The sequence below is a fragment of the Campylobacter rectus genome, assembly GCF_004803795.1.
GTDB classification, from domain to species: Bacteria; Campylobacterota; Campylobacteria; order Campylobacterales; family Campylobacteraceae; genus Campylobacter_A; species Campylobacter_A rectus.
This window is the reverse complement of the sequence record NZ_CP012543.1, coordinates 2,528,971-2,571,679: the sequence shown is the minus strand read 5'-3', so window position 1 is coordinate 2,571,679 and position 42,709 is coordinate 2,528,971. Positions and strand designations below refer to the sequence as shown.

42 protein-coding genes and 2 pseudogenes (1 of these 44 cut by a window edge) are annotated in these 42,709 nt (G+C 43.0%); 18 read left to right on the top strand and 26 right to left on the bottom strand.

Translation table 11 applies throughout. The features are described from left to right. Positions 1-127: 127 nt before the first annotated feature. Positions 128-601, top strand: a complete 474-nt coding sequence (gene ruvC / locus CRECT_RS12285) for a crossover junction endodeoxyribonuclease RuvC (RefSeq protein WP_002943251.1) — start codon at positions 128-130, stop codon at positions 599-601. A gap of 116 nt (positions 602-717) precedes the next feature. On the opposite strand, the gene CRECT_RS12280 is transcribed toward ruvC, so the two are convergent. From CRECT_RS12280 to thyX, 3 genes are all read right to left on the bottom strand, one after another. Beyond that, positions 718-1,734, bottom strand: a complete 1,017-nt coding sequence (locus CRECT_RS12280; RefSeq protein WP_039887682.1) for a DUF6892 domain-containing protein — start codon at positions 1,732-1,734, stop codon at positions 718-720. Continuing rightward, positions 1,656-2,345 (bottom strand): hypothetical protein, encoded by a 690-nt coding sequence (locus CRECT_RS12275; RefSeq protein ID WP_002943468.1) that lies wholly within the window; start codon positions 2,343-2,345, stop codon positions 1,656-1,658. The genes CRECT_RS12280 and CRECT_RS12275 overlap by 79 nt, the downstream gene beginning before the upstream one ends. A 109-nt stretch (positions 2,346-2,454) precedes the next feature. Then, the gene (gene thyX, locus CRECT_RS12270; RefSeq protein ID WP_002943145.1) at positions 2,455-3,087 is read right to left on the bottom strand and encodes an FAD-dependent thymidylate synthase; all 633 of its coding nucleotides are present in this window, start codon (positions 3,085-3,087) and stop codon (positions 2,455-2,457) included. Positions 3,088-3,198: 111 nt separating this feature from the next. Here thyX and CRECT_RS12265 point away from each other — a divergent pair, with 111 nt between their 5' ends. Continuing rightward, a complete protein-coding gene (locus tag CRECT_RS12265) occupies positions 3,199-3,417 on the top strand; it encodes a hypothetical protein (RefSeq protein WP_039887684.1) in 219 nt (72 codons plus the stop codon). Positions 3,418-3,419: 2 nt separating this feature from the next. After that, on the top strand, positions 3,420-3,833 hold the full coding sequence (locus CRECT_RS12260) for a type II toxin-antitoxin system VapC family toxin (RefSeq protein ID WP_002943435.1): 414 nt from the start codon (positions 3,420-3,422) through the stop codon (positions 3,831-3,833). A 55-nt stretch (positions 3,834-3,888) separates the two neighbouring features. Here CRECT_RS12260 and CRECT_RS12255 read toward each other — a convergent pair. The 7 genes and pseudogenes from CRECT_RS12255 to CRECT_RS12230 form a co-directional block, all read right to left on the bottom strand. Next, positions 3,889-4,149: pseudogene (locus CRECT_RS12255) on the bottom strand (flagellar hook-basal body complex protein); the annotation flags it as partial. Next, positions 4,145-4,357: a CopG family antitoxin gene (locus tag CRECT_RS12250; RefSeq protein ID WP_002943187.1), complete on the bottom strand. Its 213-nt coding sequence runs from the start codon at positions 4,355-4,357 to the stop codon at positions 4,145-4,147. The gene CRECT_RS12250 and the pseudogene CRECT_RS12255, both read right to left, overlap by 5 nt. Then, positions 4,354-4,476 carry a BrnT family toxin gene (locus CRECT_RS12890; RefSeq protein WP_250645225.1) on the bottom strand — a complete coding sequence of 41 codons (123 nt, stop codon included), beginning with the start codon at positions 4,474-4,476 and terminating at the stop codon, positions 4,354-4,356. Before CRECT_RS12890 ends, CRECT_RS12250 begins: the two co-directional genes overlap by 4 nt. A gap of 2 nt (positions 4,477-4,478) precedes the next feature. Then, positions 4,479-4,631 carry a BrnT family toxin gene (locus CRECT_RS12885; RefSeq protein ID WP_250645224.1) on the bottom strand — a complete coding sequence of 51 codons (153 nt, stop codon included), beginning with the start codon at positions 4,629-4,631 and terminating at the stop codon, positions 4,479-4,481. A gap of 74 nt (positions 4,632-4,705) precedes the next feature. Beyond that, positions 4,706-7,060: a flagellar hook protein FlgE gene (gene flgE / locus CRECT_RS12240; RefSeq protein ID WP_002943081.1), complete on the bottom strand. Its 2,355-nt coding sequence runs from the start codon at positions 7,058-7,060 to the stop codon at positions 4,706-4,708. Between the two features lie 839 nt (positions 7,061-7,899). Further along, positions 7,900-9,240: a Na+/H+ antiporter family protein gene (locus CRECT_RS12235; protein WP_002943189.1), complete on the bottom strand. Its 1,341-nt coding sequence runs from the start codon at positions 9,238-9,240 to the stop codon at positions 7,900-7,902. A gap of 84 nt (positions 9,241-9,324) precedes the next feature. Next, positions 9,325-9,717: a hypothetical protein gene (locus tag CRECT_RS12230; RefSeq protein ID WP_002943172.1), complete on the bottom strand. Its 393-nt coding sequence runs from the start codon at positions 9,715-9,717 to the stop codon at positions 9,325-9,327. Positions 9,718-9,829: 112 nt separating this feature from the next. Here CRECT_RS12230 and CRECT_RS12225 point away from each other — a divergent pair, with 112 nt between their 5' ends. The 5 genes and pseudogenes from CRECT_RS12225 to CRECT_RS12205 all read left to right on the top strand — a co-directional run bounded on the left by CRECT_RS12225 (position 9,830) and on the right by CRECT_RS12205 (position 16,558). After that, positions 9,830-10,648, top strand: coding sequence for a CsgG/HfaB family protein (locus tag CRECT_RS12225; RefSeq protein ID WP_002943176.1), 819 nt, complete (start codon positions 9,830-9,832; stop codon positions 10,646-10,648). 261 nt (positions 10,649-10,909) lie between these two features. Further along, positions 10,910-11,943: pseudogene (locus CRECT_RS12220) on the top strand (type II asparaginase). A 114-nt stretch (positions 11,944-12,057) separates the two neighbouring features. Continuing rightward, complete coding sequence (gene ilvD, locus CRECT_RS12215) at positions 12,058-13,731, top strand: dihydroxy-acid dehydratase (RefSeq protein WP_002943335.1); 1,674 nt, start codon at positions 12,058-12,060, stop codon at positions 13,729-13,731. Beyond that, positions 13,732-15,720, top strand: a complete 1,989-nt coding sequence (locus CRECT_RS12210) for an AAA family ATPase (RefSeq protein ID WP_002943469.1) — start codon at positions 13,732-13,734, stop codon at positions 15,718-15,720. After that, positions 15,713-16,558 carry a hypothetical protein gene (locus CRECT_RS12205; RefSeq protein ID WP_002943128.1) on the top strand — a complete coding sequence of 282 codons (846 nt, stop codon included), beginning with the start codon at positions 15,713-15,715 and terminating at the stop codon, positions 16,556-16,558. Before CRECT_RS12210 ends, CRECT_RS12205 begins: the two co-directional genes overlap by 8 nt. A gap of 874 nt (positions 16,559-17,432) precedes the next feature. Here CRECT_RS12205 and CRECT_RS12200 read toward each other — a convergent pair. The 5 genes from CRECT_RS12200 to CRECT_RS12185 all read right to left on the bottom strand — a co-directional run bounded on the left by CRECT_RS12200 (position 17,433) and on the right by CRECT_RS12185 (position 21,652). Beyond that, positions 17,433-18,578 (bottom strand): iron-containing alcohol dehydrogenase, encoded by a 1,146-nt coding sequence (locus CRECT_RS12200; RefSeq protein WP_002943439.1) that lies wholly within the window; start codon positions 18,576-18,578, stop codon positions 17,433-17,435. Positions 18,579-18,657: 79 nt separating this feature from the next. Then, positions 18,658-18,786, bottom strand: a complete 129-nt coding sequence (locus CRECT_RS13045) for a hypothetical protein (RefSeq protein ID WP_002943393.1) — start codon at positions 18,784-18,786, stop codon at positions 18,658-18,660. Between the two features lie 8 nt (positions 18,787-18,794). Beyond that, entirely contained in the window at positions 18,795-19,913 is a 1,119-nt protein-coding gene (locus tag CRECT_RS12195) for a cytochrome d ubiquinol oxidase subunit II (RefSeq protein WP_002943356.1), read from the bottom strand. Next, on the bottom strand, positions 19,906-21,435 hold the full coding sequence (locus CRECT_RS12190) for a cytochrome ubiquinol oxidase subunit I (RefSeq protein ID WP_002943066.1): 1,530 nt from the start codon (positions 21,433-21,435) through the stop codon (positions 19,906-19,908). Before CRECT_RS12190 ends, CRECT_RS12195 begins: the two co-directional genes overlap by 8 nt. 1 nt (position 21,436) lies before the next feature. Continuing rightward, positions 21,437-21,652: a DUF4492 domain-containing protein gene (locus CRECT_RS12185; protein ID WP_002943185.1), complete on the bottom strand. Its 216-nt coding sequence runs from the start codon at positions 21,650-21,652 to the stop codon at positions 21,437-21,439. A gap of 135 nt (positions 21,653-21,787) precedes the next feature. Between CRECT_RS12185 and CRECT_RS12180 the strand changes: the two genes are divergently transcribed. The 5 genes from CRECT_RS12180 (at position 21,788) to CRECT_RS12160 (ending at position 28,156) form a co-directional block, all read left to right on the top strand. Next, positions 21,788-23,479, top strand: coding sequence for a CTP synthase (locus CRECT_RS12180; RefSeq protein ID WP_002943524.1), 1,692 nt, complete (start codon positions 21,788-21,790; stop codon positions 23,477-23,479). A gap of 217 nt (positions 23,480-23,696) precedes the next feature. After that, complete coding sequence (locus CRECT_RS12175; protein ID WP_157752351.1) at positions 23,697-24,080, top strand: hypothetical protein; 384 nt, start codon at positions 23,697-23,699, stop codon at positions 24,078-24,080. A gap of 139 nt (positions 24,081-24,219) precedes the next feature. Beyond that, on the top strand, positions 24,220-24,366 hold the full coding sequence (locus CRECT_RS12170) for a hypothetical protein (protein ID WP_002943525.1): 147 nt from the start codon (positions 24,220-24,222) through the stop codon (positions 24,364-24,366). Further along, positions 24,356-25,927, top strand: a complete 1,572-nt coding sequence (gene recJ / locus CRECT_RS12165) for a single-stranded-DNA-specific exonuclease RecJ (RefSeq protein WP_002943294.1) — start codon at positions 24,356-24,358, stop codon at positions 25,925-25,927. Before CRECT_RS12170 ends, recJ begins: the two co-directional genes overlap by 11 nt. Positions 25,928-26,158: 231 nt before the next feature. Beyond that, on the top strand, positions 26,159-28,156 hold the full coding sequence (locus CRECT_RS12160; RefSeq protein ID WP_002943139.1) for a TonB-dependent receptor domain-containing protein: 1,998 nt from the start codon (positions 26,159-26,161) through the stop codon (positions 28,154-28,156). Positions 28,157-29,032: 876 nt separating this feature from the next. Here CRECT_RS12160 and CRECT_RS12155 read toward each other — a convergent pair. Further along, positions 29,033-29,251: a hypothetical protein gene (locus CRECT_RS12155; RefSeq protein WP_002943447.1), complete on the bottom strand. Its 219-nt coding sequence runs from the start codon at positions 29,249-29,251 to the stop codon at positions 29,033-29,035. A gap of 630 nt (positions 29,252-29,881) precedes the next feature. Here CRECT_RS12155 and CRECT_RS13040 point away from each other — a divergent pair. The 4 genes from CRECT_RS13040 to CRECT_RS12145 all read left to right on the top strand — a co-directional run bounded on the left by CRECT_RS13040 (position 29,882) and on the right by CRECT_RS12145 (position 31,888). Continuing rightward, the gene (locus tag CRECT_RS13040) at positions 29,882-30,004 is read left to right on the top strand and encodes a hypothetical protein (RefSeq protein WP_257792182.1); all 123 of its coding nucleotides are present in this window, start codon (positions 29,882-29,884) and stop codon (positions 30,002-30,004) included. 14 nt (positions 30,005-30,018) lie between these two features. Next, positions 30,019-30,219, top strand: coding sequence for a hypothetical protein (locus tag CRECT_RS12150; protein WP_039888858.1), 201 nt, complete (start codon positions 30,019-30,021; stop codon positions 30,217-30,219). A 1,171-nt stretch (positions 30,220-31,390) separates the two neighbouring features. Further along, positions 31,391-31,513, top strand: coding sequence for a hypothetical protein (locus CRECT_RS13035; protein WP_257792181.1), 123 nt, complete (start codon positions 31,391-31,393; stop codon positions 31,511-31,513). A 12-nt stretch (positions 31,514-31,525) separates the two neighbouring features. Continuing rightward, on the top strand, positions 31,526-31,888 hold the full coding sequence (locus CRECT_RS12145) for a hypothetical protein (protein ID WP_039888829.1): 363 nt from the start codon (positions 31,526-31,528) through the stop codon (positions 31,886-31,888). A gap of 32 nt (positions 31,889-31,920) precedes the next feature. Here CRECT_RS12145 and CRECT_RS12140 read toward each other — a convergent pair whose 3' ends face one another. Then, a complete protein-coding gene (locus tag CRECT_RS12140; protein WP_004320914.1) occupies positions 31,921-32,418 on the bottom strand; it encodes a hypothetical protein in 498 nt (165 codons plus the stop codon). 1,524 nt (positions 32,419-33,942) lie between these two features. Here CRECT_RS12140 and CRECT_RS12135 point away from each other — a divergent pair. Beyond that, the gene (locus CRECT_RS12135; RefSeq protein WP_039887924.1) at positions 33,943-34,302 is read left to right on the top strand and encodes a hypothetical protein; all 360 of its coding nucleotides are present in this window, start codon (positions 33,943-33,945) and stop codon (positions 34,300-34,302) included. 28 nt (positions 34,303-34,330) lie between these two features. On the opposite strand, the gene CRECT_RS12130 is transcribed toward CRECT_RS12135, so the two are convergent. The 9 genes from CRECT_RS12130 to CRECT_RS12090 all read right to left on the bottom strand — a co-directional run. Beyond that, entirely contained in the window at positions 34,331-34,846 is a 516-nt protein-coding gene (locus tag CRECT_RS12130) for a hypothetical protein (protein ID WP_157752364.1), read from the bottom strand. A 1,508-nt stretch (positions 34,847-36,354) separates the two neighbouring features. Beyond that, positions 36,355-36,510 carry a hypothetical protein gene (locus CRECT_RS12125; protein WP_157752365.1) on the bottom strand — a complete coding sequence of 52 codons (156 nt, stop codon included), beginning with the start codon at positions 36,508-36,510 and terminating at the stop codon, positions 36,355-36,357. 442 nt (positions 36,511-36,952) lie between these two features. After that, on the bottom strand, positions 36,953-37,585 hold the full coding sequence (locus tag CRECT_RS12120; protein ID WP_002944285.1) for a protein-L-isoaspartate(D-aspartate) O-methyltransferase: 633 nt from the start codon (positions 37,583-37,585) through the stop codon (positions 36,953-36,955). Continuing rightward, a complete protein-coding gene (locus tag CRECT_RS12115; protein WP_002944234.1) occupies positions 37,582-38,352 on the bottom strand; it encodes a carbon-nitrogen hydrolase family protein in 771 nt (256 codons plus the stop codon). Before CRECT_RS12115 ends, CRECT_RS12120 begins: the two co-directional genes overlap by 4 nt. Then, a complete protein-coding gene (locus tag CRECT_RS12110; RefSeq protein WP_002944265.1) occupies positions 38,339-39,361 on the bottom strand; it encodes a ribonucleotide-diphosphate reductase subunit beta in 1,023 nt (340 codons plus the stop codon). Before CRECT_RS12110 ends, CRECT_RS12115 begins: the two co-directional genes overlap by 14 nt. A 123-nt stretch (positions 39,362-39,484) precedes the next feature. Then, entirely contained in the window at positions 39,485-40,282 is a 798-nt protein-coding gene (locus tag CRECT_RS12105) for a hypothetical protein (protein ID WP_002944105.1), read from the bottom strand. Between the two features lie 73 nt (positions 40,283-40,355). Continuing rightward, positions 40,356-40,553 carry a hypothetical protein gene (locus tag CRECT_RS12100; RefSeq protein ID WP_039887928.1) on the bottom strand — a complete coding sequence of 66 codons (198 nt, stop codon included), beginning with the start codon at positions 40,551-40,553 and terminating at the stop codon, positions 40,356-40,358. A 119-nt stretch (positions 40,554-40,672) separates the two neighbouring features. Beyond that, positions 40,673-42,304: a flagellar hook protein FlgE gene (locus CRECT_RS12095; RefSeq protein WP_002944218.1), complete on the bottom strand. Its 1,632-nt coding sequence runs from the start codon at positions 42,302-42,304 to the stop codon at positions 40,673-40,675. A gap of 4 nt (positions 42,305-42,308) precedes the next feature. Then, positions 42,309-42,709, bottom strand: partial view of a flagellar basal body rod modification protein gene (locus CRECT_RS12090; protein WP_002944117.1) — the 3' portion only. The gene runs 304 nt beyond the window's last position; only the last 401 of its 705 coding nucleotides appear in the window; the start codon falls outside the window, past its right edge; it ends in the stop codon at positions 42,309-42,311.

Genomic DNA, 42,709 nt, shown 5'->3' with positions numbered 1-42,709 from the left:
ATTTTTGCCTTTAAGATTAATTCACTGGATTTTATCTTAAATTTAATAAATTATTCGTTAAACTTCGTTTTTGTAACCCATTTTTCACGGTGTGAAAAAAGCGTGAAAAAATGTTGAAAAGGACGAGATGAAAATTTTAGGAATCGACCCGGGATCGCGAAACTGCGGCTATGCGATCGTTGAAAAGACGCCCGTGAAAACCGCTCTCATCGAAGCGGGACTTATCAAAATCAAGCCAAATTCTTTGCAGTATCAAATAACCGAACTTTGCGAGGGGCTTGACCTTATTTTTAAAAATCACAAATTCGACGAAGTGGCGATCGAGGACATATTTTTCGCTTATAATCCAAAAACCGTTCTAAAGCTCGCGCAGTTTCGAGGCGCACTGAGTCTTAAAATTTTGCAGCTTCACGGCGATTTTGTCGAATACACGCCGCTTCAGGTCAAAAAAACCGTCACCGGCAAAGCTAAGGCCGACAAAGAACAGGTGGCGTTTATGGTTAAGAAAATTCTCGGTATCACAAAAGAAATCAAGCCGCTTGATGTCACCGATGCCATCGCTATCGCGCTAACGCACGCGAATAATTTAAGAGTAAAATAAGCTTAAATTTTTACTTAATTTTTGAGTAAATTTGAATTAAATTTTGCAGCTATTTAGCTTTAAATTTCATTGTTTGGTGGTGCAAAATTTGATGGCTTAAATTTTTATTTTCGCTTTCAATCAACTACCGTAATCCCCGCATCCTCGCATGCTTTTCGCGCCTTTTTAGATATGCCGATGCCACTCGTTTCGATTTTTTTAAGATTAACGAAGGGCGCAAGCTCGGCGGCGTCAATGTTTTTAATGTCAAAAAGCTCGTCCTCGCCGTCCCAATCAGGCGCGATTTGCAGGTAAATTTCGTTTCCGCCGTCAAGATATAGCTCGCTCACCTGCTCCGCCAAATTTGCGGGGACCGGATAGTCCTTGAACCACTTTTTGGCTTGCGGCAGCGCGCCGAAGTCCGCGTATGGATCGATGCCGCGCTCCTCGCAATACTCAAACACGTCAAATTTAGGCTGTAGCAGGGCTTTTTCATACATCAGCTCGTTCATCACGGCGATTTTGAAATTGAAATTTTTAAACAGGAGCGTCTCGCCGGCCGCGCACGGAAGCTTAAATTTATCGCTCGGCTTGCACTTTACCTTTTTTGCCTTCTGGTTGATACAGACGCGCCCTATCGGCATTTTTGCAGCTCGCACGATGTCTGCGATCTCGTCGGTGTCACGCTTAGCGAAGCGCTCGGCAAAATCCATCGCGTCTATACGCTCCTGCACGGCCTGCGCGAGAGCTAGCGAGACTTCGAATTTGCCTAGGCTAAGCTCCAAAAATATATATGCGCTGCGCAGCTCCTGCTCGGATACGGCCTCAAGCGGCGGCCTGCCCTCAAGCGTGAACGCGCCGCCGTATAGCTCGCGCGGAACCTCGTGCTGCACGCCCTTTGCGACCTCAAGCATCAAAATCATCTCGGTAAGCTTCGGTTCTGCGAGCTCGTCTGCGCGTACGAAGGCGAAAATCCCCGCCTCATCCCAAAAATAGCGGCTTTTGCCCTCCACGTCATCGATCACGCGCGGCTGTCCCAAGGCTTCGTTAAACTTAGCTAGATCAAATTCGCAGTTTACGCCGCCGATGAAAATGCCGTCCGAGCGCACGTCGACGTCAAATTTTTGCTTTTTAAAAATATCAAACAGTCCCATTTTATCGCTCCTGATTTTGCTTTAAATTTCGTTTTAAAATTTTTCCAAAAACCCATAAAAATCATCCGCAAAGAACCTATCCTCGCCCTCTGCATAGTCGCGCACGAAGACTTTGTATTCGCACGGCGCGTCGCCTGCTCGCTCGCTATCTTTTTCGTCGCTCCGCTTGCCGCCTCGTCTGCCGCTTCGCTTGTTGTTGCGCTCGCCGTTTTACACGTCGTTTCGGCATTCATATCGTGCGCCGCATCCGGCGATCTCTCCGCGCGCGCTTCGTCGCCAGATGCCCTATTTTCCGCACTATCGGCTACCGTCGCGACGACCGTATCGCGTGCTGCCATGCCCACAGCTTCGCCGCTCGTGCTCTCAGCCGTCTTGCCGCGCGCCGTGTTTGGCGAGCCGTCCGCTATGTCGCTTGCGTGCGAAATTTTAAAATAATACTCCTCGTCCTCGAGCTGCAAAAACACGAGCTCATCCGCGGTGAATAGCCCGTTTTTGAGATTTACCTCATACGTGTAGCAGATGCCCTCATCGGCGCTACCCGCGAACTCGGGCGGTGCGATCGTTTTTAGCTCCGTCCCCGCCGCGCTGACGCTAGCGTATCTTAGCAGCATCCGTTTGTAGCTCGCAGGCAGCGCAAAGCCTAGCCGCTGCTGCGCCTGTGCGATCCATGTGGGCTTTATGTCGCTGCGCCCCGCGACTTGTTTTATATGAGCCGCTCTATTATTTCGGCTCGAGTTCCTGATTTACGTGATCTTCAAAGATAAATTTATGCTCCTGCGGCAGCGACTCGTAAAGCTTTAGCGAGAGATTTCTGATCTCCCAAAGCGCCGATTTTGAGCTGCGTAGCGAGAGGAAATTTTGCAAACTGCGCGCGTTTATACTCCACGTGAGCTCGGTTTTGTAGCACTCGGGTAGGCAGTATTTGACGATGTCGAGGCTTTTTGTGGTGTTTGCGAGGATCTCGCGCAGGTTTTCCAATGCTTTGATACTTGCGTTATCGACCGTTTCGTCGCCGGTTAATACTATAAATTTTGCCGCTCGCTCAAAATCGCCAAGTTCAAATTTGAGCTCTTTTTTTAGCTCTTTTAGCGTATAGCGCGTTGATTTGACGCTTAGGCTCGCCACACGGTGACGAGCTAGCTCTTGCAGCAGGGCGCGCGAGATGCCTTGGATGTAGAAGTTGTAGTAGAGGTGCTCAAGCGTGCTGGCGTGTTTAAATTTATTACCGACACGCTCGATGAGCTCGACGTCTTTTTCGCCGCCGTTGTCGCCTTTTTCGAAGCTTTGCCAGCACGTGCGGATCGCGTGCGAGCAGATGTTTAGCGGAGTATAATTTAGAAGTGTTACTTGCATTTTTGACTCTTTTAGTTAAATTTAGCGGTAAATTTAGCTAAAAATCGATAAAAATTTGATTTTAATAACGGCGTTTTTAGTATAATATAAAAACAGGTTAAAGGAGAAAAGATGCGTTCGGTAACTACGTTTTACTTTGAAATTCCAAATAAAAATGTAAATTTGATCAACAAATTTGAGACGATGTTGAAAGAACTAAAAATAAAAAATTTAGCATCACAAATAAAATCCGAAAAGGACGATTTTTTTAATAACTATACCGGCCTCATTAAAGGCGGTGCAGATCTGGACGACGAAAAAGTTAGTCAAATTTTAAGCCGAAAAGACTAATTATGAGGCTATATTTAGACACGAACATTTTGCTTGATTTATTATTTAAGCAAAGGCCTTTTAGCACCAAAACGCAAGAGTTTTTACGAAATATTGATGGTTGTGTTTTTATAGTTGATAGCAATTCTTTAAAAGACGTGTATTATGTTTCAAAAAAATATGGCGACGACGGCGAAGCGAAAGCTTTGATTTTTATTCAAAAAATAGACAACCCAAATAGTAAAATTTTTAAAGTCGTAGATAATAAATATAAAGTTAGAAAAATGGCTTATAAATATTGTAATGAACATAAAAGCACGGATTTGGAGGATGTATTGCAATATTTCAGTGCGCTTGATAATGAGTGTGACGCTGTAGTAACAAACGATAAAAATTTCCCAAATATAAATTTAAGATTAATTAGAACGAATGATTAGCTTGTAAAGTTAAAAATAAGACGCTAAATTTGGCGTCTTATTTATTTAGATTAGGTTATTTTAATTGAAGCAGCGTGTTTAGCATCTCGTCGCTGGTCGTGATAGTTTTTGAGTTGGCTTGAAAGCCGCGTTGCACGACGATGAGCTGAGTTAGCGAGCGAGATAGATCGACGTTACTCATCTCTAGACTTGAAGAAGAGATTTTACCGCGTCCGGCCGTTTGAGCCGCGCCTATGACGGGATCTCCTGAGTTTGCCGTGCGAGAAAATAAATTTCCTCCTTCGCTGGATAAACCTTCGTTATTGGCGAATTTAGCCCTGCACGACGGCGATATCGAGCTTTTTATTCATGCAATCGGTTAGAAAAATATTAATGAGAGTCTGATATGGCACCCCTTTTTTATTTGCCATATTTTTAAAATACTCTATCGTATCGGCATTTATATTCATCGAAATTTGCTTTTTTAGCTGCTTGTCTATATACGGATTTTTTATCGCTTTTGAGAAGTCGTATTCTTTTTTCATTTTCGCTCCTTATATTGTTTTGTTTCGTTTTTCGTAGCTTTTCTCGAGGAGATTATCCTGATCGTATCATTTTCGCGGTAGCAATGCACGACGAGTAAAATTCTCTCCTTTTGGCTCATACCTAAATCAAAAATCTCTCTTCATCGTTTGAATGATCTTCGTCAAAAAGCACTAACGCAAATTCGTCGGCAAATACGCTTTTAGCTTCTTCAAAATCAACTCCATGCTTTGCAATATTTAACCGTTCTTTGACCAAATTCCATTCGTAATTCATAATGTAATTATAATGATAATATAATTATAAAAAGATAAATTCGGCTCTCAAAAAAGAGAGCCGATGAGGTAAAATTATTTTAGTTGAAGCAGCGTGTTTAGCATCTCGTCGCTGGTCGTGATAGTTTTTGAGTTGGCTTGAAAGCCGCGCTGCACGACGATGAGCTGAGTTAGCGAGCGAGATAGATCGACGTTACTCATCTCTAGACTTGAGGAAGAGATTTTACCGCGTCCGGCCGTTTGAGCCGCGCCTATGACGGGATCTCCCGAGTTTGCCGTGCGAGAAAATAAATTTCCTCCTTCGCTGGACAAACCTTCGTTGTTGGAGAATTTAGCCACGCCGACTTGCGCCAGTCCTAGACTTCGGCCGTTCGTAAAGGAACCCACTAGAGTTCCGCTTTGATCTATCCTGATACCGTTTAGTTCGCCGCTGGCGTAGCCGTCCTGGCTGATATCGGCGGTGCTGGAGTCATTATCAGTGCTGGCTAGACCGTCCATCTGAGCCGTAGTTCCTAGCTTTAGCTCGATGTGTTGGCCGCCCGCCGAGCCGTTTTGCGCGCCGAAAGTGATGCTAGCCGGGCTATAGGTCGCTAGAGAGCCGTCCGGGTTAAATCTCACGTAGCCCGTTATCACGTTTGCAGGCTCTCCGTCCGGGTTTATGCGGTTTGGTTCGGCTACCTGGATGACCATCGTCCACTCCGTTCCGCCGTTTGGCGTGTATCCGCGCTTTACGAAGTCTATTTTGATATTGTGCTTCGTGCCCAAGCTATCGAAAAGATCGGTGCTGGAGCTGTGGGCGGCCATATTTAGGCTATCGGTTACTCTAGTGGCGTTTCCGGAGCTTAACGAGCCTGAGAGCGGCGCCATAGACGCGGTAAATTTGACGTTTTCGGTTACGTTGTTTGCCGCGTTGCTAAGACCTGTGACGGTCAAATTCATATTATGGTCGTTGGCATCGGCATTTGTATTGGCTGTGCCCGGAGGGATATTGCCTGTTGTATCGTCGGTGTCGTCGCCGTCATCGGAGTTAAAGGCGTCGCCGGAAGGGTTTTTCACCTGAAACTGACCGTGTTCGTTTACCGTTACTTCTACGCCGTCGTTTTTGTTATTGGCTAGGGCCGCTGCAAAAGCTGCAGGATCGGGAGTTGTGTTTGGCCCAGGGGTATTTCCTACGACCGTTCCGGTATAGTTCGTCCAGAGCCTCGCGTCTCTTTGCATAGCTTCGCGTAGATCTTCCGTCGTCGTTACCTCTCTGGCTACGGCATCGTTGTAGGTATGGGTTGCATTGACTTGAGTTTTGTTATAGATATATTGATATGCCGTAATGATATTAGTCGTTTTGAAGTCGTTTCCTATGTTGTTTCCAGGATTTACGGTCATTTTTATATTTCTTGTAGCAGCGGTTGTGCCCAAATTATTTCTATTGGTTAAAACCAGCTGATTGCCGTTGATGACGCTTGCTTCTACGCCAGTTTTAGTATATCTTTCGTTTATAGCCGAGGCCAGTTCGCTGACGCTAGCTACGCTTGCGACTATCTTTTCACCGTTTAGCGTGATATTGAGTTGTTTGGCCGGGACAAATTTGCCGTCCGGCGTCGCACCGACGTTTAGAGCCTTGGTTTTCGCGTCCGCATAGCTAGCCCAGATGCCTTGGCCCGTTCGCAAGTTATACGCGTCGCCGTTTTTGTTAAACAGCACTCCAAGATCGGCGCCGCGCTCGGTCATCTTTTGCTCGCCGTTTTTATTGACGTAAAATCTATTTTCGCCGACATTGTTTTCCTCGTGCTTTTCGGCGTCTACTTTTATGCCGTCTTTATTCGTATCGGTCCAGTTGTGGTGTTGATCGAGCTGGTAGATAGGGATTTTTTTATTGCCTACGTCGTTACCGCTGTCTAAATTTCCCTTTAGCGCGATATTTGTCGTGGCACGCGCAGGTACGGTTAGGCCTGAAGGGATCTTTATATCTCCGATAGGTCTGGTCGGGTCTATCTCGCCCGTTACCTCGTCTCTCATCCAGCCTTGCACGATATTTCCGCCGTTATCGACGAAATTTCCTACGCTATCTCTTGAAAAGTCGCCGTTTCTGGTGTAGTAGGTGGTCTTGCCGCCGTCCGGACTAACCATAAAAAATCCGTCGCCTTGAAGCGCGATATCGGTTTGTTTATCGGTAGTTTGCAATGAGCCTTGTTTAAAAATTCTAGTCGTAGAATTTGTCTGCACGCCAAGGCCTACTTGCATACTATTTACGCCGCCGTGGCGATTTTGCGGGCCGGTGGCTATACGCGAGGTTTGGTAAATAAGGTCGTCGAAATTCGCGCGGCTGTATTTAAATCCGACGGTGTTGACGTTGGCGATGTTGTTGCCCTCGACGTCCATAGCGATCTGGTGGGCTTGTAATCCCGTAACGCCCGCCCAAAGTGATCTCATCATAGCTTTATCCTTTTTGAAAAGTGAATTTTAAGATTATTAAAGCAAAATATGTTCCAAATTTTAGATTTTTGTTTTGCGAGTGCGTATTTGCTATCTATTGGATTATAACGATACAGGGCTTATAAATTTAACTGAGGTAAATTTGTCTAAATTTTAAAATTTAGCTCACCGAGACCTGCACCTTGATGGCACTAAATTTGGGTTTAGCCAAATTTGACCTAAAAGTCCAGCGACACTGTTTTGCTCGTAGAGCAAAACAGTGTCGCCACCTCTAACGTGCAGTAGGGTTGGAGAGGGTCTGCTTTGCAGTTGCGAGGCAAAGCCGAAGCAAAGGAAGGCGACGCCCTACTTCGCTTCGCTCGTAGCTGCAAGCAGACCGTAAGCAGAACCCCTTCCTCTCCCGAAAAAAAGAAAAGCAAAATTTTAGAGTGTTTAAATTTGGCAGGCGCTCCTCGTGGTTTAAATTTTAAAAAATTTCGGCAAACTTAGCTTCAAATTTTGACTTTCTTGTTAAGGGGGAAGGGGGCTTGAATTACGAGGTCGCTCCCTTCCCCCTTAACAATCCCCTATCCCCTACGACGTTAGAAGTTGCTGCACTGTGTGCAGTTTTATTCGGCGCTACCGCGCCACAAATTTAAATTTGCATTTTTAAGGTTTGGGTCTCGGCAACTCAAATTTATAAATTTGACTTCCAAATTTGAACGTAAAAAGCTAAGGCGCCGTATTTCTCCTTTAGACGAGGCGGAAATGAGCCGAGCGAGGGCGCATACAAGTAGTATGTAACCGAGCCTCGGCGAAATTTCTAACGAAGTATAAAGGAGAAAGACAAGCCGTAAAATTTACAAAATCATCGCGCCAATAACGCCGCCGATCATCAGCGGTATATTAAAGAATATAAACGTCGGCACGCACGTATCGTAAATATGATTGTGCTGGCCGTCGGCGTTTAGACCGCTCGTAGGTCCTAGTGTGCTGTCGCTAGCGGGACTGCCCGCATCTCCTAGGGCCGCCGCCACGCCCACCAGCAAGATGATCGCCGCCGGAGAAAAACCGAGCGAGAGCGAAAACGGCACGTAGATCGCCGCGATGATCGGTATCGTGCCAAAGCTCGTGCCGATGCCCATCGTAACGAGCAGGCCGATAGCTAGCATCAGTATCGCGCCGCCTATTTTACCGCCGGCGACCGCGCTGGCAAAGCTCACTAGCTGTTCGATACCGCCGCTCTCGCGCAAAACCGAGCCAAAGCCCGCGGCGACGAGCATGATAAATGCGATAAAGCCCATCATCGCTAGGCCGCTGTCCATGATTTTGTCGATTTTACGGTACTCAATACCGCCAAAAACCACCATAACTAGCAGTCCTAAAAGCGCTCCAAGCGGCATACTCTGGGTGTAAATTTGTACTCCAAACGCCGCGACCGCGCCGCCTAGCACGGCCCACTCTTTTTTCGTCATTTTTAGACTCGCGGCCATTTGCGCCTCTTGCTCCTCGATCGTTTCAAATTTGGTGTGCGCGTAGTCGCGTTTTTTGCGGTAAAAGACGAAAACCGCTAAAAGCAAGCCTACTAACATCGAGAAGCCGCCTATCCACATCACGCTTGAAATCTCGCTCATCTGCACTTCTACGCCGTTGTTTGCGAGCTCTTTTTTGATGATGCCATGAAAGATAAGGCCAAAGCCCACGCTAAGGCTCACGTAGGGCGCTTTTAGCCCGAACGTCAGCGCGCACGCGACGGCTCGGCGGTCGATGCCTAGGCGGTTCATCAGCGGTAAAAGCGGCGGGATGAGAATCGGGATGAAAGCGATATGAACTGGGATCAAATTTTGCGAGAAGCACGCGATTGCGGCGATTATCAGAGCGAAATAGGTGCTGGTTTTTGCTAGAGCCTTGCTAACGGCGTTTATGAGGATCGCAGTTAGATTCGTGTTGGCTATCGCGGCTGCGAGCGCGCCGAGCAGGATATAACTGAGCGAGGTTTCTAGGTTGCCTTTCATACCCGTTATCAGCGTAGAGGTGGTAGCCGTTAGCGCGTCGAAAAAGGCCCCTACGCCGGCAAATCCGCCGTGATAGATGAGTCCCGCGACTAGAGCGGAGACGAGGATGGAAAGCAGGATGTTAAATCGCAGCAAACAAAGCGCGGTCATCACGAGGATGCTGATCACGACGGGGTTGGTTAGCATTATTTTCCTTTTTGTAAATTAAATTCGTAAATCAAATTTCGCCGCCGGCCAAATTTGACGACTAGCGGCGAACGGGCGTCAAATTTATCTAACGCGGATGCCTATTTGCGGGCGAGGCGAATAGTAATAATCATAGTGTCTGTCGCGGTATCCGTCATCGTATCCGTCGTCATAGCCTCTCTCGTAGCTTCGGTCGCCCGACTTGCTTGAGCCGCCTTTTTTTATGTTATTGTTTTTGATGTATTGATCGATTAGCTTGTCGCGATAGTCCCTGCCTCGGTCGCTTTGTTTGTAGCGGCCGTACGGAGGGTCCATATAGATCACTACGTCGTCGTATCTATCGCGGTGGCGGCGTTTTTTGTATTTATGGTGGCCATCCGGGATCACTATTAAAGATTCGTTTGAATAACTGTCGTAAGCGTTTGAAAAACTTAAACAAAGTGCCGCAAAAAGAGCGATTAAAACAAGTTTTTTCATATCAAATCCTTTCTGGTTATTTCTAAACCATTTTATAATATCAAATTTAAAATAAAGTAAATTTTTAGCGCAAATATATTACAATTTTGTAAATTTCTCCAAGGAGTTATAAATGAAAAAATCGTTTTTTAACGCATCGAAGATCGCGGCTTTGGCTTTGCCTTTTCTTTTGACGGGCTGTATGTCGTCGATGAGTATGGGCTCGCCCGGTGCTAAAACGACCGCTACGGGCGCGGCTGCGGGCTCAAACGCGCAAAACACCAACCCCGGACTAACCAGATGCACCGAAACTATGGGGACGGTTACGATTTACGAGGATAGAAATAGCAACTGGTACTCGGTCGCAACCAGGCAGTACAAACTAACCTCCACGATACCGGTTCTTAGGCTCCTAGCTCAGCAGTCAAACTGCTTCGTCGTCGTCGAGCGTAGCAAGGCATTTAACCAAATGCTGGAAGAGCGCGCGTTGATGGAATCGGGCGAGCTTAGAGAGAACTCGAATTTCAAAAAAGGTCAGATGGTCGCCGCGGACTACACCTTAACTCCTACTATAACCTTTAGCGAGAGCAACACCAGCGGTCTAAGCGGCGTCGTCGGCGCGCTGTTTGGCTCGGTAGCGGGCTCTGTGGCGGGCGGATTTAGCACGAGCGACGTGAGCACGGTGCTAACTCTCATCGAAAACCGCTCGGGCGTACAGCTAGCCGCAGCCGAGGGAAGCGCTAGAAACACGGACTTTGCAGGTCTTGGAAGCCTGTTTGGCGGCAAAGCCGGCGGATCGCTAAGGGCCTATGCCAACACGCCTGAGGGCAAGATCATCATCGCAGCCTTTACCGACTCGATGAATAACCTAATAGAGGCCGTCAGAAACTATAAGATGCAAACCGTAAAAGGCGGTCTGGGCGCGGGCGGCGCGATGAAAGTGGCTGAGTAAATTTGACTCCGCCGAGGCTAGATGCGGCCAAAACGCGCTCTAGCCTTTTATAAGCGCGAGGCAAGCTCTGCTTTGCGCTTAAATTTGGGCTTTCGGGCTCAAATTTTCGTCGCTTAAAAACAAAATTTACTGTTTCAAAATTTCTCACTATAAAACATAAAATTTAACTCAAGAATTACATTTTTTATATAAGCATATTTTAATAATACTTTTATCGAGCTCATTGTAGAATTTATTAGAATTTTTACCGAAAGGATAGCCATGAGAAAGCTTATTTTACTACTTTTAGTTTTCGTTGCTTCGCTTATCGCAAAGCCAAACGTCGTCATACTGGCAACCGGCGGCACGATCGCGGGAAGTGCGGCAGGCTCTACGAACGCCCAATACGACGCCGGGCAGCTCGGGGTCGATATCCTCATAAAAGCCGTCCCTGAGATACAAGATATCGCTAACATCAAAGGCGAGCAGGTCGCTAACATCAGCTCAAATAACATGACTAACGAAATTTGGCTAAAACTGGCCAAAAGAGTAAACGAGCTACTCAAAAACGGCGACGTGGACGGTATCGTGATCACTCACGGCACGGATACGCTTGAAGAGACGGCTTATTTTTTAAATTTAGTCGTAAAATCGGATAAGCCCGTAGTCCTCGTAGGAGCGATGAGAAGCGCCACGTCGATGAGCGCGGACGGGCCGCTAAATTTATATAACGCCGTGAGCGTGGCCGCCGATAAAAGTAGCGCGGGCAACGGCGTTTTGGTTGTGCTAAACGACGAGATTCACGCCGCTAGAGAGGTTACTAAGACCAACACCTCCTCCGTCGATACGTTTAAATCGAGAAACACGGGCCAAATCGGCAGGGTGTATTACGGCAAAGTCGTCTATACGGCAAAAAATCTCAAAAAGCACACCAAAAACAGCGTTTTTGACGTTAGTAAGCTAGATACATTGCCGAGGGTCGATATCGTCTATTCTCATGCAAACGACTACGGCGACATCGTAGAGCATCTCGTCAAAGCGGGCTCCAAAGGCACGTTCATGCCGGCACGGGAAACGGCAGCATACATAATGACGTGATGGTTACGCTAAAAGCCGCGCAAGATAGCGGCGTACGCGTGGTAAGAAGCTCCATCGTGGGCGGCGGTTTCATCGATCCGAGCAAGAAAATGGACTACGACGGCAAATTTATCCTAGGCGGCGACCTAAACCCGCAAAAAGCTAGGATTTTATTGATGCTGGGACTAACCAAAACAGACGATGTAAAAGAGCTTCAAAAGTACTTCAGAGAATACTAAAATTTAGCTTGGTTGCTCAAGCGGTAGCCAAGCTAAGCGCGCCCTTTCAAATTTTTATACTTATGTAATTAAATAATTGATAAAATCGCCTAAAATCCACTAAAAGGATCAAATTTGAGAAGCGACATCATCAAAAAAGGCTATACGCGCGCGCCGCACAGAAGCTTGCTAAGAGCGACCGGGCTAAAGGACGAGGACTTTGAAAAGCCCTTCATCGGCGTAGCAAACAGCTTCATCGAGATCATTCCGGGGCATTTTTTTCTCAACAAATACTCCGAAATTTTAAAAGACGAGATTCGCAAAAACGGCTGCGTGCCGTTTGAGTTTAACTGTATCGGCGTGGACGACGGCATCGCGATGGGACACGCTGGGATGCTATATAGCCTGCCTAGCCGCGAGCTGATCGCAAACTCGGTCGAAACGGTGATGAACGCGCACGCTCTAGACGCTCTCGTCTGCATGCCAAACTGCGATAAAATCGTGCCCGGCATGGTGATGGGCGCGCTTCGCGTGAACGTGCCGACGGTTTTTGTTAGCGGCGGCCCGATGAAAAAGGGCTACACAAAAAAAGGCGAGCCTATCGACCTTGCGACTGCGTTTGAGGCGGTGGGTAAATTTGAAACCAAAGAGATCAGCGCCGAGAAGCTAAAAGAGATCGAGTGTGCCGCCTGTCCGAGCGGGGGTAGCTGCTCGGGGATGTTTACGGCAAACTCGATGAATACGCTGTGCGAAGCGATGGGTATCGCGCTAAAAGGCAACGGCACCGTGCCTGCGCTTACGCCTGAGCGCGAGGAGCTTATCCGCGAGGCGGGGCGACGAATTTGCCAAATCGCGCTGGATGAAAAATACAAAATCCGAAATATCGTGAATGAAAAATCGATCCAAAACGCCCTAGTCGTCGATATGGCGATGGGCGGCAGCAGCAATACCGTGCTGCATATCCTAGCTATCGCACGCGAAGCGGGGGTAAATTTACAGATCGCGGGGCTCAACGAAATCAGCCGCAAGATCGCGCACATCGCCAAAATCAGCCCGAGCCTGCCAAACGTGCATATGGAGGACATCGACCGCGCGGGCGGCCTAAGCGCCGTGATAAACGAAATTTCGCGCCGCGACAACGGCCTGCTAGGCCTAGACGCGCTAACGGTCACGGGCGAGAGCCTAGGCGAGCGCGTCGGAGCTAGCGCCATAAAAGACGAATCGGTCATCCGTAAGGTCGAAAACGCCTACTCGCAGGTCGGCGGGCTGGCGGTTTTGTTTGGAAATTTAGCCGAGCAGGGCTGCGTCATCAAGACCGCGGGCATCATCGGCGAGCGCAAATTTAGCGGCAAGGCGGTCTGCTTTAACAGCCAAGACGAGGCGATAGAGGGGATCTCAAGCGGCAAGGTAAACAAAGGCGACGTGGTCGTCATCCGCTACGAAGGGCCGCGCGGAGGCCCTGGCATGCAGGAGATGCTAAGCCCAACGAGCCTCATCATGGGGCGAGGTCTCGGCGCAGACGTGGCTCTCATCACGGACGGCAGGTTTAGCGGCGCGACGAGGGGACTAAGCGTCGGACACGTGAGCCCTGAAGCTGCCGAGGGCGGTATGATCGGACTGCTACGAGACGGCGATATGATCGACATCGACGTGGATACATACGCGATCAACGTGCGTCTAAGCGAAGCCGAGATTACTGAGCGCAAGGCTAAATTTAAGCCGCTTGAAAAACCGCTGCCGTATCGCTGGCTGCGAATGTATCGCAAGCTGGTCACGAACGCTAGCAACGGAGCGATTTTGGAGGTGTAAATGAAATTAATTGCTATATTATTAGATGAAGACTATAAAAATATACCACGAGGTATTTATAAATTTGATGATGAATTTAAGATAATTGAATTTAATTCAAGAAATAAAGTTATTGAACTTAGAAGAAATCAAAACTACTATAAGCAATTTGAAAGCCCAATAGGAAACATTAGTTGTATAGTCGGTAAAAATGGAATGGGTAAAACCACATTGTTTGAAATTTTGATATCACTTAAGTTATGGAGACTAGATAATGAATTAAAAGAAGGTACAATTCATGCTTTATTTTATGATTTAAGTAAAAATATATTTTTTATTCAGTCATATATAGACAATGCTAGCGATTGGAGCATGAAGGATTTTGAACTTAAAAAATTTGACATAACTAATAAAATTAGCCCTGTTAATATAAAAAGAAACATAAGATGCGATGATAAATTTAGTATTATACCTACTCCAATTTCAATTATATTCCATAGTTTGTCGCCATTTGATAGAGTCTATGAGCTTATAAAAAACATATATTTAAAAGATAGTACAAATAAGCATTATGAAAATTTTGGCTATATAGGCGCAAATAAAATCAAAGACAGCGAGCCTAGTCATAATGCATTAACACTAAAAAATCTTTTGTATTTTTCTAATACCTCTAGTCAATTTAGAAACATGCTAGAAAATATTGGGTATAAATATAAAAATGTAGAAATAAATGTTAACAAAAAATACTTTAATAATAGCATAGAAGTTATTGAGTTTGGCGACATAAACCTAAGTAAATTAGATGTAGAAAATTTTAATGAAGAAATTTACAATAATATAAAAAAATTATTTTTATCTCCAAATATTACATACTATGAAAAATATAATGATATGTCAGAAGAAGATTTTTATAAATATTTAATATTTTCCAGCTTAGATATTAGTAAATTTTCTAATTTTAAAAGATTTTTAAAATTAGCCATAACTAAATTTCCTGGCTTGGATATTAATAATGCTGTTGATGCATTATTAAAAAATATTTTAGATGATGATGTCTTGAGTGTAAAGCAAATCTTTAATTCAAATCGTTTTACCACTATAAAGTCGATTGTTACAAATAGAGAAAATAGCAAAAAATATTATGAATTTCTGATAGAAAAAATTGATAATTTTCAAGTTTCTGATATAGATTATTTTTACAAAACACTACAACATATAAGTTTTCTAGAAAGCCAGGGAATAATTGAATTCAAGATAAATCTAATAAAAAATGAAAAAATAATTAATTATTTAAGGCTTAGCTCTGGAGAAAAGACTATGCTTTCTTATTTATTCAACATATACGATAAGATATTAGCTCTCAAAGTAAGGACAGGCGATACCGAATACATTAAAACAGTGATAATTTTAATAGACGAAGTAGAGTTACATCTTCATCCGGAATGGCAACGCCAATTTATTGATAATATAAATAGATTTTTTGGTAAATTTGAAGATATAGAACTACAATTCATAGTGGCAACCCATTCGCCAATTATATTAAGTGATATTCTAAGTCAAAATACAGTATATCTTGGAATAAACAATATAGATGAAGACAATAATAGCTTTGGAGGAAATATACTTGATATTTATAAAGATAAGTTTTTTATAGAATATACTATGGGTGAATTTAGTAAAAAATTTATAGAAAATTTTTCAAATTCCATAAACTTGATATATGCATACGAAATGGCAAAAAGGAATGACAATCAACTACTTAATCTTATTATAGAAAAATATAGAAAGAAAAATTTAAAAATAAGCAATCTAGTAAAATATATTGATAGAATAGCTATAAATGAAAAATCTATTGATTTAAAATGTGTAGCAGAGTGGAAAAAAGATAATGAAGGCTTTTTGGAACAATCTAAGGCTATAATTAATAATATCGGTGAAGAAGCAATAAGAAATCATCTAAAATCATTAATAGATAGACTATCAATTTTAAAAAAGGAAAGCATTGAATAGAGCTGAAATTATTGACAATATCTACAAATGTGTTAAAAATGATACATATAGGCTTAAGAATATAAATATAGATGATAAAATTAAAATGTTTGGCTTTGATGATTATGGCTATATATCAAGAGATATAATTGATTTAAAGCATGATAAAATAGATATTAAGATTCAAACATTGAGAAACACAAAGCTAACTCAACAAGAAGAAAATGAGATAAAAATTGTTTATCATAAAGCTTACGAGAATATAATATCTAAAAAATTTGCAAAAGATATAATTTCATTGAAGGGTTATCAGCTTTGTCCATACTGTAGAGCAGGATATGTATCTTTAATTAAAATAAATGATAAGTATATAAGGCCCGATTTAGATCATTTTTATCCCAAAAGTAAACATTATTATCTAAGCATAACTATTGATAATTTAATCCCAGGTTGCCTTCTTTGCAATCAAAGACTTAAAAAAGATATAGATCCAAGCATAGACTTTAAAAATACTCAAGAGATTTTTAAAAAGATCAAATTTGAGGTAGATATCATAAATAAATATATCTACATAATTAACTTAGATGAGTTTAATAAAAATGAGTACGAATGGATAGAAAATATGTGTATTAGCAAAATTTATTCATATCATACTGAGATATTTGATAATATATACGAAAAGTATAAAAAATACAGAAAATCTAATATCAAAGATATGGCAAAGGCATTAAATCTAGATGAGGAATATATAAAAAATCTCATCTTTTGGGAATTTAAAATAATGAAAGAAAAAAATGAACCTCTTTATAAATTAAAACAAGACATATTCAACCAAATAATGCAAATATGTTTCATTTAGTTAAGATGCTTTACTTATAATTTAATATTACTTAATCATAATTGCCAAATAGTATCAAGTTTAACGATCACGTTTTTGGGATATTCAGATAACCTTATAAATGCAAAGTAAATCTCAAATTTTAGTCTCAAGGCTTGAGAAATTTCAATTTTATAAAAATATTTAAGAATTTAGAACGAAGTATCTAACCAATTTCTGGAATGTCGAGCAGGCGACGGTTTTTTGTCTATCATCGCGACTGCGTATTTCGAATTTTTGATAGCAGCTGAGTGGTTGAGGGCGAAACAATGCCCTGGAGCGGCAAGTTTTTCAGGGCTTTTTAGTACGAAAATCTACTCACTTGCCTTGAGAGACCAATACTGGTTGGTGGTTTGCGTGTGGGGCGCAATTGCGACTTTTGTGGTAAATAGGGTCAAAAAATCGCTTGCTGGTAAGTAAAATCCGCGTATCTCAAACGATCGCAGACGGTTTGCCCTTATGATTTGACACGCATTAGGTACTTGGCTGGAACGTGCTTGATTTTTCAGCAGACTTTGGTATTTCTCGTTTGACGCGTGACTTTTGCTGTGCTTATGGCACTTAACATCTATGTTGCCGTTAGGGTCGGCAAGTTGCCTATCCTTATGCCTAAAGTTGAGCTTAAGGGTGGCGACTCAAAAGCCAAAGATGCAACGTAAGATAAAGGCTGCACCGACCTATGCTTGGAATACTTTTTTGGGCTCGCTTTTTGGATTTATCATTTTAAAGGAGTAAAATTTACTTCACATCGTGCTTCCGTGACCTGGTTTGAATTTTAAAATTCACCAAATTTGAATATAAAATTGAAAGCGCAAAAGCAACGACCGATAATTTGATCAAATATATTTTCTCAAATTTACTTCGTCAGCTCAAAAATCGCTTTGATATTTTCCTTCGTATAGAGCTTATCTTTGCGCCAGTTTGCCGCGTAGTCGTAGGCTAAATTTACGACCTCGTCTAGCGTTTCGCCCTCTATGCCGACGGCTTTTAGGCTAACCGGAGCGCCGATTTTACTTAGCCAAGTTTTAAACGCCTCGATACCCTCGTCCGCTGAGCTTACGCCGAAAATCTCCCGCGCAAAACGCTCGAATGCGCCCAAATTTCGGCTCTTATACCACTTCATCCACGCAGGCATTATGACTGCTAGACCCGCTCCGTGCGCGCAGTTTACGACCGCACTCATGGCGTGTTCTAGCATGTGGTTCGGGTAGGAGTAGCCGTGCGTGCCGACGTAGGTTAGGCCGTTTAGCGCCATCGTCGCCGCCCAGGCAAACTCGGCTCTAGCATCGTAGTTATCGGGGGCAGCTAGTAAAATTTCAGTCGTTTTCATCACGGTTTTGATGTTGGCTTCGATGTAGAGGTTGATGATGCCAGGCTGCACGCTTGCGGTGAAGTACCCCTCGATGCTGTGCGCGATGACGTCGGCGGCAGAGTAGGCCAGATACTCGCGGCTCACGCTGGCTTGTAGCTGCGGATTTACCACTGAGACTAGCGGATACAGGACGTTGCCGTGGATGGAGAATTTTTGCTTCGTAGCTTCGTTTGTCACGACTGCGCCCGAGTTCATCTCGCTGCCGGTTGCCGCAAGGGTGATGACGTCAAAAATTTTTAGCGCGCGGCTCGGATCCTTGCCTGTGAAAAAATCCCACACGTCGCCTTCGTATGGCGCGCCCGCGGCGATGGCTTTGGCGCTATCTAGACAGGAGCCTCCGCCTACGCTTAGCACGCTATCGGCGTTAAATTTCCTAGCTAGCTCGATGCCTTCGTAAACTTTGCTTAGCACGGGGTTGCTAACTACGCCGCCAAGCTCTATAAACTCTATGCCGTTTTCTTTTAGGCTTGCTGCCACTGCGTCAAAGAGTCCGTCTTTTTTGATGCGGTCGCTACCGTAGATCAGTAGGGTTCTTTTAGCGTCAAATTCGCGCATATAAAGCCCGATATTTCGTTCTTTACCTCTGCCGAATCGTATTTTTACGGGGTTGTGAAAAGTGAAGTCAAACATCTCGTTCTCCTTAAAATTTTAGCTTCATTATAGCGACAAAAGCTAAAATTTAAGTAGAACGAGATTTGCGGATCAGAGCTTATTCGCGCAAATTTCCAAAGTATTTGTCGTCGTTTTTCTCGACGTGCTTGATGTTAAAATGGACGAATTTATATCCGCCAAAAAGCGCCAAAACCCAAAGAAAAAGAAAAACTATCGCTTCTATCATTTTTATCCTTAATATGCGTGATGATCGTGCTTGATCTCATCGGCCGTGATCTTTTTGCTATCCATCGCGCGCCAAACTATGAAAATATAGCCTAAAACAAACGGTACTAGCAGGCTCACGTAGGCCATGACGTTTAGCGTGTAGTGGCTGGAGCTTGCGTTTTTGATCGTGAGCGAGCTTTGTAAATTTGAAAACGACGGATAAAACGCAGTGTCTGCAAGTCCGGCTATCAAAAATAGCCCCGTAACCGTTAGCACTACGCCCGCGCCGTAAGGCACCACACCGTAGATGCTGGTCGTAAACGCGCCCTTAAATATACCGAAAAGCACGAGTCCGACGCCTATAACTATCATCGCGGCCACAAGCGGCATCTGGAGTAAATTTAGAGCGTATTTAAAGCCAACTAAGCTCACTACGCCGCTCTCGTCGTAGGCAAAACCGGCTTTGGTAAATATCCAAGCGATGAAAATCAAAAAGAACGGCAAAAAGAAAATCGTATTTTTTAGAGCCGCTTTTCTAGCACTAGCTCTTATCTCGGCATCGTCGATGTTGTTGATGAGGTAGAGCGCTCCGCCCACGCGAGCTAGGAAAAACATCGCGATGCCTAGCGGATAGAGCATGATGTTGCCCAGCGCTTCAAGTCCGCGAAACGGCGTGCGCCACTGTACGAAGTTGTGCTCGTTTAGTAAAAAGTCGCTACCCGAAAAAAACGTGCTAACCGCCATACCGATCAGTATAACGCCTAAAGAGCCATTGATGAAAAGGAAAATTTCATAGGTTTTTTGACCTAGGAAGTTGTCCGGTTTTTTGCGGTATTCGTAGCTCACGGCTTGGAGGATAAAGCAAAACAAAATCGCCAGCCACACCCAGTACGCGCCGCCGAAGCTTGTGGCGTAAAACAGCGGAAACGCCGCAAAGCAAGCGCCGCCGAACATTACGAGCGTGGTAAAAGTAAGCTCCCATTTGCGCCCGATAGAATTTATCACCATATCCTTTTGAAGCTCGTTTTTGCAAAGCCCGAAAAGCAGCGTCTGCCCGCCTTGAACAAACATCATAAACACTAGCAAACCGCCTAGCAAGCTAACTACGCACCACCAGTAAATTTGTAAAAATTCTAAACTAAGCATGGTTTTCAAATCCTATTTTTATTTGTTTTAGCATGATTTTTATCTCGGCTATGAGCAGAGCCGTGAAAAGCACGGCAAATAATATAAACGAAATTTTGACGTTTATGCTCGATAAATTCGTCGCTCCCACGCCTACGGTCATCAAGTCTTGTATCACCCACGGTTGGCGACCGACCTCGGCTACTATCCAGCCTGCCTCTGCCGCGACGTATCCAAGCGGTATCGTAAATACGCAAAGCCAGAGCAGCTTTTTGAAATTTTCGATATTGTTTGCCATGCAAAGATAAAGCACGACGAAAAATAGCGCTAAAAAGTAGCTACCGAGCGCGACCATCACGTGGAAGCTATAAAACGTTAGGCCAACAGGCGGCACTGCGTCGGTCGGTTTTTCGAGGTATCCGTAGCCTAGGAAATTTAAATTTGCCTCAAGCTTGCTTTGAGCCGCGCTCATCGCCGCTTTATCGCTGGCTTTTTGCGCATCTTTATACTCTTTTAGCGCAGCCACGGCGATCTTGCCTTTTTCCATTTTGCTTACTGTGCCCTCTATGCCGTATTTTTCGTTACCGTATACTAAGTCATCGATGCCGGGCGTAAAGTTGTTAAACCCTCTCGTAGCTATAATTCCGAGCATATAAGGAACTTTGATCTCAAGGAAAAACGGATCTTTGTCGTCGCCCGCTTTTTTAGACGGATCTAGTATGCCCATCGCGACTAGTCCGGCGTTTGTTTCGCCTTTATAAAGGCCTTCCATCGCGGCTAGTTTCATCGGCTGAGTGCGTGCGACCTGATATCCGCTCTCGTCGCCGCTAAACATCAAAAATAGCGACGTAACGAGGCCGAAGCTTGCCGCTACGACGATCGATTTTTTGGCCATGATTATGTGGCGTCCTTTTAGGATAAACCACGCCGATATGCCAATAACGAAGATCGCCGAGATCACGTAGCCGCTAGTTACGGTGTGTAAAAATTTGATGATACCTACCGGGCTAAGCGCTACTTCAAAAAAATTTTCCATTTCCATCCTGGCGGTTGCGGGGTTAAATTTCATGCCTATCGGATACTGCATCCAGCCGTTTGCGATGAGGATCCAAAGCGCGCTCAAATTTGAGCCGATAGCCACGAGCCAGGTCGAGATGAGGTGAAATTTCTTACTAACCTTATCCCAGCCAAAAAACATAACCGCAAAGAACGTCGCCTCCATAAAAAACGCGAGTATGCCCTCGATAGCTAGCGGCGCGCCGAATATATCGCCCACGAACCAGCTATAGTTCGCCCAGTTGGTTCCGAACTCAAATTCCATTATGATGCCCGTAGCCACGCCGATAGCGAAATTTATACCGAAGAGCTTTAGCCAAAATTTGGTGATTTTTAGCCACTGCCCGCTACCGGTTTTGACATAGATACTCTCCATAATGGCGATAATAAAACTAAGTCCCAGCGTGAGCGGAACAAACAAAAAGTGGTATATCGCGGTGAGCGCAAACTGCGCCCTGGACCAATCGACCGAAGCGATTTCAGACATTTTATTCCTTTGTCAAATTTGAGATGACGAAGTCGGCTTTGGCCTCGTCGGTCTTAAATTTCGAATTTAAACTTTCATCAAAGATAAATACTTTTAAAATCCCGAACATTATTAGTAACTTCACGGCGATAACGAGCCACAGGCTCTTGCCCAGCTTCATTCGTCTAAAGCCGTCGATGTATAGATTTGAGATATTTTTGAGATATTTTTTAATCATAACTTAATATGTTACAAGAAATAAGCTTAAGAAACGATTTTAAAATTTATATTTCATAAAATTTGATTTTCAATTCTCAAGCATTTATAAATTTTAAATAAGGTATAATCGCGCTAAAAATTTAAAAGGCGCGATATGCAAAAAACGGATAATCAAACTAAGTATATCTTTATAACGGGCGGCGTGCTAAGCTCGCTGGGTAAGGGCATCGCGGCGGCTTCTATCGCTACGCTTCTTAAAAACACGGGCTTAAAAGTAAGCATGCTAAAGGCTGATCCGTATATCAACGTAGATCCCGGCACCATGAGTCCGCTCGAGCACGGCGAGGTTTTCGTCACCGACGACGGCGCGGAGACGGATCTGGATCTGGGTCACTACGAGAGATTTTTAGACGAGAGCCTGAGCCAGGATAACAACTTCACCACGGGCCGAGTTTATAGCTCCGTCATCGAAAAGGAGCGCAGAGGCGATTATCTTGGCAAAACGATCCAAGTCATCCCGCACATCGTGGGCGAGATCGTGGGCCGCATCAAAAAGGCGGGCGAGGGTCGCGACATACTGATCGTCGAGATCGGCGGCACGGTAGGCGACATCGAGGGTTTGCCGTTTTTGGAGGCTATCCGCGCCCTTCGCGTCGAGGTCGGCCGCAAACGCGCGATGAATATCCACCTAACCCTCGTGCCGTTTATAAAGGTCGCGGGCGAGCTAAAAACCAAACCGACTCAACACAGCGTCGGCGAACTGCGCCGTATCGGTATTAGTCCCGATATGATCATCTGCCGCGCCGAGCAGCCGCTAAACCGCGAGCTAAAAGATAAAATAGCCGCCAGCTGCGGCGTAGAGCGCAACTGCGTCATCGAGAGTATAGACTCGGCCAGCATCTATCAGGTGCCGCTTGCGTTTTATAACCAAGACGTTTTAACCCCGATCGCCGAAATTTTAGACCTGGGCGAGCTAAGGCTCGATATGCGCAACTGGGATAGTCTAGTTAAGCGCATCATCGCTCCGACGAAAGAAACCACGATAGCCTTTGTCGGCAAATACGTCGATCTAAAAGAGAGCTACAAGAGCCTGACCGAGAGCATCATTCACGCGGGCGCAAGCCTGGATGCGAGGGTAAATTTAAGATGGATAGATAGCGAGAAAATCGAACCCTCAAACGTAGAGGAGCTGCTAAAAGACGCTGACGGCGTGCTGGTGGCGGGGGGATTTGGCGAGCGCGGCGTGAGCGGCAAGATCGAGGCGATAAAATACGCTCGCGAAAACGGCGTGCCGTATCTTGGCATCTGCCTGGGCATGCAGCTGGCGCTCATCGAGTTTGCTCGCAATGTGCTAAAGCTCGAGGATGCAAATTCGGTCGAATTTGAGCCTGAGTGCGTAAATCCTATCATCTATCTCATCGATAGCTTTATCGACGCGCACGGTCAGACGCAGATCCGCACGCACCAAAGCCCGATCGGCGGCACGATGAGGCTTGGCGCATATACCTGCGACGTGAAGCCGGGCTCGCTGCTAAGCCAAATCTACGGCGGCGCCAAACGCGTAAAAGAACGCCACCGCCACCGCTACGAGGCCAACCCGAAATACAGAGCCGAATTTGAAGCAAACGGCCTGATAGTTAGCGGCGAGAGCGACGGGCTGATCGAGGCCGTCGAGCTTAGCTCGCCTGCGGTCTTTGGCGCGAAAGGCGATGAAAACGGAGCCAAAAACGCGCATCCGTGGTTTGTCGGCGTGCAGTTTCATCCGGAATTTACCAGCCGCCTAACGAGCCCAAATCCCGTAGTTTTGGGCTTCATCAAAGCTAGTTTAGAAAACTGTAAATCTTAAATTTAGAGCCTTTGCGCTCTAAATTTTTCTTTTGCTCGCTTAAATTTTACTTTTTACCATCTTTACCCGCTCGAATTTCGCATCCTGTTGTCTTTAAATTTTGCCGTAAAACTCAAATCAAAAGGCGATTCACACTCAAATTTAATCCGAATTTGGGCGCAAATTTTCGTTAAAGCGGCCTAAATTTTGTAAATTTTATTTTTTGGCTGCGGCGCTGATGCGTATCTTTACGCGCATTTTGGGATCGCACGATTTCTCCGCCTTAATACACGTCCAAAGCGGCGAGCGAGAGGGCATAAAAAGCTCGGGCGTTATGCCGTGCCGCGCTCAAAGCTCGGGCGGGACGCACGCTAAAAACATCGCCTTGCGAAGCCTCGACTACGGTCGGCATTCGCTCCGCGTTTTTAAAATCTCGGCAAGAGAGGGGTTGTCGTTTAAATTTTACAAAGGAATTTTGCTCGCCGCCTCGGTCTTCTTGATTAAAATTTCTATGCGGTCGTCCGCGGTGCCGATTATAGATACCCAAGGCTCCTTGGCTGCCTTTTCATACCTAAAATTTGCGTTAAATTTTACACTCGCGTTTGCGTTTTTAAAACGATAAATTTGTAAAGACTATCAATTTAACAAAGCATTTATTTCTACGCTTAGCCTGCAAAATCGCCGTTTTATTTACAATTATAAGAAATTAAATTTCAAAAAGCTATAATTTGCGCATTAAAAAATAAAAACGAAGGAAAAAGATGAAATTTGAACCAAAATTTAGCTTTTTTTGCGGCGCGAAGGTAAATTTAACTCCCGAGTCGAGCGAAAATTTAGGCAAAAACGGCGGCGAGGCGGCGACTAAAGGCGAGGCTTACGCAAAAGCCCGTCAAAACGATGCTCAATAAGGAGAAAATAAAGGAATTACTGAGCCGAAGATTTGAAAAGGACATCCACAAAAAACTTTCAGAAATTCCTACGCCCGATGCGCTAAAGGACGTATTTAAGGGAGCTGAGCGCATAAAACGTGCGATCGAGCAAAACGAAAAAATCGTCATCGTCGGCGACTATGACGTAGACGGGGTGATCGCCAGCGTCATAATGGCCGAATTTTTCGATGATTTGGGCGTTAGCGAGTATTTCGTGCGTATTCCTAACCGCTTTAGCGACGGCTACGGTCTAAACCCGCAAATCGTCGAGGAGATCGCGGATGCGGGCCTCATCGTGACCGTAGATAACGGTATCTCGGCCAACGACGCGGCTCAAATTTGCAAGCAAAAAGGCATCGATCTCATCATCACCGACCACCATATGCCCCCCGACGTTTTGCCCGAAGCCTATGCGATTATTAACCCCAAGCAAAAGGATTGCCCTTTCCCAAACGTCGAAATTTGCGGCGCTCAAGTCGCGTGGTATCTAGTCGGCGCGCTAAAGGACGTATGCCGCATCAACTACGATATGGGTAAATTTCTAGACCTCCTCGCTATCGCGATAATCGCCGATATGATGGAGCTTCGCGACCTAAACCGCATCCTGGTTAAGCTTGGCGTTAATCGCCTAAATAGTTCGCGCAGAGCGGCTTTTGCGGCGATAAAGCAGTTTTACGCCAAGGATAAATTCGAGTGCGACGACATCAGCTTTCTCATCGCGCCGCTCATCAACTCCTCCGGCCGTATGGACGATGCGAGCGTGTCTTTTGAGTTTTTGCGCGCCAAAAATATCGACCGCGCTTGCGAGTGCCTCGATACCATCGTGAGCTTTAACAACTCGCGCAAGGAGGAGGAGCGCACGCTTTTTGAGTGCTCGCTAAAGGACGTGCGCGAGGACGAGCAGATCATCGTGACTTGGGGCAGGGGCTGGCACGAGGGCGTCATCGGCATCGTCGCCTCGCGCCTGGCAAAGCAGTTTAAAAAGCCCGCCATCGTCTTTAGTATCGATGAAAACCGTGCCAAAGGCAGCGCTAGAAGCGTGGGCAAGCTAGACATCCTCTCGCTCATCGCGAGCCACGAAAATTTGCTCGCGGGCTACGGCGGACACAAAGGAGCTGCCGGCATCGTGATAGATCCGGCAAATTTAGAAGCGTTTAAGACCGCGATAAACGGCTCGTGTATGCTGATGGACCTGCACGAATTTAGCGCATTTGACGAGCCGCTGGGCGAGATAGACGCAGGCGAGGTGGACTTTGAGCTACTTGAAATTTTGGAGTATTTCGAGCCCTACGGACAGAAAAATCCGCGCCCGCTCTTTGAGATCAAATCAGCCGTCGTCAAAAACAAAAAATTAATCGGCAGGGAGCAAAATCACCTAAAACTCATCCTGCAAAAAGACGGCAAATGCCTTGAGGCGCTGTTTTTTAACTTCACTCGCGAGCCGCACGCAGGCGAGAGTATCGATCTTGTTTTTTCGGTATCGAAAAACTCGTTTCGCGGGCTTGTTACGCCGCAGCTTTTGGTGAAGGAAATTTCGTAAATTTTAATCTCGGTTTTGTCAAGCTCAAATTTGATGAAGCCGAGATTGCTTAAATTTATAATTCTAATCCGCTAAAGTTACTTTTCTACACACTTAGCGCAAACGACCGAAATAGCAGGATTTGAGCTAAATTTTATATAAAATAATTAATCTTACATAAAGATTCGTTCTCTATTTAAGTTTATTTTTGCTTAAATTTTAATATAAAATATTAATTTTAAAGGAGCGAAAATGAAAATTTCTTACGTTTTGGCGCTGGCCTTGGCGTCAAATTTGATGCTTAACGCTGAAGAAGCGGTAAATTTGAGCCCCGTTACCGTTTCGTCAAAAATGCAAAAATCAGCCCTCGACGAGCCGACTAACGCCCAAATAGCAGGCAAAGGCGCGATACTGGAAAACAGCGACATCGCCAAATCGCTTTCAAATTTGAACGGCTTTACGATGGAGCGCAAGGGCGGAGGCGGCAGTGAGGTTTATTACCGCTCGCAGACGGCGGCTAGACTGCCGGTGCTGATCGACGGCAGCACGCTAAACGGCGGCTGCGGCATGCGCATGGATACGCCCATCACCTACATCTCGGCGCAAAACTACAGTTCGGTTCGCATCGTAAAAGGTCCGCAAGACGTCAGATACGGCGCGCTCATTAGCGGCGGTATATTTTTTGATAGAGAGATAGAAAGGCTGTCAAAACCGAGCTTCGGAGGAAACGTAAGCGTGCTGGGCGGTAGTTTTAAGCGGTTTGAAACTACTGCAGACGTAGCGGCCGGTAACGAGCTGGGCAGCCTGGAAGTCTCGGGCGGACACTATGAGAGTGGCGACTACAAAAGCGGTGACGGACAGAAAATGCATACGCACTATAAACGCAATAGCGTCTCGCTCGTGGGTACGCTAACGCCCACAGATACTACCGCCTTGCAGCTAAGTGCGGATCTGGGAGAGGGTGAAGCGGCATACGCCGACAGGATGAGGGACGGCGTGCAGTTTGACCGTAAGTCTTTCGGGCTCAAATTTGAACAAGACGTCGGCGAACACAAGATCAGACTAAGTTCGTATTATCATCAAATCGACCATATAATGGACAACTTTACTATGCGTCCGGTGGTGCCGGGTACGGGGCGCGGCAAGGGATACAGCATCAGTCACCCGATACGCGATATGTACGGCTTTAAGCTAGAAGGCGAGTTAGATTTCGATGATCTAACCAGCTTCGTCGGCGCCGGCTACTCGCAAGACTCCTTTAAATGGCGAGGTGCCGGAACGGGCGGAGCCGGCGTATCCAAGGCCAAAATGGACGCCGCCGTATCAAAGCCGCACGTAAAAGAGCGTAAGGTAACGTATAAAACGATATACACTCAAAACGAATACGTCGCTCAAAACGACTACGGGCTTTTTGGCGGACTCAGGCTGGACGCGGGCGAGAGAAAGTTGCTAAAAACACATAAGATCAGGAGAGAAAATTTATTTTCCGGCTTTTTTAGATACGAAAAATATCTGCAAAATTTAACGCTTTATGCGGGGTTAGGGCACGCGCAAAGGATGCCCGATCACTGGGAAACGAACAAGGATGCGAAACTGGCGCTAAATAAAGAAAGAAACACTCAGCTGGATTTTGGCGCAGTACTAAAAGATCAAAACTACGAGCTAAACGCAAATTTCTTCGTCTCAAAGATGGATGATTACATCATGCTAAAATATAATCCTATAGGTATGTCCTCTAGCGCGTTTAACACCGACGCCTTACTATACGGCGGCGAAATCGAGGGCACTACGCTACTGGCCGATATGTTTAGGCTGGGGGCGGGCGTATCCTACGTCTACGGCAAGGTAACTAAAAACGCGGGCGGCTTAAAAGACGGCGACGCGCTACCTAAGATTTCGCCTCTAGCGTTTAAACTAAGCGCCGGCCTAGAAAAGCCCGACTGGTTCGTCAAGGCCGACTTCTATGCTAACGCGTCGCAAAACCGCGCGCAAAAGGGCTACGGCGACGTGGGCGGTATGGACCTGGGCAAGAGCGATAGCTTTTGGACGCTGGGGCTAAGCGCGGGCTATAAATATAAAAATTATCAATTTTTGCTAGTGGCGGAAAATTTAAACGACGCCAAATACGCCTATCATAACTCAAAAGGCGGCTACGGCGGCGGTATCGCAGGCTACGAGACTATCCTGAACGGCACTAGGCTTTATGAGCCGGGTAGAAGCTTTTGGGCGAAATTTAAGGTGCATTTTTAAGGCGTAGCTCGGTTAAATTCGGTGCGGTTTCGGCTTTGTGCTTCGCTCTTAAAAGCCGTGCCGAATTTGAGCTAATATTAAATCGGTCTTGTGTGGCTTTTGCTTGCTCTTATTGACTTGTAGCTTGTAAATTTGAGTGCGATTATAACGCTTGGCATCTCGCGTCAATTTACAAATTTGCCTAGTCCATCTAAGGCTAATTCGGCACGGTTTATAATAGATACTAAATTTGGCCGAATTTGCAAACGCTTAGCGGTCAAATTTGAAGTCAAATTTAAAACGCGACGAGCAGTCTGAATGGCCCTAAAATGCACAAGTAGGCTCTAAATTTAGCGCCTGCAAGCGACAAAGCTCGGGCAAATCTCTTACAAATTTAACTTGCATATATAAAGCTTGACGATGTCACGACTCTCTCGGGCGCTGTTTGTGAAGACGGTATAGTAAAATATCTCTATACGATAAACGACAATACGGATGTTAAATTTAGCGAATTTACTAAAGAACAAGTTGAGATATTTAAAAACATCCAAGATGGCATTTTAAAAGAGAATTATTGTGGTATGAGTTAGTTTATAGACAAAGCCTCGTGGTATACGACTACGCCGGCAGTAAGAATTTTGCTAAGATAGATATGACAAAAAAGGATTGCAAATAACATTTAGCTCTCCCGCTACAATGTTCGGGCAGGAGGGCAAGTATATAAATTAGAAAATCTCGTTAGTAATAATTTCTTTATCATTTGGTAAATTTGCACTATATTTCAAGGCAATACTTTAATGTCTCAATGTAAAGAAATAAATTTGAAAACGAGAGAATAGTAGAAATATTTGAAAAGCGGCTAATTTTGATAGAAATTTCGGGGAAAGCCCCCGAAATTTATGCTTTTTTATTCTCCAAGCGATTTAAAAAAGGCTTTAAAAACTCGTCAAATTCATCTTGCCTTAGCACTTTTTTGCCTAGTTTTTCTTTGCACGCTTTGCCAAGCTCGCAAAGCATCTCGCGATTTGCTTTGCTTTGAGCCTTGCCGTGTCTTGCCAGCACCGTGTTTAGCTCGTGCTCCTGGGAGAAATTAACCAACTCGCGATCTGTCGCCATTTTAGCTCCTTTGCTAAGAAATTATAGAGCCATTATATAACTTTTAGGTTAAAATGCAGCAAAATTTGTGCGGTAAGCGGCTTTTGGCGCAAATCAATGGCAAATCTCTCAAATCAAAAAAATAGCCAAGGATAGGGAAGGGGCAAGGCGGCAGGATTAGATATTAATATATATTAAATAATAGTGTTGTTTTAAATAATAATAGCTATCAATTTTTACCATATAAAATTCAAGAAAAACTAAGCAGATTTATATAAATTTTTAAGCCGTCGTCTGCTATAATTCTCCCTGTAATTCGGATTTAAGGCTACTTAATACATTCAAGCAGCTCATAGCCGCCACCGGCGGGTAAAGAGCAAAAAATCAATAAATAGTAACATTTTACAGGTGTTTAAAAAATATGATATTTATCAATGTTTTTTAAACAAGAGATTTCAGGCTAGGGCGTATTATGCCCTTAAATTTCAAATTACGTAAAAATTGTTTGAGTGAAAGACCCCCCCCCCTTTTTTTTGTCCGAATTACAAATAAACAAAATCAGCAACGCGTTTTTGCGAAAGCAAAAGATTTTTGCTTGCAAGCTCGCAACTGCAAACAGACCTAAGCGGAGCGAGCAAAAGGAGTTGTTAGATGAAAAAAACAATTATAGCATTTTTAGTTGCGCTTTCGGTAATCCTTGCGGGTTGCAGCGCTTTATTTAGCGTTGGTCATAGCAATACCAACACTATAAACCAAACAAATCATAAAAAATAAAAAAGGATAAAAATATGTCAAGATTTCCAGAAATACCAGGACGAGGCAATAGCTCATCCGGCTTTGTAAGACCTTTATCTGTTTACAATAACCTAACCCAAGAAGAAAAGCAGTTTTATGCCGATGTATTAAATTCTATCTTTTTTGGAACCATAGGTAATGTTCAAGCAAGCCAAGTGACGCCAAAAGTCGCTAGAGCAGCAGACTTTTTATAGCACAAATCGTTAATTGTTCAAAAGCTATCGTAGAAGCACTCAAAAAATTGGCTCTTGGGCCAGCTTTTTCAGCTATTTATGATGCCGTTTTGCAAGATAATACAAAATATCAGAATTACTCATTTGTAAAAAGATTTATTATAAAAAGAGTAAGCTCTTGGGCATTTGGTCGGTTCATTGACTATATATTCAAAGATAAGATATTTAGCGGCTGCGTATCCGCGGTTAATGTTAAGTGGAAAAGCTATATGGGGCTTTTGTTGTATGGTATGATTGACGATTTACCATATTAATTAATATTGGATGTAATACCAACCATTACCGGTATTGCATCCAACAAAAAACAATATAAAGCAAACGAATGCACAAATGGCAAAAATATAAGCAGATTTATCATTCGATATTAAATTGGCAGGATCTTTAATTATTATATATACATATGCAGGTATTACATAATATAAACCATCCGAGGTACATATCTTTCTTTCCTGAAAATTAATTCCATATATAATTAATCCAATAATAACAATATGAGAAACAATTGATATAAGCCTATAATACATAATTCTCCTAAAATTTGCCTTTTAATCTAAAAAGTATATCATTTTTGATTAAACTTATACTAGAAATAGTATAAGCATAAAAATTTAGCAGTTCTATAATTAAAAAGATGAGCAGGAAGGACGCCGCTAATCTTTAGTTTAGCTAAGACCCGGGCTTAAATCGGCAAAGCAACGACGACTTAAGTGTGCCGAATTTTATAAAAACGGTAAAATACTAGATGAATGTGAGATCGCACCCTGCAGATGGGATTTATAGTGCCCCGATCCTTACGGCCAAGAGTGAAAAGAAAAATCAGCCCGATCCGGATCAGCGGCCAACTGTTCAAGACAACCCGACCCAAATCAACAAATAGTAACATTTTACAGGTGTTTTTAAAACGTGATATTTATCAATGTTTTTTAAACAAAAGATTTCAGGCTAGGGCGTATTATGCCCTTAAATTTCGAATTACGTAAAAATTGTTTGAGTGAAAGACCCCCCCCCTTTTTTTTGTCCGAATTACAAATAAACAAAATCAGCAACGCGTTTTTGCGAAAGCAAAAGATTTTTGCTTGCAAGCTCGCAACTGCAAACAGACCTAAGCGGAGCGAGCAAAAGGAGTTGTTAGATGAAAAAAACAATTATAGCATTTTTAGTTGCGCTTTCGGTAATCCTTGCGAGTTGCAGCGCTTTATTTAGCGTTGGTCATAGCAATACCAACACCATAAACCAAACAAATAATAAGAAATAAAAAGGATAGAAAATGAGTGATATAAATTTAACGCAAGATCAAAGAGATTCATACATTGAAGTTATTACCCAAATTTTAGGAGTAAATGCCGTAAATGTAACGGCAGATAATCTTGATTTAGAGATTATAACAGAGGTAGATAATTTTATTAAAGAAGCGCAAGATTGCACCAAAAGAATTAGAATTGTTACAAATCTATTTAAAAGTTTGACAGACATAAGGAAGCTGGCTTTTACTGTTGTTAAGGAAATAGTAAAAGGTATAAAAAATAGTTATATATGGGCTCCTTGCTACTTTGTTTTAAAACCAAAATATGTCAGTATAATTGGTGGTTTATTTGCTAAAAAGGGTGGCGGAACAGGCGTAGTTTATTAAAATTTTAGCCTCTTTGCTATCTTGCAAAGAGGCTATTTTCTACTACAAGATAGACCATCTCCTTCAAGCTTGCAGGCTTTACCAAAAAAATATTTTGATTTTTTATTAAATTCGGATCTTATTTTTTTATCCTTGGCGTCATGCGCTAAATTTGAGTATCTAAGCCCTAAAAATAAGCAACCTTGCCAATAGTTAAGCTCGCAACTTTTCTCAAAATATTTAAAATATTCTTCATCAAATTTTATGTTTATATCAAAATTGCTATCTATATCTTCGTTAGCCATAATTATAATTTCCCCCATTCCAAAGCAAGACTGTGCAATGTTATCATCACACTCTTTAGAGTATTTTTTAGCAAAAAAATCCAAAGTTTCATAACACATATCTTTATTTTTTTGACTACTGTTGCCGGAACAAAATTTGAAAATATCGTCTCTCTCAAATTTCTTAATATTATCCTCCAGCTCCCCGGCACTCAAATTTAAAGAGCATAGCCCGGCAACGATCATAGCTAAAACGGTTTTTTTCATTGTTTTCCTTTTGGTAAAAATGACCGTATTATATCAAAAACATACCGATCCATTAAGCTTACACTAAACAAATAGTGTAACAAAGTATAAGCATAAATTTAGCGGCTTTACAATTAAAAGGCTGAGTAGGAAAAACGCCGCTAAGCTTTATCTTAGCCAAAAAACCGGGCTTAAATCGGCAAAGCAACGACGACTCTGTCGCGCAGTAATTTTAGCTCTTTTGCTAAGAATTTATAGAGCTATTATATAACTTTTAGGTTAAAATGCGGCAAAATTTGTGCGGTAAGCGGGTTTTTAGATCGAAGATGGAAAAGCCAAATAGGTCTTTTACTTTATGGTATAATTGACGAATTACCATATTAATTTAGTGTGCTGCGACTTATTTGATCGCGGCGCAAGAAAATGTGTTTTATATATGAAGAAAATATTATCTTTTTTACTGCTTATAATGTTTTTTAGTGCCTTAATACTATATTTAAATCCGATTAGAAAAGATGGCATTATTAATATGATAGATATACGTGGTTTTATTGTTTTAATATTTTTCTGTGCATGTTTAATGCTAGATATAGATTTTGTCGAAAATATTTTAGAGACTCTTTATAAGAAACCAATTGTTTTTATAATGCTTTTGTTTATTACTATTTATTTGTTTATTAATATCAACTATTAAATGACAAACTACCTACAAATTTAGCTGCATTCTCGCCCAGGTAATTAAATATAGCAAGACGTCAACGATCCATTAAGCCTACACTAAACAAATAGTGTAACAAGGTATAAGCATAAATTTAGTGGCTTTACAATTAAAAAGCTAAATTAGGAAAAACGCCGCTAATCTTTATCTTAGTCAAAGATCCGGGCTTAAATCGGCAAAGCAATGGCGACTATAAAATAGCCAAGTAAGAGGCAAAGTAACAGGATTAGATATTAATATATATTAAATAATAGTGTTGTTTTAAATAATAATAGCTATCAATTTTTACCATATAAAATTCAAGAAAAACTAAGTGAATTTATATAAATTTTTAAGCCGCTATCTGTTATAATTCTCCCTGTAATTCGGATTTAAGGCTACTTAATACATTCAAGCAGCTCATAGCCGCCACCGGCGGACAAAGAGCAAAAAATCAATAAAATAGTAACATTTTGCAGGCGTTTTTAAAACGTGATATTTATCAATGTTTTTTAAACAAGAGATTTCAGGCTGGGGCGTATTATGCCCTTAAATTTCGAATTACGTAAAAATTGTTTAAGTGAAAGAACCCCCTTTGTCCGAATTACAAATAAACAAAATCAGCAACGCGTTTTTTGCGAAAGCAAAAGATTTTTGCTTGCGAGCTCGCAACTGCAAGCAGACCTAAGCGGAGCGAGCAAAAGGAGTTATTAGATGAAAAAAACAATTATAGCATTTTTAGTTGCGCTTTCGGTAATCCTCGCGGGTTGCAACGCTTTATTTAGCGTTGGTCATAGCAATACCAACACTATAAACCAAACAAATCATAAAAAATAAAAGGATAAAAAATGAATAATGATAAACAAGAATTATATTCAACTATGATAAGAGACTTATTGGGAATTAGCATACCTCCTGAAAAAATAAACGAGAAAGTTGAAAAAGAACTTCATGACTTTATTGATAAAGTCTCAAGATGTTCAGAAATAACAAGTAGATCTTTTGAATATTTAGCAAGCATACTTCCCATATTATTTGCAAGTGCTAGTCTCATATTAGACGCTCATGATATTTTAGAAGCAGTAGCTGAATTTGAAGGAGAACTACAAGGGGCTAAAAAAGGATTTATAGGATGCTATTTTGTCCTTAAAAATCAATACATACAAAGAATACAAGGTGCAGTTGCTGGCATAGAAGTATTTAAATAAACAAAGTTTAGTGTGCTATTTTAGCACACTAAAAAAGATTTTTTTTCATTTCGTCACAGTCTTTTTTTGTTATTTTACAAAGTTTATTTAGGTATTGTATAGTAGTATCTTTATATTTATTTTTTAGCTCTATAACAATTTCTGATCTATATTTTAACAAGTATACTGTTGCAACTGCTCCGCATGCCTCTACGGCACTTTCAAGATTTTCAGGATTAATCTCGGAATCGCAGGCTTTTTTTGCATATTTTAAAAAATCTAGTTTATTTTCATTAGAAATATTAACGAGATAAAGATTGTAGCAGCTTTTGGCTTCGCCGGCATTACATTTTTTTTCTATCTCGCTGAAAGTATTATCGAAACATTCGCATGCTACTTGATCTTTTTTGTTTTTACATTCTTCGTGAAAGTAAAACATTCTATTTTGTATAATATCCTGTTTGTCTACATATAATTCTGGAAAATGCTTTTTGCAATTATCTGCGAATAAACTTAATGGCAATAACAAACATAAAACCATAAGCGATTTAATTGTATTTTTCAAAACTGACTCCTTGTTTTGTGATAATTTTTAACATTCGAAAATCGAGCATTTTTTATTGCTTAAACTATTTATTATATTTTAAGTATTTAATCTATCTTGTAATTTTAACAATTTATACCTTAATAATCAAAATTATAAGCAACAAGCGCTAATATCTGCCTTCCATCTGGATCGTGGTCAGTAGATTTTAATTCGAAAATAATAGAACTCATAATTACGATCCAAGAAAAAAGTGATTAATTGGCATATCATAGTCTTTTTCAAATCAGTCATTTTAATTCACTTAAATTTTTATCTATCATTATAGCACAGATCTCCATTATTTACACGCAATCCCGCAATGATCATAGCTAAAACTATTTTTTCATTGTTTTTCTTTAAGTAAAAATGACCGTATTATATCAAAACATACCGATCTATTAAGCTTACACTAAACAAATAGTGTAACAAGGTATAAGCATAAATTTAGCGGCTTTACAATTAAAAGGCTGAGTAGGAAAAACGCTGCTAAGCTTTATCTTAGTCAAAGATCCGGGCTTAAAATCAGCGAAGCAACGACGATTCGGTTGTGTGCGGTAATTTTAGCTCCTTTGCTAAGAAATTATAGAGCTATTATATAGCTTTTAGGTTAAAATGCGGCAAAATTTGTGCGATAAGCGGGTTTTTAGATCGAAGATGGAAAAGCCAAATAGGTCTTTTACTTTATGGTATAATTGACGACTTACCATACTAAGCTAAATATGTATTCTTGCAGAATTTTCTGCAAGAATACAATATGAAAAAATAATAATAACACCGCAAACCCAAGCCCTATACAATCTCTAGCCGAATGTTTCAAAATAGATTCCCTGTCGAAAATAAAAGCATATAAATACCAAAATAAAGCGACTACCAAGAGATAATCAAAATACTGAGGATTGCTCTTAAGCTTATATATAATCATAAATATAATTAATAAATTTAGTATAAAACCAATCTTATTAAAAATTGAGCTCATTAAAAAATCCATAAATATACATTTTTCATAAAAATTTAGTTTTATATTTTTTTAGAGCATTATATCATTTTTAATTAAGCTTATACTAATAACAATGTAATACTATGTGTTATTAACATACAATATTACATTAATTTAATAACTTATAAGTATGAATTTAGCGGCTTTACAATTAAAAAAAGGCGGAGCAGAAAAGACACCGCTGAGCTTTAGTTTTTAAATCGGCAAAGCAACGACGACTCTGTCGTGCAGTAATTTTAGCTCTTTTGCTAAGAATTTGCAGAGTGGTTATGTAACCGATAAAAATGAAAAGTATAAAAGATGACGCAAGCAGAAAGAATAGAGGATTAAAAGAGATTTTGATTATATGGAAAAGTCAAATGGAGCCATTGCTATACGGCATTATAGATGAGCTTGCTTATTGATTTTTTCTAAAAATCTTAAAGTGCTAGAATATCCCGTATCTAAAATAATGGAATATTCTTATATTGTGCTATTTTTGGAAATATATTTATCTTCCATTGATATCGTCAAGAAAAGATGACATGCTATATGATATAATTCCGGAAAGCATCATTACAAGCACAAACCAAGCCATTCCTACGCTTTTTGCATAAAATAAAAATATTATTATAGCGGCTATACATACAACTTTGATTTTTCCCATAAAGATACCTAAAAATTTATACTTGAGTATTATATCAAATTTTATTTTTCTCATTCAAAAATTTTTATTCATACACAAGCCTATTTTATAAACTCAAATCTATAATTCATCGGTTTTATAGAAATAAAATACAGTGCGATACCGCTTGTATCTTGGCTAAAGGCTCTGCAAATTTGTCAAATTTGTTTATGTCGGCAAGCCGCAGGTAGTTAGTAGGGGTCGTCATTCGCGCTGTTTGCGAGGTTTTTGAGATCGGCAAAGCTATCTGCGCGCGGTTAAAGCAGGCGTGAGCGCTAAGTTAAATTTTTACTTTAGCTAAATGGTAATATATTTTGCAGTAAATGTGCTTACGAGAAGCGCAAATTTGCCGATCTATAAAAGCTATGCCCTTAAAAACAACTCAAATTTTAAGCTATTTTAAAAAAGCGAAATGAGGCAAAACTCACTCTATCCCGTCCAAAAGCGGTACAAATAGGCACTCTTCAAGCGTTTTTTGCGTTATCTTGCCGCAAGCGTCTTTTTTAAATTTGACGATAAATTGTTTGCCGTCTTTTTTGATAGGAGCTACTAAAATGCCGCCGTTTTTCAGCTGATTGAAAAGCGTCTGAGGCACTTGCCGCGCTGCCGCCGAGAGCAAAATCCTGTCGTAGGGCGCGTAGCTTTTCCAGCCGACGTTTCCATCGTCAAATCTCACGTGGATGTTGTGGATTTCGAGTGCTTTAAAGCGCTTTTTAGCTTCTGTTGCGAGCTTTTCGATGCGCTCGACGGTAAAAACCCTGTGCGCTAAATGCGACAAAATCGCCGCTTGGTAGCCGCTACCGCAGCCGATTTCTAGGGCGTTGTCGATATCTTCGGCATCAAGCGCCAGCGTCATTTTGATGACCGTCAGCGGCGAGCTGATCCATTGATTGCCGCCGATGGGCTGTGCATCCAGGCTGTATGCGTGCCGCGTGACGGGCGCAAAGATCTCGCGCGGAGTGTCGCAAAGAGCCTTGTAAAGCGTCGGCGTAAGCGCGACTATATTGCCGATTTCATCGGCCATATTTATGCATTTTGATTTTTCAAGAGCGGTCATAAAAGCCCCAAATTTCGTTTGGTTTCAAGGATCAAATTCGGGTCGAATTTGACCTCTTTCGCAAATTCGCCGCTCGGCAAAAACACGCCCGAAAACTCCAAATCAAGCGAGCTCGCGGCTACGACGTAGCAGCTATTAGCAAGCGCTAGAGCCTTGCAAAGCGTAAGGTATGCGTCCTCGCGCGCTTTGCCCCACATCGCGGGCACCAAAATGATATCGCAGCCTTTTAGCCGCTCCCAAAGATGGGCAAATCTAAGTTCAAAGCAAATTAAAACGCCGATTTTTAGCCCTTTAAAATCAAAAGGCCTTATCGCCGCATCGTCTCCCGCGGCAAAAATTTCGTGCTCTAAATTCGGGCGAAAAAGCTTTGATTTATTTTGCGTATAAAAGACGTTTTGGCTATTTAACAGGATAAATTCGTTATAAATTTCGTTCTTTTGCGCCTGCGTGTTCGAATTTTGCGCGAGCCCTTTGGCGCGGTTTAGGCTCGTTAGATGCGTGAGTCCGAGAAATTTATCTGTACTTAGCGCTTCTTGCACGGCTTTAAAAAGTATAGCATCGAAGCTACCGATCGAGTCGCCCGGCATCGCCCCGTTTGCTCCGCTAAAAAATCCGCCCGTATCATACCCGCTCACGCACAGCTCGCCGGCTAGGATGACCGAGTTTCTAGGTGCGGCGGCGATTTTTCCCAGCAGTTCGTCTTGTCTTTGTCGGCAAGTCGGCGCAGTTAGGACGATAGGGCATAAATTCGGACTAAAAGTCGTCAAAACTGATGCTTCCTTTGCTATAGTTTGTCACTTTTGCTTCAAAGAAATTTGACTTCTGGTCGTTAAATTTAGCAAAATCATCGACCCATTTTATCGGGTGGCGGGCGTCGTAGCGGCGTTTTAGTCCGATGGCGACCAGACGCTGGTCGATGAGGTAGCGGATGTATTGCTCGATGATATCGTCGGTAAAGCCCATGATCTGGTTTTGCGTGATGTATTTGCCCCATTTGATCTCAAGCTCGCCTGCGCGCTTGAACATATCGTAAATTTTAGCTTCCATTTCACTCGTGAAAAGATCCGGACGCTCGGTGCGGACGCTATTGATCATATTTTGAAAAAGCAGCAGATGCGTGATCTCGTCGCGCTGGATAAAGCGAATCATCTGCGCGCTGCCTAGCATCTTGCCCGCACGCGCCAGCGCATAAATCGCCGTAAAACCGCTGTAAAAATAAATGCCCTCTAAAATTTGATTTGCCACCATAGCTAGCAGTAGCTTTTCGTCCGTCACTTCGCCCGCTAGCTCCTCATAAACGCTTGAAATGTAGTCGTTCTTCTCGCGTAGCACCTCGTCGTGCTTTTCCATCTCATAAATCAGGTCGGTGTTGTCGCAGATGGCCTCGACCATGACGGCGTAGGACTTGGAGTGGTTGGCCTCCTCGTAGGCCTGGCGCGCCAAGCAGGCGTTGATCTCGGGTGCGGTGATGTATGGGTTGATGTTGTCGGCTAGGTTGTTGGTCTGGAAGCTATCCATCGAGATGAGCTGACTCCAGACTAGGTCATACATACGCTTTTCGGCCTGGGTGAGGCTGTAGGCGTAGTCGCGCACATCGCCTGACGTATCGACTTCTTTTGGAAACCACGTGTTGGCCTCCATCAGATCCCAGAGCTTGAGCGCCCATTGGTATTTTGCTTTGGTGAAATTTAAAATGCCGTGCGGATTGCCGTTAAATACGCGGCGATCGGTCAAATTTTCATTTGAGCCCGGGTTGTAGATTCTTTTTCGGTTCATAAGTTGCCTCGGTTAAATTTGGGGCTGATTTTAGCTAAAAATTTATAAAAAAATCGTTAGATATCGCGGAGCTAGCCATTAAATTTAAGTCCGTTTAAATTCAACGGCTTTTAAATTTGTTCATTAAATTTGAGTCTCAGCAGCGGCACCGCAGCGATAAAGTCCCGCCTGGGCTCGGAGCGTAAAATAGGCTAAATTTGAAGTTAAAATTTGAGTGTAAAATTTCTGCGCATCCTCCAGCTTGCCCGTGCTTTCTAGTTCGCAAGCTTTTTTAAGATCGCTAAAAAAACGCTCAAATGTATTTTTGATTTCATCCGATAAATCATCATCAAGGTCCGCTATGCCAAGCTTTCGTTTGGCTTGCATGCCGTAAAATGCCGCAGTCGCAAGCTCTTTTTTTATTTCTTCGCACAGTTTTGTTTGTTCTTTTTGCTCTTCTATCAGCTCTAGGATACGGATCGACTCTCGTAAATAGCTTAAAGAGCGGTTTATGTAAAAGCTAGCTTGCCCCAAAGATTCTTGTGGCGTTTGCTTGCCGTTTTTACAGCGGTAAAGTCCCGCTTGGGCTTCGAGTTTGAAGTATCCCAAGCCCGCTTTTGCTAGCAGTTCTTCGTATATTTTGGTCGCGATTTCAAATTTTTCTTCGCTTTCGGCTCTCATACCTTCTTTTATCAGCCAAGCCAGTTCCTCAAACCTCACACGTTTTTCTTCGCTGCCGTCCAGCTCCGCACCCATACTATCGTCCAGTTCCGGATAGGTTTTGTATATCTTCTTTAATCCGTTTCCAACATAAAACGATGAAAGTATCGTATATTCAGTATTTTTAAAATTTTTAGTTTCATTTAATATCTTGTTTGAAGCGCGGTTATTTTGCTTTCCGACTTCGTCTAAATATAGTTTTATTCGTTCAAATTCCGTCATTTTCATCCTTTGAGATAAAATTTAGCTTTAAATAAGGGCTAAACACTAAATTTAACACTCTTCTTTGGCTGATTTAGACATACATATTATCTATGCATCCACCTATGTTTGCAGGATCGTCCGCCATAACTTCATGGCAATGCTGCTCGCAAGCATGATAAATGCAATCCCAATCCTTTAATGGTATGGGTTTAACAACCATTTGTTTTGCAATTAAGGCGGTACCGCCGACAAGCGATGCGAATGCAACTGCGCCAAACAACTTTTTCATGATATTCTCAATATAATAAGAATTGATATCATAATTCTATTTTAATAAAACTTAGAGATGTATAAAATATAACATAATATAAAAACTTAAATTTGTAACAGAGCTAGATTTAGCTCTTATTAACGCTTTAGCTCGATTGCTCGCTGGAGCATTTCGTTGCTGGTCGTTATGCTTTTGGCATTGGCGTCGTAGGCTTTTTGCGTGACGATGATCTCGGTTAGAGCCTGCGCTAGATCGACGTTTGACTGCTCTAGCGTATTGCTGGCGATTTTCGCGCCGTAGATACTTTTGCCGCCTGCGTCTTTGTAGAAAAAGGCAGCGCCCGAGTTTGCGCTTTGCGAATAGATATTATCGCCCATTTTGGCAAGCCCTTGCTCGTTTTGGAAGTGATAGAGCGCGACTTTGGCCACAGAGCGGACTTGTCCGTTGGTAAATTGCGCCAAAATATTGCCCGAGTCGTTGGTGTAATAATCCTTTAAAATACCCTCACGCACGCCGTCTTGGGCGATCGAGATACTTTTTGCTTGCGCCGTGCTGGTAACGCCTGAGTAAATTTGCCCCGCAGCCGCAGGAGCGCCGAAGTCCAGCTTGATTTGCGAACCGTTATTATCTATCGCGCTCAAAGTGGAGCCGGCGAGCCTACCGTCTAGGCCGAAATTTAACTCCCCTTTAGAGTTTGAGATCACGGCTCCGCTTGCGTCTTTTACGGTTGCCGCCGCGTCCCAAACCGCGCCGTTAGCGCCCTGCGGCACGCGTTTTGTTAGCGTTAGCTCAAGGGTGTTTTTCGTGCCGTCCGCGTTTAAAAGCTCGGTTACGAATTTTTCTTGATTTGCCGCTTCTTTCGTCGTTTTTATCTTAGCTTGCAAATTCGGTGCCGCGGCTAGGTCGAAATCGTTTTCAAATTTTTGACTTATACTCCAGTTGCCGTTTTCGTCGATCGGGGCGCTAAATTCGGCTGTTTTGCCGTTCGCGTCGGTTGCCGTTACGGTGATTAGATCGCCTTTTCTCGGGCGGGTTATCGTAGCATCCGCCGTGACTCGTCCTCGTAAATTTATAGTTCTAGAGGCGTTATCTATGTTGCTGGTATAGGTCGCAGCACCCAGCGGCAGGGTAGCCGGCTCGGTTTTAAGGGATGAGTCGAGATTTCCTTTAAAAGTCACTTTCGAGGTCGGCTTGGTCGGCAGATACAAAAACTCCGGTAGCTTGATTTTACCCTGAGAGCCGATGTCGCCGATGTCAAGATCGGTCGTATCGGCGCTTGGCGTGTAGGCCTGCGTGACCGCGGCTTTTGAATTTATCCTGCCGAAAGCCTCTATCGCGCCCTGGCTCGGAGTAACCTGCGTTAGCGTGTTTTGCGTGCCTAGGACGTAGTTGCCTTGATTTGTCACGAGGTATCTGTCTTTATTCACGCCAAAGCTTCCTGCGCGCGTATAGTAGGTGTCCATGCCGTTTGTCACGCCGAAAAATCCCTTGCCCCCGATCGCCATATCCAGGACGTTGTCCGTCTTCATAAGCGGTCCTTGCTTGTAAAAGCTAAGCGCCGTCGTCATACCCGTAGCCCCCAGACCCACTTGATCTTGGGTCGGATTGTTTCCCGCCTTGAAGGATGTTTGGTAAAAGATGCTCTTAAATTCGGGTATCGAAGCGGTGTAGCCGACGTTGTTTATGTTGGCGATGTTGTGCGCCCAAACGTCCATACTAAAACTTTGCGTCTTAACGCCGCTAACGCCGTTATATAGGCTTCTTACCATAGATTTATCCTTTTTTCGGCTCGGTAAATTCTTTGACTTTGTCGATGCTGACGTATTGTCCGCCGACCTTTACCTGCGCGACGCCGTCTACGAATTTGACGCCTTCTACTAAATAGTTGCCCACGCCGCCGTTTTTTACTTTGCCTGCGGTATCGACGTAGCTGATCTCTACGGAGTAGGTGCCTGCTTTTGCTTCGTTGCCCGAGCTATCTTTGCCGTCCCACTCGAAAGTATTTGCACCGGCTTTCGCTTCGCCGAATTCCAGCGTTCTTACGAGTCTGCCGTTATTGTCTCTGATGTTTATTTTGCCGCCTTTTGCCGCGCTTTCTAAAAAGCCTACAAAATTGACGCCCTTGCCTTCTTCTTTTATGATGCCGCTGTCGCCGATTTTAGCCATTTTGCCTA

Coding starts and splice junctions, on each gene's coding strand:
- ruvC (WP_002943251.1), top strand. CDS start 128: ATGAAAATTTTAGGAATCGACCCGGGATCGCGAAACTGCGGCTATGCG.
- CRECT_RS12280 (WP_039887682.1), bottom strand. CDS start 1,734: ATGGGACTGTTTGATATTTTTAAAAAGCAAAAATTTGACGTCGACGTG.
- CRECT_RS12275 (WP_002943468.1), bottom strand. CDS start 2,345: ATGCTGCTAAGATACGCTAGCGTCAGCGCGGCGGGGACGGAGCTAAAA.
- thyX (WP_002943145.1), bottom strand. CDS start 3,087: ATGCAAGTAACACTTCTAAATTATACTCCGCTAAACATCTGCTCGCAC.
- CRECT_RS12265 (WP_039887684.1), top strand. CDS start 3,199: ATGCGTTCGGTAACTACGTTTTACTTTGAAATTCCAAATAAAAATGTA.
- CRECT_RS12260 (WP_002943435.1), top strand. CDS start 3,420: ATGAGGCTATATTTAGACACGAACATTTTGCTTGATTTATTATTTAAG.
- CRECT_RS12250 (WP_002943187.1), bottom strand. CDS start 4,357: ATGAAAAAAGAATACGACTTCTCAAAAGCGATAAAAAATCCGTATATA.
- CRECT_RS12890 (WP_250645225.1), bottom strand. CDS start 4,476: ATGAGCCAAAAGGAGAGAATTTTACTCGTCGTGCATTGCTACCGCGAA.
- CRECT_RS12885 (WP_250645224.1), bottom strand. CDS start 4,631: ATGAATTACGAATGGAATTTGGTCAAAGAACGGTTAAATATTGCAAAG.
- flgE (WP_002943081.1), bottom strand. CDS start 7,060: ATGATGAGATCACTTTGGGCGGGCGTTACGGGATTACAAGCCCACCAG.
- CRECT_RS12235 (WP_002943189.1), bottom strand. CDS start 9,240: ATGCTAACCAACCCCGTCGTGATCAGCATCCTCGTGATGACCGCGCTT.
- CRECT_RS12230 (WP_002943172.1), bottom strand. CDS start 9,717: ATGAAAAAACTTGTTTTAATCGCTCTTTTTGCGGCACTTTGTTTAAGT.
- CRECT_RS12225 (WP_002943176.1), top strand. CDS start 9,830: ATGAAAAAATCGTTTTTTAACGCATCGAAGATCGCGGCTTTGGCTTTG.
- CRECT_RS12210 (WP_002943469.1), top strand. CDS start 13,732: ATGAAATTAATTGCTATATTATTAGATGAAGACTATAAAAATATACCA.
- CRECT_RS12200 (WP_002943439.1), bottom strand. CDS start 18,578: ATGTTTGACTTCACTTTTCACAACCCCGTAAAAATACGATTCGGCAGA.
- CRECT_RS13045 (WP_002943393.1), bottom strand. CDS start 18,786: ATGATAGAAGCGATAGTTTTTCTTTTTCTTTGGGTTTTGGCGCTTTTT.
- CRECT_RS12195 (WP_002943356.1), bottom strand. CDS start 19,913: ATGCTTAGTTTAGAATTTTTACAAATTTACTGGTGGTGCGTAGTTAGC.
- CRECT_RS12190 (WP_002943066.1), bottom strand. CDS start 21,435: ATGTCTGAAATCGCTTCGGTCGATTGGTCCAGGGCGCAGTTTGCGCTC.
- CRECT_RS12185 (WP_002943185.1), bottom strand. CDS start 21,652: ATGATTAAAAAATATCTCAAAAATATCTCAAATCTATACATCGACGGC.
- CRECT_RS12180 (WP_002943524.1), top strand. CDS start 21,788: ATGCAAAAAACGGATAATCAAACTAAGTATATCTTTATAACGGGCGGC.
- CRECT_RS12175 (WP_157752351.1), top strand. CDS start 23,697: ATGCGTATCTTTACGCGCATTTTGGGATCGCACGATTTCTCCGCCTTA.
- CRECT_RS12170 (WP_002943525.1), top strand. CDS start 24,220: ATGAAATTTGAACCAAAATTTAGCTTTTTTTGCGGCGCGAAGGTAAAT.
- recJ (WP_002943294.1), top strand. CDS start 24,356: ATGCTCAATAAGGAGAAAATAAAGGAATTACTGAGCCGAAGATTTGAA.
- CRECT_RS12160 (WP_002943139.1), top strand. CDS start 26,159: ATGAAAATTTCTTACGTTTTGGCGCTGGCCTTGGCGTCAAATTTGATG.
- CRECT_RS12155 (WP_002943447.1), bottom strand. CDS start 29,251: ATGGCGACAGATCGCGAGTTGGTTAATTTCTCCCAGGAGCACGAGCTA.
- CRECT_RS13040 (WP_257792182.1), top strand. CDS start 29,882: ATGAAAAAAACAATTATAGCATTTTTAGTTGCGCTTTCGGTAATCCTT.
- CRECT_RS12150 (WP_039888858.1), top strand. CDS start 30,019: ATGTCAAGATTTCCAGAAATACCAGGACGAGGCAATAGCTCATCCGGC.
- CRECT_RS13035 (WP_257792181.1), top strand. CDS start 31,391: ATGAAAAAAACAATTATAGCATTTTTAGTTGCGCTTTCGGTAATCCTT.
- CRECT_RS12145 (WP_039888829.1), top strand. CDS start 31,526: ATGAGTGATATAAATTTAACGCAAGATCAAAGAGATTCATACATTGAA.
- CRECT_RS12140 (WP_004320914.1), bottom strand. CDS start 32,418: ATGAAAAAAACCGTTTTAGCTATGATCGTTGCCGGGCTATGCTCTTTA.
- CRECT_RS12135 (WP_039887924.1), top strand. CDS start 33,943: ATGAATAATGATAAACAAGAATTATATTCAACTATGATAAGAGACTTA.
- CRECT_RS12125 (WP_157752365.1), bottom strand. CDS start 36,510: ATGGGAAAAATCAAAGTTGTATGTATAGCCGCTATAATAATATTTTTA.
- CRECT_RS12120 (WP_002944285.1), bottom strand. CDS start 37,585: ATGACCGCTCTTGAAAAATCAAAATGCATAAATATGGCCGATGAAATC.
- CRECT_RS12110 (WP_002944265.1), bottom strand. CDS start 39,361: ATGAACCGAAAAAGAATCTACAACCCGGGCTCAAATGAAAATTTGACC.
- CRECT_RS12105 (WP_002944105.1), bottom strand. CDS start 40,282: ATGACGGAATTTGAACGAATAAAACTATATTTAGACGAAGTCGGAAAG.
- CRECT_RS12100 (WP_039887928.1), bottom strand. CDS start 40,553: ATGAAAAAGTTGTTTGGCGCAGTTGCATTCGCATCGCTTGTCGGCGGT.
- CRECT_RS12095 (WP_002944218.1), bottom strand. CDS start 42,304: ATGGTAAGAAGCCTATATAACGGCGTTAGCGGCGTTAAGACGCAAAGT.